The sequence below is a fragment of the Robertmurraya mesotrionivorans genome (assembly GCF_050971805.1).
Classification (GTDB): Bacteria; Bacillota; Bacilli; order Bacillales; family Cytobacillaceae; genus Robertmurraya_A.
Genome location: NZ_JBPCCH010000004.1, coordinates 71,370 through 128,388, shown reverse-complemented (window position 1 = coordinate 128,388; position 57,019 = coordinate 71,370). Strand labels below are relative to the sequence as shown.

63 protein-coding genes, 1 pseudogene and 1 riboswitch (1 of these 65 running past the window's edge) are annotated in these 57,019 nt (G+C 39.9%); of the genes and pseudogenes, 11 read left to right on the top strand and 53 right to left on the bottom strand.

All coding sequences use genetic code 11. The features are described 5' to 3' along the window. Nucleotides 1–484: 484 nt before the first annotated feature. Entirely contained in the window at nt 485–1,990 is a 1,506-nt protein-coding gene (locus ACRX5O_RS09125; RefSeq protein WP_433905643.1) for a leucyl aminopeptidase, read from the bottom strand. A gap of 53 nt (nt 1,991–2,043) precedes the next feature. Then, on the bottom strand, nt 2,044–2,427 hold the full coding sequence (locus ACRX5O_RS09120) for a DUF309 domain-containing protein (RefSeq protein WP_433905642.1): 384 nt from the start codon (nt 2,425–2,427) through the stop codon (nt 2,044–2,046). A gap of 123 nt (nt 2,428–2,550) precedes the next feature. Between ACRX5O_RS09120 and ACRX5O_RS09115 the strand changes: the two genes are divergently transcribed. Further along, the gene (locus ACRX5O_RS09115) at nt 2,551–3,027 is read left to right on the top strand and encodes a divergent PAP2 family protein (protein ID WP_433905641.1); all 477 of its coding nucleotides are present in this window, start codon (nt 2,551–2,553) and stop codon (nt 3,025–3,027) included. An 86-nt stretch (nt 3,028–3,113) separates the two neighbouring features. Here the strand turns inward: ACRX5O_RS09115 and spsC are convergent, their stop codons facing one another. The 5 genes from spsC to ACRX5O_RS09090 form a co-directional block, all read right to left on the bottom strand. Next, complete coding sequence (gene spsC / locus ACRX5O_RS09110; RefSeq protein ID WP_433905640.1) at nt 3,114–3,821, bottom strand: stationary phase survival protein SpsC; 708 nt, start codon at nt 3,819–3,821, stop codon at nt 3,114–3,116. A gap of 225 nt (nt 3,822–4,046) precedes the next feature. Continuing rightward, a complete protein-coding gene (locus tag ACRX5O_RS09105) occupies nt 4,047–4,370 on the bottom strand; it encodes a YuiB family protein (RefSeq protein ID WP_160546241.1) in 324 nt (107 codons plus the stop codon). A 124-nt stretch (nt 4,371–4,494) separates the two neighbouring features. Continuing rightward, a complete protein-coding gene (locus tag ACRX5O_RS09100) occupies nt 4,495–4,626 on the bottom strand; it encodes a YuiA family protein (protein ID WP_391559451.1) in 132 nt (43 codons plus the stop codon). Between the two features lie 153 nt (nt 4,627–4,779). Continuing rightward, nucleotides 4,780–5,271: an NUDIX domain-containing protein gene (locus ACRX5O_RS09095; protein WP_433905639.1), complete on the bottom strand. Its 492-nt coding sequence runs from the start codon at nt 5,269–5,271 to the stop codon at nt 4,780–4,782. Between the two features lie 100 nt (nt 5,272–5,371). Then, complete coding sequence (locus ACRX5O_RS09090; protein WP_433905638.1) at nt 5,372–6,589, bottom strand: NAD(P)/FAD-dependent oxidoreductase; 1,218 nt, start codon at nt 6,587–6,589, stop codon at nt 5,372–5,374. A 376-nt stretch (nt 6,590–6,965) separates the two neighbouring features. Between ACRX5O_RS09090 and ACRX5O_RS09085 the strand changes: the two genes are divergently transcribed. Then, entirely contained in the window at nt 6,966–7,964 is a 999-nt protein-coding gene (locus ACRX5O_RS09085; protein WP_433905637.1) for an NAD(P)/FAD-dependent oxidoreductase, read from the top strand. Nucleotides 7,965–8,117: 153 nt separating this feature from the next. Here the strand turns inward: ACRX5O_RS09085 and ACRX5O_RS09080 are convergent, their stop codons facing one another. Next, nucleotides 8,118–8,480: a HesB/IscA family protein gene (locus ACRX5O_RS09080; RefSeq protein ID WP_433905636.1), complete on the bottom strand. Its 363-nt coding sequence runs from the start codon at nt 8,478–8,480 to the stop codon at nt 8,118–8,120. A gap of 336 nt (nt 8,481–8,816) precedes the next feature. Here ACRX5O_RS09080 and ACRX5O_RS09075 point away from each other — a divergent pair, with 336 nt between their 5' ends. Beyond that, on the top strand, nt 8,817–9,509 hold the full coding sequence (locus ACRX5O_RS09075) for a DUF2225 domain-containing protein (protein ID WP_433905635.1): 693 nt from the start codon (nt 8,817–8,819) through the stop codon (nt 9,507–9,509). A gap of 37 nt (nt 9,510–9,546) precedes the next feature. Here ACRX5O_RS09075 and ACRX5O_RS09070 read toward each other — a convergent pair whose 3' ends face one another. Further along, nucleotides 9,547–9,786: a YuzB family protein gene (locus ACRX5O_RS09070; protein ID WP_433905634.1), complete on the bottom strand. Its 240-nt coding sequence runs from the start codon at nt 9,784–9,786 to the stop codon at nt 9,547–9,549. Nucleotides 9,787–10,046: 260 nt separating this feature from the next. Here ACRX5O_RS09070 and ACRX5O_RS09065 point away from each other — a divergent pair, with 260 nt between their 5' ends. Beyond that, nucleotides 10,047–11,111, top strand: a complete 1,065-nt coding sequence (locus ACRX5O_RS09065) for an NAD(P)/FAD-dependent oxidoreductase (protein WP_433905633.1) — start codon at nt 10,047–10,049, stop codon at nt 11,109–11,111. A 47-nt stretch (nt 11,112–11,158) separates the two neighbouring features. On the opposite strand, the pseudogene recQ reads toward ACRX5O_RS09065, so the two are convergent. Next, a pseudogene (gene recQ / locus ACRX5O_RS09060) lies at nt 11,159–12,931 on the bottom strand (DNA helicase RecQ); the annotation flags it as partial. Between the two features lie 16 nt (nt 12,932–12,947). Beyond that, nucleotides 12,948–13,265 (bottom strand): YuzD family protein, encoded by a 318-nt coding sequence (locus ACRX5O_RS09055; RefSeq protein ID WP_119709798.1) that lies wholly within the window; start codon nt 13,263–13,265, stop codon nt 12,948–12,950. Between the two features lie 147 nt (nt 13,266–13,412). On the opposite strand from ACRX5O_RS09055, the gene ACRX5O_RS09050 reads away from it, so the two are divergent. Continuing rightward, complete coding sequence (locus ACRX5O_RS09050) at nt 13,413–13,649, top strand: NifU family protein (RefSeq protein ID WP_119709799.1); 237 nt, start codon at nt 13,413–13,415, stop codon at nt 13,647–13,649. A 46-nt stretch (nt 13,650–13,695) separates the two neighbouring features. Here the strand turns inward: ACRX5O_RS09050 and thrB are convergent, their stop codons facing one another. The 4 genes from thrB to yutH form a co-directional block, all read right to left on the bottom strand. Next, on the bottom strand, nt 13,696–14,616 hold the full coding sequence (thrB, locus tag ACRX5O_RS09045) for a homoserine kinase (RefSeq protein ID WP_433905632.1): 921 nt from the start codon (nt 14,614–14,616) through the stop codon (nt 13,696–13,698). Further along, nucleotides 14,613–15,674, bottom strand: a complete 1,062-nt coding sequence (thrC, locus tag ACRX5O_RS09040; protein WP_433905631.1) for a threonine synthase — start codon at nt 15,672–15,674, stop codon at nt 14,613–14,615. The genes thrB and thrC overlap by 4 nt, the downstream gene beginning before the upstream one ends. A 3-nt stretch (nt 15,675–15,677) precedes the next feature. Then, a complete protein-coding gene (locus ACRX5O_RS09035; RefSeq protein ID WP_433905630.1) occupies nt 15,678–16,970 on the bottom strand; it encodes a homoserine dehydrogenase in 1,293 nt (430 codons plus the stop codon). Between the two features lie 168 nt (nt 16,971–17,138). Next, nucleotides 17,139–18,140 (bottom strand): spore coat putative kinase YutH, encoded by a 1,002-nt coding sequence (yutH, locus tag ACRX5O_RS09030; protein ID WP_433905629.1) that lies wholly within the window; start codon nt 18,138–18,140, stop codon nt 17,139–17,141. 194 nt (nt 18,141–18,334) lie between these two features. Here yutH and ACRX5O_RS09025 point away from each other — a divergent pair, with 194 nt between their 5' ends. Beyond that, on the top strand, nt 18,335–18,835 hold the full coding sequence (locus ACRX5O_RS09025) for a phosphatidylglycerophosphatase A family protein (RefSeq protein WP_433905628.1): 501 nt from the start codon (nt 18,335–18,337) through the stop codon (nt 18,833–18,835). 162 nt (nt 18,836–18,997) lie between these two features. On the opposite strand, the gene ACRX5O_RS09020 is transcribed toward ACRX5O_RS09025, so the two are convergent. The 3 genes from ACRX5O_RS09020 to ACRX5O_RS09010 all read right to left on the bottom strand — a co-directional run bounded on the left by ACRX5O_RS09020 (nt 18,998) and on the right by ACRX5O_RS09010 (nt 21,909). Continuing rightward, entirely contained in the window at nt 18,998–19,762 is a 765-nt protein-coding gene (locus ACRX5O_RS09020) for a TIGR01457 family HAD-type hydrolase (RefSeq protein WP_433905627.1), read from the bottom strand. Nucleotides 19,763–20,132: 370 nt separating this feature from the next. Continuing rightward, nucleotides 20,133–20,570 carry a type VII toxin-antitoxin system HepT family RNase toxin gene (gene hepT / locus ACRX5O_RS09015; RefSeq protein ID WP_433905626.1) on the bottom strand — a complete coding sequence of 146 codons (438 nt, stop codon included), beginning with the start codon at nt 20,568–20,570 and terminating at the stop codon, nt 20,133–20,135. Nucleotides 20,571–20,607: 37 nt separating this feature from the next. After that, nucleotides 20,608–21,909, bottom strand: a complete 1,302-nt coding sequence (locus ACRX5O_RS09010; protein WP_433905625.1) for an EAL domain-containing protein — start codon at nt 21,907–21,909, stop codon at nt 20,608–20,610. 177 nt (nt 21,910–22,086) lie between these two features. Here ACRX5O_RS09010 and ACRX5O_RS09005 point away from each other — a divergent pair, with 177 nt between their 5' ends. Continuing rightward, entirely contained in the window at nt 22,087–22,353 is a 267-nt protein-coding gene (locus ACRX5O_RS09005) for a DUF3055 domain-containing protein (protein ID WP_433905624.1), read from the top strand. 54 nt (nt 22,354–22,407) lie between these two features. Beyond that, nucleotides 22,408–22,707, top strand: a complete 300-nt coding sequence (locus ACRX5O_RS09000; protein ID WP_391559438.1) for a cytosolic protein — start codon at nt 22,408–22,410, stop codon at nt 22,705–22,707. Between the two features lie 9 nt (nt 22,708–22,716). Here ACRX5O_RS09000 and ACRX5O_RS08995 read toward each other — a convergent pair whose 3' ends face one another. Continuing rightward, a complete protein-coding gene (locus ACRX5O_RS08995; RefSeq protein WP_066055444.1) occupies nt 22,717–23,016 on the bottom strand; it encodes a YutD family protein in 300 nt (99 codons plus the stop codon). Nucleotides 23,017–23,125: 109 nt separating this feature from the next. Between ACRX5O_RS08995 and ACRX5O_RS08990 the strand changes: the two genes are divergently transcribed. Continuing rightward, nucleotides 23,126–23,785: a YhcN/YlaJ family sporulation lipoprotein gene (locus ACRX5O_RS08990; RefSeq protein ID WP_433905623.1), complete on the top strand. Its 660-nt coding sequence runs from the start codon at nt 23,126–23,128 to the stop codon at nt 23,783–23,785. 42 nt (nt 23,786–23,827) lie between these two features. Here the strand turns inward: ACRX5O_RS08990 and lipA are convergent, their stop codons facing one another. Beyond that, on the bottom strand, nt 23,828–24,745 hold the full coding sequence (lipA, locus tag ACRX5O_RS08985) for a lipoyl synthase (RefSeq protein ID WP_119709812.1): 918 nt from the start codon (nt 24,743–24,745) through the stop codon (nt 23,828–23,830). 233 nt (nt 24,746–24,978) lie between these two features. Here lipA and ACRX5O_RS08980 point away from each other — a divergent pair, with 233 nt between their 5' ends. Then, the gene (locus tag ACRX5O_RS08980) at nt 24,979–25,941 is read left to right on the top strand and encodes a M23 family metallopeptidase (protein WP_433905866.1); all 963 of its coding nucleotides are present in this window, start codon (nt 24,979–24,981) and stop codon (nt 25,939–25,941) included. 43 nt (nt 25,942–25,984) lie between these two features. On the opposite strand, the gene ACRX5O_RS08975 is transcribed toward ACRX5O_RS08980, so the two are convergent. From ACRX5O_RS08975 to ACRX5O_RS08845, 27 genes are all read right to left on the bottom strand, one after another. Then, nucleotides 25,985–26,092, bottom strand: coding sequence for a methionine/alanine import family NSS transporter small subunit (locus ACRX5O_RS08975; RefSeq protein WP_433905622.1), 108 nt, complete (start codon nt 26,090–26,092; stop codon nt 25,985–25,987). Then, on the bottom strand, nt 26,092–27,609 hold the full coding sequence (locus tag ACRX5O_RS08970; RefSeq protein WP_433905621.1) for a sodium-dependent transporter: 1,518 nt from the start codon (nt 27,607–27,609) through the stop codon (nt 26,092–26,094). Before ACRX5O_RS08970 ends, ACRX5O_RS08975 begins: the two co-directional genes overlap by 1 nt. Nucleotides 27,610–27,943: 334 nt before the next feature. Next, complete coding sequence (yunB, locus tag ACRX5O_RS08965; protein WP_433905620.1) at nt 27,944–28,684, bottom strand: sporulation protein YunB; 741 nt, start codon at nt 28,682–28,684, stop codon at nt 27,944–27,946. Nucleotides 28,685–28,772: 88 nt separating this feature from the next. Continuing rightward, entirely contained in the window at nt 28,773–29,870 is a 1,098-nt protein-coding gene (locus tag ACRX5O_RS08960; protein ID WP_433905619.1) for an HD-GYP domain-containing protein, read from the bottom strand. 230 nt (nt 29,871–30,100) lie between these two features. Then, complete coding sequence (locus ACRX5O_RS08955; protein WP_340905284.1) at nt 30,101–30,403, bottom strand: YunC family protein; 303 nt, start codon at nt 30,401–30,403, stop codon at nt 30,101–30,103. A gap of 71 nt (nt 30,404–30,474) precedes the next feature. Then, a complete protein-coding gene (locus tag ACRX5O_RS08950; protein WP_433905618.1) occupies nt 30,475–31,839 on the bottom strand; it encodes a bifunctional metallophosphatase/5'-nucleotidase in 1,365 nt (454 codons plus the stop codon). Between the two features lie 24 nt (nt 31,840–31,863). Next, on the bottom strand, nt 31,864–32,706 hold the full coding sequence (locus ACRX5O_RS08945) for a DUF72 domain-containing protein (protein ID WP_433905617.1): 843 nt from the start codon (nt 32,704–32,706) through the stop codon (nt 31,864–31,866). Between the two features lie 82 nt (nt 32,707–32,788). Beyond that, nucleotides 32,789–34,186 (bottom strand): Fe-S cluster assembly protein SufB, encoded by a 1,398-nt coding sequence (gene sufB / locus ACRX5O_RS08940; RefSeq protein WP_119709820.1) that lies wholly within the window; start codon nt 34,184–34,186, stop codon nt 32,789–32,791. Between the two features lie 44 nt (nt 34,187–34,230). Then, a complete protein-coding gene (gene sufU / locus ACRX5O_RS08935) occupies nt 34,231–34,665 on the bottom strand; it encodes a Fe-S cluster assembly sulfur transfer protein SufU (protein WP_433905616.1) in 435 nt (144 codons plus the stop codon). Next, nucleotides 34,655–35,884, bottom strand: coding sequence for a cysteine desulfurase (locus ACRX5O_RS08930; protein ID WP_433905615.1), 1,230 nt, complete (start codon nt 35,882–35,884; stop codon nt 34,655–34,657). The genes sufU and ACRX5O_RS08930 overlap by 11 nt, the downstream gene beginning before the upstream one ends. Continuing rightward, on the bottom strand, nt 35,884–37,194 hold the full coding sequence (gene sufD / locus ACRX5O_RS08925) for a Fe-S cluster assembly protein SufD (protein WP_433905614.1): 1,311 nt from the start codon (nt 37,192–37,194) through the stop codon (nt 35,884–35,886). Before sufD ends, ACRX5O_RS08930 begins: the two co-directional genes overlap by 1 nt. Before the next feature lie 16 nt (nt 37,195–37,210). Further along, entirely contained in the window at nt 37,211–37,996 is a 786-nt protein-coding gene (sufC, locus tag ACRX5O_RS08920; RefSeq protein ID WP_433905613.1) for a Fe-S cluster assembly ATPase SufC, read from the bottom strand. Between the two features lie 257 nt (nt 37,997–38,253). Beyond that, entirely contained in the window at nt 38,254–38,394 is a 141-nt protein-coding gene (locus ACRX5O_RS08915; RefSeq protein ID WP_433905612.1) for a YuzK family famiily protein, read from the bottom strand. A gap of 238 nt (nt 38,395–38,632) precedes the next feature. Further along, complete coding sequence (locus ACRX5O_RS08910; protein ID WP_433905611.1) at nt 38,633–39,004, bottom strand: carboxymuconolactone decarboxylase family protein; 372 nt, start codon at nt 39,002–39,004, stop codon at nt 38,633–38,635. A gap of 117 nt (nt 39,005–39,121) precedes the next feature. Next, entirely contained in the window at nt 39,122–39,970 is an 849-nt protein-coding gene (locus ACRX5O_RS08905; RefSeq protein ID WP_433905610.1) for a MetQ/NlpA family ABC transporter substrate-binding protein, read from the bottom strand. Between the two features lie 11 nt (nt 39,971–39,981). Further along, nucleotides 39,982–40,650 carry a methionine ABC transporter permease gene (locus ACRX5O_RS08900; RefSeq protein ID WP_433905609.1) on the bottom strand — a complete coding sequence of 223 codons (669 nt, stop codon included), beginning with the start codon at nt 40,648–40,650 and terminating at the stop codon, nt 39,982–39,984. Then, entirely contained in the window at nt 40,643–41,668 is a 1,026-nt protein-coding gene (locus tag ACRX5O_RS08895) for a methionine ABC transporter ATP-binding protein (RefSeq protein ID WP_433905608.1), read from the bottom strand. The genes ACRX5O_RS08900 and ACRX5O_RS08895 overlap by 8 nt, the downstream gene beginning before the upstream one ends. Before the next feature lie 177 nt (nt 41,669–41,845). Then, nucleotides 41,846–41,951, bottom strand: a riboswitch (SAM riboswitch). 105 nt (nt 41,952–42,056) lie between these two features. Beyond that, nucleotides 42,057–43,370 (bottom strand): O-acetylhomoserine aminocarboxypropyltransferase/cysteine synthase family protein, encoded by a 1,314-nt coding sequence (locus ACRX5O_RS08890; protein WP_433905607.1) that lies wholly within the window; start codon nt 43,368–43,370, stop codon nt 42,057–42,059. A gap of 37 nt (nt 43,371–43,407) precedes the next feature. Further along, the gene (locus ACRX5O_RS08885; protein WP_433905606.1) at nt 43,408–43,758 is read right to left on the bottom strand and encodes a hypothetical protein; all 351 of its coding nucleotides are present in this window, start codon (nt 43,756–43,758) and stop codon (nt 43,408–43,410) included. A 243-nt stretch (nt 43,759–44,001) separates the two neighbouring features. Beyond that, on the bottom strand, nt 44,002–44,307 hold the full coding sequence (locus ACRX5O_RS08880) for a thioredoxin family protein (protein WP_433905605.1): 306 nt from the start codon (nt 44,305–44,307) through the stop codon (nt 44,002–44,004). Between the two features lie 14 nt (nt 44,308–44,321). Further along, complete coding sequence (locus ACRX5O_RS08875; protein WP_433905604.1) at nt 44,322–44,678, bottom strand: toprim domain-containing protein; 357 nt, start codon at nt 44,676–44,678, stop codon at nt 44,322–44,324. A gap of 127 nt (nt 44,679–44,805) precedes the next feature. Then, complete coding sequence (locus ACRX5O_RS08870; RefSeq protein WP_433905603.1) at nt 44,806–45,045, bottom strand: YusG family protein; 240 nt, start codon at nt 45,043–45,045, stop codon at nt 44,806–44,808. Nucleotides 45,046–45,146: 101 nt separating this feature from the next. Continuing rightward, entirely contained in the window at nt 45,147–45,530 is a 384-nt protein-coding gene (gene gcvH / locus ACRX5O_RS08865) for a glycine cleavage system protein GcvH (RefSeq protein ID WP_119709834.1), read from the bottom strand. Between the two features lie 35 nt (nt 45,531–45,565). After that, nucleotides 45,566–45,928, bottom strand: a complete 363-nt coding sequence (locus ACRX5O_RS08860) for an arsenate reductase family protein (RefSeq protein WP_433905602.1) — start codon at nt 45,926–45,928, stop codon at nt 45,566–45,568. A 379-nt stretch (nt 45,929–46,307) separates the two neighbouring features. Further along, nucleotides 46,308–48,092: an acyl-CoA dehydrogenase FadE gene (locus ACRX5O_RS08855; RefSeq protein ID WP_433905601.1), complete on the bottom strand. Its 1,785-nt coding sequence runs from the start codon at nt 48,090–48,092 to the stop codon at nt 46,308–46,310. An 18-nt stretch (nt 48,093–48,110) separates the two neighbouring features. Further along, nucleotides 48,111–49,286, bottom strand: coding sequence for an acetyl-CoA C-acetyltransferase (locus ACRX5O_RS08850; RefSeq protein WP_433905865.1), 1,176 nt, complete (start codon nt 49,284–49,286; stop codon nt 48,111–48,113). 44 nt (nt 49,287–49,330) lie between these two features. Further along, complete coding sequence (locus ACRX5O_RS08845) at nt 49,331–51,715, bottom strand: 3-hydroxyacyl-CoA dehydrogenase/enoyl-CoA hydratase family protein (RefSeq protein ID WP_433905864.1); 2,385 nt, start codon at nt 51,713–51,715, stop codon at nt 49,331–49,333. 223 nt (nt 51,716–51,938) lie between these two features. Between ACRX5O_RS08845 and ACRX5O_RS08840 the strand changes: the two genes are divergently transcribed. Beyond that, complete coding sequence (locus ACRX5O_RS08840; RefSeq protein WP_251517458.1) at nt 51,939–52,070, top strand: YuzL family protein; 132 nt, start codon at nt 51,939–51,941, stop codon at nt 52,068–52,070. Between the two features lie 101 nt (nt 52,071–52,171). On the opposite strand, the gene ACRX5O_RS08835 is transcribed toward ACRX5O_RS08840, so the two are convergent. From ACRX5O_RS08835 to ACRX5O_RS08810, 6 genes are all read right to left on the bottom strand, one after another. Then, complete coding sequence (locus tag ACRX5O_RS08835) at nt 52,172–53,089, bottom strand: proline dehydrogenase family protein (protein ID WP_433905600.1); 918 nt, start codon at nt 53,087–53,089, stop codon at nt 52,172–52,174. A gap of 161 nt (nt 53,090–53,250) precedes the next feature. Further along, nucleotides 53,251–53,499, bottom strand: a complete 249-nt coding sequence (locus ACRX5O_RS08830; RefSeq protein WP_433905599.1) for a YusU family protein — start codon at nt 53,497–53,499, stop codon at nt 53,251–53,253. Beyond that, nucleotides 53,496–54,293, bottom strand: a complete 798-nt coding sequence (locus ACRX5O_RS08825) for an IucA/IucC family C-terminal-domain containing protein (RefSeq protein WP_433905598.1) — start codon at nt 54,291–54,293, stop codon at nt 53,496–53,498. The genes ACRX5O_RS08830 and ACRX5O_RS08825 overlap by 4 nt, the downstream gene beginning before the upstream one ends. After that, complete coding sequence (locus ACRX5O_RS08820; protein WP_433905597.1) at nt 54,286–55,107, bottom strand: ABC transporter ATP-binding protein; 822 nt, start codon at nt 55,105–55,107, stop codon at nt 54,286–54,288. Before ACRX5O_RS08820 ends, ACRX5O_RS08825 begins: the two co-directional genes overlap by 8 nt. 25 nt (nt 55,108–55,132) lie before the next feature. Then, nucleotides 55,133–56,188 (bottom strand): FecCD family ABC transporter permease, encoded by a 1,056-nt coding sequence (locus tag ACRX5O_RS08815; RefSeq protein ID WP_433905596.1) that lies wholly within the window; start codon nt 56,186–56,188, stop codon nt 55,133–55,135. Beyond that, a protein-coding gene (locus ACRX5O_RS08810; RefSeq protein ID WP_433905595.1) for a FecCD family ABC transporter permease crosses the window boundary here: on the bottom strand, nt 56,185–57,019 show its 3' portion. Its footprint extends 170 nt past the window's final position; the window shows 835 of its 1,005 coding nt (coding positions 171–1,005); its start codon lies off the right edge, out of view; it ends in the stop codon at nt 56,185–56,187. Before ACRX5O_RS08810 ends, ACRX5O_RS08815 begins: the two co-directional genes overlap by 4 nt.

Below are 57,019 nucleotides of genomic sequence, written 5' to 3'. Positions count from 1 at the left end.
TTTCCCGCAAAATAAGCGGAGTTTTTCTGCTTATATGAACCTAATCTTTAGATTTAGGTATATATAGAAAAGTTAATCGGAATATATCCGCTTATATCTGCTTCTTGAGCCCTTACTATACACATTAACCGGAATTTCTCCGCCTATGAATTCCTATACCTCCTCGAAAAAGTCAACAATGAATAACAACAGAATCTTTTCTAACTTGAAAATCCAAAAACCTACCTACCACTTTCAGCACATCAATCCCCAATTAAATTAACAAACAAATTCGAACACTGACACTAACTTTTGTCATCCTGTTAAAAGAGGTGCGAACTAAGGTGCTAAAATACCATTACATTTATGGAAAACCTTGATATTCAACAAAAAAAATACAGTCCAATTCAGTTGCGAATTGGACTGCTAATTTGTTTGCTAGTTAAGTTTATGTACTCGAAAACCGAACCCGTTAGACTTTCATCCCTAGAGTTATTTTTTACCATTATTTAATTGCTTCAAATCGTTCAACAAATAGGGCGAGTGTTCTTGTCATGACACCTGTTGCTCCGTCTGGCCCTAAGTCTGATGCTTTAGAAGTGGTAGCTGTGCCAGCAATATCTAAATGTACCCATGGGGTGTTTTCGGCAAACTCTCCGACAAAGGCTCCACCCATGATCGCATGACCTTCTCGGCCAGGTGAATTGTTAAGATCAGCAATCTTACTATTTCTTACTCTTTCTTTATCCTTTTCGAAAAGAGGAAGACGCCACATAGGTTCACCAGCTTCAGAAGAGGCTTCAAGTACTTGCTCAAATAATCCTTCATGATTCGTTAACGCACCAGTTGTATCTGTACCGAGCGCGATGATCACTCCACCAGTAAGCGTCGCTACGTCAACCAAATACTGCGCTCCATGGAACTTGGCGTATGTGACAGCATCTGCCAATACTAATCTTCCTTCTGCATCCGTATTTAATACTTCTATCGTTTTCCCACTCATAGACGTTATCACATCGTCTGGCTTAAAGGCTGTACCACTAATCATGTTATCAGTCGAAGGAATGACAGCAACCACATTTTGCTCAGGACGTAATTCACCGATGATTTCCATCGCTCCAAGTACGGCAGCAGCACCACCCATATCGGTTTTCATTCCAACAATGCCATCCTTTGGCTTGATCGAGTATCCGCCCGTATCAAAGGTAACTCCCTTACCTACTAGACCAATTACACCGGTCCATTCCTCTTTCCCTTGATACTTTAGAACAATCATCTTTGGCGGTTCGCTTGATCCTTGGTTAACGGCTAATATCGCACCCATACCAAGCTTTAGCATATCTTCCTTATCAAGGATTTCTATTTCAAATTCGTATTTTTCTCCTAGCTCCTTTGCGTAATTAGCCATATCGGTAGCTGTTAGCATATTTCCAGGTAAGTTGACTAGTGTACGTGCAGAATTTGTTCCTTTGCCGTATACATATCCTACGGTTAACGCAGCCTGATGGTCTTCCTTTTCTAACTGTTCACTGTACACATGGACATTTTCAATCCTTTTTTCCGGCTCATTCGATTTTTGCTTATAGCCTTTAAACTCATACGTAGCTAAAGCAAGTGCTTCTCCGACAGCATGAGCCACATCCAACGCGTCTAGTTCTTTCCCAATGAAAGAATCTAAGTGAACAGCCATCTCAGTTAGCCTTGCTGATTGAATTTGTTTACACACCGCTCCGAATGCTTCACGTATTGAAGCAAAGGAAGCTTGATCCTCTTTTCCAAGTCCAACAATATATAAATTTCTTGCTCCAATTTTTCCAAATGTATGTATTTTCGTTAAACTCTTCTTTTTTGCGGACAAGTCACCGCTTTTCACTAATTCTGTTAAATAGCCATCAAAATGATCATCTAGAACTTTTAATTCACCGTCGAACTTTACTGGCTTATCAAATAATCCAACGACTAGTGCATCCAATTTCAAGGATAAATCAATTTTATTATGTACGGAAAACATACCGTCACCTCCATCATTTATAAAGCTATTATATAAAAAAATATTTCGAATATCTAATTATCTTCTTCTAAAAATAAATAGTACTGGGGTAGGCTTGGAAGAGTCGCTACTTTTTCAAAGGGAATTCGATCAATATGTTGTGGTATAATAGTAATACACTGGTAAATAAATGCATGGAGCTTTTCAACATCCAGACCCCAGTGCTTGGGACGATACGAGTTTAAATACTCATAAGCCACCTTCATCATTGATCTTGCACCAACAACATTACCGTATTCGTAATGATAAATGGCTACACTCATTTGTAATAAGCCTTTTAAAAAGTAATTTCCTTTATCAGTCATCCACATTTCTTCCAGTAAATCGTGACAAGTATAATAATCGCCTTCATTAAAAGAAATAAAAAACTCATAATATTCAGCTGGATAGTGTGACAATGACTTCCCCCCTAAATGATGCTCCATTTACCACTATCTTAGCAAAGGAAAATGGGAAAATCATGTTATAACCTAGAATTTTTGTGGTATTGATTCGTGATGGAGAAAAGAGGTATATATCTTATGGAATTTTTATTTAACTTCCCATTTATCGCTTCCTTGATAGCAATCTTTTTTGCTCAATTTGTGAAGGTTCCTATTCAGTATCTCGCTACACGGAAGATTGATTGGTCCCTGCTTACAAGTACAGGAGGAATGCCTAGTTCCCATTCTGCTGCTGTAACCGCACTGTCTACCGGCGTGGCTTTCGAAGCTGGGATTGACTCCGCTATATTCGCTGTATCAGCTGTGTTTGCTATTATAACCATGTTTGATGCTACAGGTGTGAGAAGGCAAGCTGGAGAACAGGCTATTGTATTAAATCAGCTTGTACATGACTTTCATAAATTTCTAGATGAAGCAAAAGGGTGGCCGAATAAGCCCGAACAAGAGAAACGAAAAGAGTTAAAAGAGCTCCTTGGGCACAAACCAATTGAAGTATTCTTCGGAGGAATTACCGGTGTACTCGTTGCGTTCTTCCTTCGGTTCATCACTACATAAACAAAGATAATATTTCCACTTAACTATTCAGGATATTTTGGAAAACTAAAAAGGCAAGTTCCTCTCATGAGAAACTTGCCTTTTTCTTACTTACTTTCTGAGCTCGTATATTGCTGACGGAATACTTGTAATGCCTTGTCCTCATTTAAGGCACGAAGCTCTTCTTCAGTTAGCTTTCCATCGCCTTTTTCAATAACATACACTTCTATTGTTTTCTTACCCCAGTTATTGTACACATCTTCAACGGTTTCATAATAAAGGTCTACTTTATTGCCTTTGATCGCTCCACCTTTATCGGCAACAACTCCGTATCCATAACCAGGAATAAAGAGAATTGTTCCGATTGGAAAAACATTTAAATCCGCAGCTACTGTTGAAAATAAGTCTCTCGTTACCTTCACACCTGAATATGTAATTCCAAACTCTGGATGCCCAGGGTTCTTCCCAGTTGATTCAACTCCTGCAGTGTAGCCAGTGGCAGTTACCGTTGCTTTCGGGTATTGCCCCCAATCAAATGCTTCTTCAAGCTTTGGCGGGGCACCGATTACTTCTTCACTTGATGAGATTAATGTTTCTTCACTAGCTATATTATTTAAGAATTTAAATGCCAATCCAATCTGTTTTACGGTGTGATCAATAACCGAATCTTCATCGTCCACTTCGTCACCGAAGTTTGTATTTGCCAGTAGAGATTCAGCTTTTACACCTGAGATACTTTGAAATGTTGCACCTAAAGCTCCAATAAACAACACCATCAACATAACACGCCTTATAAACAATTTCACTATTTTCATCTTTTTTTCACTCCTCCCAAAACTAGTCATTTCCCATTTTTGAAAGAAGTATTCATATTTTAGTGAATTGATAGAAAAGCGGAAGCGCCTTGGTCAGCTCCGACAGGCATAAGTCGGAGACCGAAAGAGGTCCTGACCTCTGTAGGGCTTTGACTTATGACCCCGAGGAGTTAGGCGCTGAAGCTGGACAATTTTAAAACAAAAAAACCTCCACTGATGTGAAGGCTAAAACATGCGATATCCTCTGTTTCTTAACATTTTTATCGTTATTCCTGCGAGTATGGCTCCTGCCATTCCGCTGCTTAAAATCAGAATGTCTGCAAGTGCTAGATTCATAAATCGGTTCCCCAAGTCTTGGAATGCAGCAGCACTATTTGTAAAATACTCACTGAAGCTAACTACATCAACAATGAGAATCGAAACGATTGGATAAATGATGGCCATAATCCACGACATTCTTAGTAGCATATTTAAGATGAATCCGATTCCAAAAAATAAAACAAAAAACAAAAGCATCGATATTGGTAGAACAAATATCGTCATTGGCATTTGGTTGTTTCCCCCTTCACACATCAACTTTTAGTGTACTAAAAGCAATCGTTTTTCGTCAATAAGATGGAGGGAGGAAAGAAGGACAAAAAAATACTCCGCATCATATACGGAGGAAGTTTGGTTATTTTGATTCTTTCTGTTTTCCAGTTCCCCCACAGCTCGGGCATGTTTCTGAACCACCAAGTAAAAGCTGGAAGTAGCCCTTGCCTGAGCAATAAAGACATTCCTTTGTTTCTACCTTCACTGCATTCATTTTCCTCAACCTTTCCAAACGACTGAATTTTCAGATAATATATCATAAAAAAACAAAAAGGGAAAGTAAGAAAATCTTCCAAAAACGAGAGGTGGAAACGCATACAAGTATTTTTTCCTCTGTTTTTCATACTGTTTCTAAATTTTTTAATAATTACAAAAACAACTTGTATGATGTGTATCCGAACTGCTGTCCTGGATCAATACTATCGACTTTCATTCTCTCTTCAGATTTCATCGCTTCAATCATATACGCGAGCATGATAGAAGCTGTATTTTCATCAAGCAGCTGATCTGGAAGGATAAAAGCAGCCTCATACAGTTCATTTTCTTGAATAACAATACTTTCCTCAAGGACTGTTTGCTGCAGAAGAAACATAATCATATTGTCACTAATTTCATGCTTAATGACCCCTGTTCGTACTCCAAGCAACTGTTCAACACGGCAAGTTAATCCTGTTTCTTCTTTTACCTCTCGAATAACAGCTTCGTCTACTGTTTCTCCTTCATCTACAAACCCCGCAGGTAAGGACCACTTCCCCTTCAGTCCCCCGTACTTCTTTTTTACCACAAGCCATTCACCATGTGCATTTATGACCAAACCAGCCACTGCCAGCCAGACCTTTCCTCTTTCCGATTTCTTCAAATTCCACACCCCACTTATACAATCATTATATCACTGAAAGTGTGGTTTTTTTTAACAAAAAAAGAACAAGCTGTTTGTGCTGCTTGTTCTTTCTCATCTATTATAGAACGTTGAATTTTCCTTTTTTCAGAACTAGTGAAGGTCCACCAATCATAAATAATGCACGGTTATCAACCATCTTCTTCATGAATGAAGCCGTTCCACCAGTCATCTTCTTACCAAAGGCTACACCGATTGCATCGTCATGTCCAAGTGAGCACACTGTTCCTTTATTATCGAATGTAAAGTGACCTAACTCACCTTTGTCACGAATAAGAGCGACAAGATTGCTTGCACATAGTTCCCCTTGTTGCATGGCAATTTGAGCAGTTGGTGGGTATGGACGATTCACCTTCTCGTCGATGATTAGTGAGCAATCACCGATAATGAATACGTTGTCGTGTCCTGGAACACGTAGGTCAGGTTGAACCTTTACGCGACCTCTCATCGCTTCGAAACCAGAGTTTTCAATAATTGAGCTACCGCGAACTCCTGCAGCCCAAACCACTGTTGCAGCCTTAATTTCTTCTACTTCGTCTTCGCCTTTACCAACAACAATTCCATTTTCAGTTGCTTCTTTAATAGCCGTACCGATCATGAATGTTACACCCTTACGCTCTAATTGAGCTGTTGCGTAGCTAACTAGCTCTGGATCAAATCCAGGAAGTACCATTGGAGCAGCCTCAACACAAATTAGTTTTACTTTACCGAAATCAATATCGTACTCGCGGCAAAGCTCAGGAATACGGTTTGTTAATTCACCTAAGAATTCAATTCCTGTAAATCCTGCACCACCAACAACGATTGTTAATCTTTCATCTTTCTTTTCTTCTTCCATGTTGTACGTAGCGAATTGATATTCAATATGTTCACGAAGTTGACGTGCAGCATTGATATTAGCAATCGCAAATGCATGCTCTTTCAAACCTTTAATTCCGAACGTTTCTGGCTCTGCTCCCAGTGATACAACAAGGTAATCGTACTCAACCTCACCTTTTTCAAGTACCACTTTCTTTTCTTCATGGTTAATAGAAAGAACCGTATTTTTGATGAACTCCACTTTGTTTGTGTCAATAACATCTGTTACATTGTAACGTACACGGTCATGGTGTAATGTACCCGCTGACGCTTCATGTAACCATGTTGTTTCATAGTGGTAATCATTTTTGTTAATAAGGACGATATCCGCTTCATTTACTCCGACTTGCTTTTGTAATCTTGTTACTGTCATTAATCCACCGTATCCGGCACCTAATACTACGATTTTTGGCTTTCTCAAGACGTTCAAACCCACCTTTTTTATATATAGTTTTTTTGTGTTTTTTTTATCTTCCGCTTCTATAAAGGAATTTATTTTATAATAACAACGAAAAGTTTGTGATGTTTTTCACGAAAGAAGACAAGAAAATGTTGAAAAAAAGACACAAAAAGTTAACAATATGTCTACATATCATCATATTCCTTTTCATTCACTTTTTCAAGCAGAAAATCTACCAAAAAAAGATCATATAAATGGTAAACTTTTCTGACAATCCTCTTGCTGTTAGTGACTTATTCCTGAGGGAGTTTCATTATTTAGTCATAACTCCGAGCCATTTTTAATACTTTTGGTAGTATGAAATGATAAATCCTACACATAGTTAGGGGGATATAGAATGAAAGAGGACCAGACAGTTTACGACATTACCATTATTGGCGGAGGACCTACTGGACTATTTACTGCCTTCTATGGGGGAATGAGACAAGCTACTGTTAAATTGATTGAAAGCTTGCCACAGTTAGGTGGGCAATTGTCCGCTTTATACCCTGAAAAATATATATATGATGTTGCTGGTTTTCCAAAGGTCCGAGCACAGCAGCTAGTCAATAACCTGAAGGAGCAAATGGCTACATTTAATCAAACGGTTTGCTTAGAGGAATCCGTTGAAAAAATTGAGAAACAAACGGATGGAATCTTTAAGCTAACAACGAATAAAGAAGTCCATTTTTCAAAGACCATCATCATCACTGCTGGCAACGGAGCCTTCCAACCCCGACGATTAGAGCTAGAAAACTCCTCCCAATACGAAGGAAAAAATCTATACTACTTTATTGACGACCTCCACCAATTTGCTGGTCAAAAGGTGGTCGTATTTGGCGGTGGAGATTCAGCCGTTGATTGGGCTTTAATGCTCGAACCAATTGCAGAAAAAGTAACGATTGTTCACCGTCGTGATAAGTTCCGGGCTCACGAGCACAGTGTACAAAACCTTCACCATTCCAAGGTGGAGATTAAAACTCCCTTCGTCCCTGCTGATTTACTTTCAAACAGCAAAGGAGACATTGCCCAAGTCGTACTGAAGAATGTGAATGATAAAACAGAAGAAACCGTCGAAGTAGATGCAGTGATTTGTAACTACGGATTCGTTTCATCCCTTGGTCCCATCAAAGAATGGGGACTTGAGATTTCAAAAAACTCCATCGTCGTGAATTCAAAAATGGAAACAAGTATCCCCGGCATTTATGCAGCGGGCGATATCTGTACGTACGAAGGAAAAGTAAAGCTTATTGCCTGCGGCTTCGGTGAAGCACCAACGGCCGTTAACAACGCAAAAACATTTATTGATCCAAAGGCGAAGACTCAACCATTGCATAGTTCTTCGATGTTTAAGTAGAAAAGCGGAAGCAGCTTGGTCAGGGGCGACAGGCATAAGATGAATCGTGCAGGAAGACCTGCCTTCTGGAGCGATTTAGCTTATGACCCGAGCCCCTAGCTGCTGAAGCTGAACAGAGAAAAGAAAAAAGTGCAAGGATGATCCTTGCACTTTTTAGCATTCTTCCGGTGTACCTTGGTTGGTTGCTGTACGGAAAGAGGACCCACACCCGCATGAAGCAATGGCATTAGGGTTTTCGATGGTGAAGCCGCCACCCATCAGGGAGTGCTTATAATCAATAACGGTTCCTACTAAAGCAGGAGCACTTTCTTTATCAACTAAGAACGTAATTCCATGTTGAACAAGCTCCTTGTCCCCTTCTTCTACTTCATGAGCAAATCCAAGACCATACGATAGGCCACTGCAGCCACCACCTTTAATCGCTACGCGTAAGTACGCATTTTCCTCTTCGTTCTCTTTCATCATATCTTTTATTTGAAGTGCAGCCGATTCTGTCACAGTAATAATGTCTTTCATGATTATTCATTCCTCCCTCAAACATCTTTACTTTTAGTATATACAGCAATGTCTTTATACTCAACTGAACGGACTTATAAAAATGGAATTGGTTAGATAAATGGGCATTGGTTAATTGCGCTGGGGCTGGGAAGATATGTTGATTTGTTGATACTTTAACCAAGTATAGGACTTCTAGATTCGATTTAGTTCACCGATTCTACTAGATTCTGGAAACCCGAGGCACCAAACCAACTTCTTTTCAAATATGAAGTTTTTATAGTTCTTTTATCACAAATAATAAGGTACAATAGCATTATATAAACCGTCGTAAAAATAAAAGGGGTGTGTGAGAATATGACTGAACTACAGCCGCTTTATGATAAAAAATGTGAATGTATGATGTGTAAAACTAAGTTTACGACTAAGAAGCTCCGCTCACGTTTTGTAGTAGTAAAGTCCTATAATACTGACTTTGCCCCTACATATGAAAACATAGAAAATGACCCTAACCTTTATTTTGTCGCGGTATGTCCGAAATGCGGCTTTTCTTTTACAGATGACTTTGCGCCTTATTTTCCACCAGGCAGCAAGGAAATCATTGATTCTAAAATAGCCCAACAGTGGCTGCCCCGCAGTTTTGGTGAAGTTAGGACGTATCCAGAGGCCGTAAAAACAATCAAACTTGCCGCCTATTGTGGAACATTGAAAAAAGAAAAGCATGTATCTATTGCTGGTTTATATATGAGATTGGCTTGGATCTACAGAGCATTGCTAGATCACGAGCAGGAGCAACGATTTATGAAGCTTGCTGTGGGCGAGTATATGGAAGCATATATCACTGATGATTATCGTGGAACACAAATGACCGAGCTTCGGCTTCTCTATATGATTGCGGAATTATCTAGACGAACGGGTCAGATTGACCAATCGGTAAAATATTTTTCAAAGGTCATCGAAAAACAAGGAAGCTTTAATGAGGCAAAGATCGTTGAAATGGCAAGAGAGCGTTGGCAGGAAATACGCGAAGAACAAAAAACAAAAATATAATAAGGGTCTACCTATGAGGTGACCCTTTTTTTGTATGTTAAAACATCGGATTTTCTTCTAAATAACTATAAATATTTTCTACCAGTTCATCAGGTGTATCCCCAGTAACGACTTCTCCATTTACTAGTGCATACAATGTTGATGCACATTTGCCACAATAGCCAAGGCACCCATATTCAATGATATCCAGGTCATAATCCTTTTCTAGCTGTTCGAGTGCTTTTTGAGCCCCACTTGCTAAATTGCTTATACAAAACTCTATAATTGGTTTTATCATTTCTCCCACCTCTACTAAGTAAATGTACCTTGTCCAAACAAAAAGTTCAAGTAGGTAGTTTCCTTCCAAAAATTTTAATTGTCAAGAAATTGTACTGAATGTGTTGTGGTTTTGTCACAATTTCGTTATACTTTTTATGGTGTTTTGAAACATATATAATGTTTATCTATCGATTTATTATTGCAATATGTCATCATATTGCAAACGTTTTTATAAGAGAGAATAGCAACTCAACTGTAGAGATAAAGGGGAAATTGATTATGAAGAATCTCGTTATTCTCGGCGGAGGCTACGGGGGAATGAGAATACTCGCACGCTTATTACCCTCACAACTTCCAGACGATGTGACCATCACGCTAGTTGATAAAATTCCTTACCACTGTTTAAAAACAGAATATTACGCTCTTGCAGCTGGTACGATTTCCGATCAGCATGTACGGGTAGCTTTCCCTGAGCACCCTAGGCTTACAATCAAATACGGAGAGGTTAAAGATATTAATCTTGAAGAGAAAACCGTTCTCGTGAATAATGATGTGATCACTTACGATGATTTAGTAATTGGACTAGGTTGTGAAGACAAATACCACAATGTCCCAGGTGCGGATCGTTATACGTATAGCATTCAATCAATTGAGAAGTCTAGAACAACGTATCAAGCATTGAATAACCTATCCCCTGGCTCAGTTGTCAGCATTGTTGGGGCTGGTTTGAGCGGAGTAGAACTAGCAAGTGAATTAAATGAAAGCAGACCTGATTTAAAGGTAAAGCTATTCGACCGCGGAAATCATATCTTATCTGCCTTCCCTGTTCGTTTAGGAACGTATGTGGAAAATTGGTTTGATAATCACGGAGTAGAAATTGTTAACAATTCACATATCACAAAGGTGGAAGAAAATACTTTATACAATCACGATGAGCCACTACACTCGGATGCGATTGTATGGACTGCAGGCATTCAGCCAGTAGAGATTATTCGAAACCTTGATGTCGAAAAGGATCATCAAGGGCGAGTTGTGCTAACTGTTCATCACAATTTGCCTCATGATGAACATGTGTATGTCGTGGGTGACTGTGCAAGTCTACCACATGCACCTAGCGCTCAACTAGCTGAAGGACAAGCGGAACAGATTGTACAAATTCTCTTAAAAAGATGGGCAAATGAACCCCTTCCTGAAACAATGCCAGTTATTAAATTAAAGGGAGTTCTCGGCTCTTTAGGTAAAAAGCATGGCTTTGGGTTAGTAGCAGAACGCCCTATCACAGGACGGGTGGCAAGACTATTAAAATCAGGTATTCTATGGATGTATAAATATCATAATGGCTAATACAAAAGAGCTCTCCTACCATGGTAGGAGAGCTTCTATTATTGAACAGGTACTTTACTAGAAAAGCTACGAATCACTTCCAAAAACTCTTCTCCATACTTGTTCAGCTTATTTTGACCAACACCGTTAACGTTTAAAAATTCTTCCGGTGTTTGAGGCATTTTTGCACACATGTCCTTCAAGGTAGCATCCGAGAAAACGACAAACGGTGGAACTTTTTCTTTCTCTGCCAAGCTTCTTCTTTTGGCACGAAGCTCTTCGAACAGAGGGTTGTCCACCTCCGTAATGATACTCGTCTTTACGGCTTCCTTTCTCAGCACTTTCTCATTCCCAACTAATACTTCTCTTCCAGCAGGTGTGACATATATCGTTGGATAAGATCCATGCTCCACCCCAATCAATTCACGAGTAATGAGAAACTCAATTTCTTCGCTAACCTCTTTCGCACTTTTTGTCTTTAAAATCCCGTACGTGCTGAGCTGATCAAAACGAAAGTCATAGATCTTTTTATTTTTTGAACCAGTTAGTACTTGAGCTACAAGGTTTTTCCCGTATTTCTGACCCATACGAATGATACACGATAAAATCATTTGTGCTTCCTTTGTAACATCCACGCTCGTTCTCGTATCTTTACAGTTCCCACAGCGTTCACAATCGGTTGCCTCTTCTTCACCAAAGTACTCTAAAATATGTGAGTGCAGGCATGCTTCTGTATGGCAATAGTCGATCATTGATTGAAGCTTTTCGAGCTCCTGACTTATGCGGCTGCGATCAGCAGACTGATCAATTAAAAAGCGCTGAATTTGAACATCTTGAGGGGAATATAAAACGACACATTCACTTTTAAGGCCATCTCTACCTGCACGTCCTGCTTCTTGATAATAGCTTTCCATATTTTTCGGAAGCTGATAGTGAAGCACATATCGAATATTCGATTTATCTATTCCCATCCCAAATGCGGAAGTAGCAATCATCACACTACTTTCGTCTTTTAAAAATAATTCCTGTTCTGAATTCCGTTCCTCGTCACTCATCCCCGCATGGTATCGTGTAACTGAAATTTTTTCTTTCTTTAATCGCTCATACAGCTGATCGACCATTTTTCTCGTGGCAGCATAGATAATGCCACTTTCTTTATTGTTTTTCTTAACATAGCTTTTTATAAAGGCATTTCGATCTTGACCTTTGACAACCGAAAAGGTTAGATTCTCACGCTCAAATCCTGTAATCACACTGTTGGCATCGTTTATGTGTAAGGTTTTGCATATGTCTTCTCTTACTTGTGGAGTCGCAGTCGCCGTTAATGCTAAAACGACTGGTTTTTCTTGTAAGCTACGAATAAACTTTTGAATTTGTAAATAACTTGGGCGAAAATCGTGCCCCCATTGTGAGATACAGTGTGCCTCGTCAATTGCGATAAACGGAATACGTATCATTTGCAAACTTTGCAGGAAATCACTTGATTCCAGTCGTTCGGGTGCAAGATACAAAAGTTTATATTTTCCTTCCTTCGCACCGGTCAACCTTTCTTGAATCTCTTTGTTCGTTAACGAGCTATTAATATAGGTCGCAGAAACACCTGCCTGAAGAAGCGTATCTACTTGATCCTTCATTAAAGAAATCAATGGGGAAATTACGATCGTTGTTCCTTCAAAAAGTAACGCAGGTATCTGATAACAAAGTGATTTCCCTCCACCTGTTGGCATAATACAAATTCCATCATTCCCGTTAAGCACCGTTTGAATAATTTGTTCTTGACCCTTTCGAAAGCTAGAGTATCCAAAATAAGATTGGAGTAAATGCACTGCTTGATCGATCAAAACTCAGGTCTCCTCTCTATTCGCTTGCCTTATACCCATGCCTCTCCATTGCCGCATAGATCGTTTTTAGCTTCGGGTTTCCTTCCCCTACCACTTCATCTTCTAGGACAACAACCGGATAAAACATATCTTCCTCAATGACACGTTCAGCAAAGGCTTGCTTTTTTTCATCGTTTGGTGGTTGGTATATATCTACATAAGTTATTTGAAATGGTTGGTTTGGGTACTTTCTTCCAATTGCTGCTTCTAACCATTCGTAGGTTTCTTTTGATGATGGTAAATTCACACAGCTTGGGCAAAGTACTTCTGCCCCGTATACTACAAGCTCAATCATGTTCCTTCCCCCTTTTACTCACTATGTCTATTTTACATGATAAAAGGAGCAGAACACACTAGTTTGACGATTTTTGGATTTGAGTATTACCAATAGATTTTTTTAATTAAAATGATTATAATAAGGGGTATGAAGGGAGCGATTTAGATGGCAGAGCAAGAAATGTTTGAACAAGTTCAAGAGGTACTAAATAAATTACGTCCATTCCTTCTTCGTGATGGTGGGGACTGTGAATTAGTAGACGTTGAGGATGGCATCGTTAAGCTTCGTTTGTTAGGCGCATGCGGTAGCTGCCCAAGCTCAACAATTACTTTAAAAGCTGGAATTGAGCGTGCTCTTTTAGAGGAAGTTCCAGGCGTAGTGGAAGTAGAACAGGTTTTCTAATTCAATTATTGAAGAAAAAAGCGATTTCGTGCGAAATCGCTTTTTCTTATTTTTCTAGTCTTTTGACCTTTTTTTGCACACGGCTTCCATCTTTGTCTATTTGCAAAGAGTAGAACGATACATGAGGCAAATACGGCTCCATACGACTGATTACCTCTTGTCCGAGCCCTTTTTCTACAAAGCAGATGACACTTGGACCAGCACCGCTTAGTGCAACTCCAAAAGCACCGTATTGAAGCGCTAAGTCTTCAACTTGCTCAAGTTCAGGGACTATTGATTTGCGATAAGGCTGATGAAACAAGTCCTTGCTCATCATTTTACCTGCTAATGGTAAATTCCCTTGTAAAAGGGCTGCCACTAGCACGTTCGACACAGAACTAGCACGAACAGCTGTAGCGTATGAAAGCTCTGAAGGCAAGACGCCTCGAGAGGCTTTTGTCAGCAACTCTTCTTTTGGTACAACCATGACAATATCAAAAGCAAGATCTGTATAGGTTAAAAAATCAACCTCTTCCCCGATTTGCGTTCCTACAATCAAACCACCGTAAAGAGCTGCACCTGCATTATCTGGATGCCCCTCCATAACCGAAGCAAGCTTCATTTTTTCCTCTTTTGAAAGGCCTAGTTCGCCTACGTGGTCAGCGAGTTCAATCGCTGCAACAATCGCTGCAGCACTTGAACCAAGACCTCTTGCTAAAGGAATATCACTTTTCATTTTTATCAAACATGGAGATAAACTCTTTCCATATGTCTCTCCAATTTCGATGGCGGTTGAAACAATAAAGTTTGTTTCATCCTTCGGAAATACCTCAAGCTCCTCTGAAAGCATTTCAATTTGCCATTTCTCTGCTTTTTCTACTTCAAGTGATAAATAAAGATTTAGTGCTAACCCGACAGAATCGAAGCCAGGTCCTAAATTGGCCGTACTTGCTGGTACATCGATGATAAGTACAGCTTCCTCACTCATTGATGAACAACCCCTCGAATGTGGTTAGCAACAGCTTCTTCATCATTTGGTAACAATACCGGCTTAATTGGGCTGCACTCGATCGCTGTATTAGGATCCTTCAATCCATTTCCAGTCAAGATTGCAACAATTTTGCTACCCTTAGCGATAGTGCCATTTTGCAATTGCTTATATACACCCGCAATAGACGCACATGATGCAGGTTCAGCAAATACACCTTCTGTAGAGGCAAGCTTTTGATAAGCAGCCAGAATTTCTTCATCGCTCACTTCGTCAATTTTCCCTGCTGATTCCTCGACAGCAGCAGAAGCTAAATGCCAGCTTGCTGGATTTCCGATACGAATAGCAGTTGCAATTGTTTCAGGGTTTTCAAACACTCGGTTATGAACGATTGCTGCTGCCCCTTCTGCTTCGAAGCCATGCATCTTTGGTAGTGCAGTTCCCTTTGCCTCATGGTATTCCTTAAAGCCTTTCCAGTACGCACTGATATTTCCCGCATTCCCAACAGGAATCGCTAAAATATCTGGAGCTCCACCTAGCTGGTCGCATACTTCAAACGCAGCAGTTTTTTGCCCTTCAAGTCGATATGGATTCACCGAGTTAACTAATGCAACAGGCTCCGTTTCACTGATTTTACGTACCATTGTTAATGCTTGGTCAAAGTTTCCTTCGATAGAGATAATCTCTGCTCCGTACATGATTGCTTGCGCTAGCTTACCCATTGCAATCTTACCTTCAGGAATTACAACAATACAACGCATCCCAGCTCTTGCAGCGTATGCTGCAGCTGCTGCCGACGTATTTCCTGTAGATGCACAGATAACGGTATCGCTGCCTTCTTCCTTCGCCTTGGCAACTGCCATAACCATTCCACGGTCTTTAAAAGAACCCGTTGGATTTGTTCCCTCTGTCTTAACGTAAAGTTCTACTCCCCACTCTTTTGAAAGATTCTCAAGATAAATTAACGGAGTATTCCCTTCGTTTAATGTTAATTTCGGAGTGTTCTCACTTACAGGAAGAAACTCTTTATATTCGTGAATTAACCCTTGCCACCTCATGTTCTACTTGCTCCCTTCCACTCGATACGAGCTCTTGATTTGCTTTGTTGTTTCTAGGTCTCTTAATTTTACTAAAATATCCTCGTAATCCTGTAAAGAAGCATGGTGTGTAACTAACACAATTTCTGCTAAGCCTTTTTCTTTCACCGGAAGCTGAAGAATTTTTTCAAAACTAACATGATGCTCTGAGAAAATAGAAGTGATGTTTGCAAATACACCTACTTCATCTTTCACTAATAAACGCAAGAAATACTTCGATCTGATTTCATGAGCTTCTTTCAGCTTTTTCGGGTATTGTGGAGTAACCGCACTTGTACCATTTACACCAAGACGCATGTTTTTCATCACTCCAACTAAATCTGAAACAATAGCTGTCGCTGTTGGAAGGCTCCCAGCTCCTGGTCCGTAAAACATCGTTTCTCCTACCGCTTCCCCGTATACGTACACCGCATTGTATTCATTATGAACAGAAGCTAACGGATGCGAATCTACTAAGAACGTTGGCTGAACACTTACCTCAACTTTATCATCGTCAAGATCTGCGATACCAATCAGCTTCATTGTATATCCAAGCTGCTTTCCGTATTCTAAGTCTTCTTCAGTAATATCGGTAATTCCTTTTACTTTTACATCATCTAAATCAATTTTCATTGAAAAGCCAAGTGTTGAAAGGATGGCCATCTTTCTTGCGGCATCAAGCCCTTCTACATCAGCTGTTGGATCACTTTCAGCAAAACCAAGGTCTTGCGCTTCTTTTAATACCTCTTCATACGCACTTCCATCCTGTGCCATCTTCGTTAAAATGAAGTTGGTTGTTCCATTTACAATTCCCATCATCTTCGTAATACGATCAGAGGCTAAACCATCTACTAGACCTCTTAAAATAGGAATTCCACCTGCTACACTTGCTTCATAAAACAAGTCACAACCATTATCAGAAGCTGCAGTGAGTAGCTGCGAACCATAGAGAGCCATTAAATCCTTGTTTGCAGTCACCACATGTTTTTTATTATTTAGAGCCGAAAGAAGATGTTGCCTCGTTTCCTCAACACCACCCATTACTTCAATAACCACATCGATTTCCGAATCTTGTAGTATATCATTAGGATTTGTTGTTAACATTTCTCTATTTAAACTTACATCTCTTTGTTTGTCGATATCTTTTACTAACACTTTTTTTATTTGAACAGGACAGCCAACTTGGTGCATGAGTTTGTCTTGATGATTTTCAATAATTTTCACTACACCCGTACCGACCGTGCCTAAACCTAATAATCCAATTGAGATAGCTTTCATCCTTTTCCCCTCCTGCGTGTATTTCTGGAATGAACAGTTGTTTGTGTATAGTAGACATTATAGATGGAGGGACTCAATATTACAAGGGTTAATTATGGAGAGAATTTGTTTGCAAGCGCTTTATCCCTTGTATTATTTGATTATTTCGAGAAATATATTTTTTCTATATTATAGCCAATCCAACTTCGGTATCTTCATTCTGCGGACCGGCACCTCTGCCAGTTGATAAAAGGACGATAAAAATTTTTCATGTTCCTTTGTTTGATCGAGACTTTTAACGAATCGATCCTGTAAACTATTTTTTTCCTGCTCGGAGCTGGTGATATAGTAATTCTCGACATTATCAAAGAAATGAAGGGGGAATAGCAACCTAGCGTACAACAGTCTCCATGAGAAAGAAGATAGCGGCATCACTGTTTGATAATCCTGAAAGAACTGACTTACCTCTGGCTCGTATAGCTTAATATTGGTAAAATATCGGTCTCTTGTCCATTCTGCTAAATCTCGACTACAGTGGTCAAACACCCAATCAAATGGATTTTTCATATAGATTTGATTTCCCCATGTATGTTTTGTAAATCGAACATGACAGATTGTTCCACTGTCAACCGCTTGTGGATCATCATCAAGCTCCGTATCAACTAAGTATTGAATAGCATTTTCCGCAAGCCCCATATAATAAGGAAATGCTTCTAAGAACAATCGTTCAAATTCATGGTCTGGCTGCTTATAAAGCATATCATTCCACACCCGTTCCATTTGATCTAACCGTTGCTCCCAGTACTGCTTCCATTTTCCGATTCGGTTGATTTTGTTTGTTTGGAAGTTAACTGTTCTTCCCCTGTAATGGAATTTAGAAAGTTTACGACCTATATGTTGCTGATTTCTATTTGTAGACATTTGACCAACAAGAACCACATACTTCCCCTGTTGACTCTCAATGACCGATTCTCCTGATTCTTTTTGTAAAAACTGACAAGTGTTCCGATCCCCTTGATTCAAGACATGTGTAGAAAGCTGCATGAGCTCAGATAGATTTTCCTCAGGCAGGGAGCTTACAGGTACGAGCATATACATTTGATTTTTTATTCTCCCTGACTCATAACGGCCTACCGAGAGTGGCTCTTCTATTTGAAGTTGAAAATGTTCATTTAATATTTCTCGAAGCATACATACACCCACTTTTGTTTGTTTTACTACCTATGTATATGTTCATGGAAAAGAAAACTTGTGTTTTGTTGTATAAGGGATAGGAAAGTGACAAATGCTTCAAAGGTAGACCGTGCACCCAAAATTGGTTCTGTGCATAATTTTAATGATATAGTTATATATATAGTGAAAATGAGAGAGAAAAGGTGAAGCGAATGGCTGAAGAGAAGAAGATGAGTCTATCAGAAGAAACAGCACGTAAATGGCTACACGAGCGAGGCGTGGAAGTTCAAGACATTGCTGACCTTGTCTATTTTCTACAGGAAAAGTATCATCCTGATTTAAAAATGAAAGACTGCATTGAAAATGTAGAGCGAGTACTTTCTAAAAGAGAAGTTCAAAATGCCATTTTAACCGGAATACAGTTAGACATTATGGCTGAAAAAAAATTGATGGAAGAGCCATTGCAGTCCATTATTGAGGTGGATGAAGGTCTCTATGGAGTTGACGAGGTTCTTGCTTTTTCCATCGTCAATGTGTACGGTTCCATCGGTTTTACGAACTACGGGTATATTGATAAATTAAAACCTGGGATACTAAAAGACCTCAATGACAAGTCTTCAGGAAAATGCCACACCTTCTTAGATGACATTGTTGGTGCAGTTGCCGCTGCTGCTTCAAGCAGATTGGCACATCGTGCTCAGAATACGGAATAACACTCGAAATGCGGAAGTAGCTTGGTCAGGGGCGACAGGCATAAGACGAATCACGCAGGAAGGCCTGCCTTCTGGAGAGATTTGGCTTATGTCCCGAGCCCCTAGCTACTGCAGCTAGACAAAAGAAAGGGATGAATACGAGTGTTCATCCCTTTCTTTCCCTTATACTTCCCACTGATCCAACGAGTCAAGAACATAAGTTGGTTGCTTTTCGTACCCTTGTAGAAGCTCCTTCGTCGTTACACCTGTGTGAACTAATAATGTGTCTAGACCTGCGTTCATTCCAGCCAAAATATCCGTATCATAATAGTCTCCTACCATGATGGTGTCTTCTTTTCTTGTTCCTAGTACCTCAAGTGCTTGCTCCATAATGATGGCCTCTGGCTTACCAATAAAAATTGGTTTTGTTGTGGTTGAGACAGCGATAACCGAAGTGAGCGATCCATTTCCAGGCAATAATCCACGCTCAGTTGGAATCGCAATATCTGCATTCGTTGAAATAAAGGTTGCCCCCGATCGAACCGCTAAACAAGCAGTGGCAAGCTTTTCATATGTAATGTCACGGTCAATTCCACATACCACAAAGTCAACATCTGTCTCAGCTTGCTGGAATCCTTTCTCAGCTAATGCTGTTTTAAGTCCCTCTTCGCCAATACAATACACGGTTGCATCTTGTTTTTGCTTAGCGATATAGTTTGCTGTTGCCATGCTAGTAGTAAATACTTGATCATCGGTCGTTGGAATGCCGAAATCACGTAGTTTTGTTGCTACCTGGCTAGGTGTTCTTGAGGAATTGTTGGTTACAAATAAATACGGTATGTTTTGCTCCTTTAACTGCTTCACGAAATCTGCTGCTTCTTGAATTAGTTCAGTTCCTCTATACATCGTCCCGTCTAGGTCGATTAGGTATCCTTTATACTTTTTCATCTTTTTAGCTCCTGTTTATTTTAATTTTTTTATGTGGTTTTCGATAAATCAGGTGGATTTCTTGCAATTTTCTTAAGATATTGCAGGTTTTGCTATGAGAATTAGATTAAATTTACGAATTTTTCAGGACCTAGCTACAATTTTGAAGATTTTTTTGTGATCCTCAGGTTTTACTTGCTATTCTTTGGTTTTATTTGCGATTCCTGAAATTTATTTGCGATCCTCAAATTTTATTTGCGATTCCCCAAATCTACTTGCGATTCTCAATTTTCATCCCGATATAACTAATCCTCAATCCCACAATCCTCCCTAATTATTCTGCACAAAACAGATAGAAAACACAAAAAAGCCTCAACAACAGAGGCTTTGCTTAGTTTTTAAATGCGGTGACTGGACCGAGTTCGTTCGTTAAGTACTGTCTTACAGAATCAGAAACAAGCTTAACCGATGGAAGGATCTGTGAAAAAGTATTCTTCACATCTTCATGATCAATCCTTGTATAATCCTGAACGAGTGTTTTGCGATATTGAACCATCACTTTCAAGTCCTGGCTCATATTAGTCGAAATGACCTTCTCATCCTCTAGAATATCGATAATATCCTCATAGCTACCAGGGTCACGCATGATAAATCCATCGATCATCGCGTTGCCAACATCAAGGATAGATTCAATCATCATTTGTGTAAGTCGCTCAAGTGCAGCATGTTCAAGAGCCGTACTCCACTCATTCTTTCCTTCAAACTGCTGTATTTGCTTTTCTAAATAAATTAATCTTTCCTCAATTAATTCTCTATCAACAAAGTACACGTATCGTCAGCTCCTTTCCTAATAGCACAATTTTTGTTTATACAGATGCTAGTCCATGAATTAACGAAGCTGGTCTAGCAAATAAGTATCCCTGTGCTAAATCGACACGATTTCTGGATAAGACAGACGCTTCCTCTTCACTTTCAATTCCTTCAGCAACAACGAGGGATCCGGCCTCACGGGCAACAAGAAGAAGCCCCTTGAGCATAGATTCTTTCAGCGAGTTTTTGTCAATATCCTGAATGACGGATCGGTCAATTTTAATAATATCAGGCATAATTTCACTAATAGTGTTTAATGACGCATAACCTGCACCCGTATCGTCCACCGCAATACGGAAGCCAAAATTTCTTAGAAGGTTGATATTATAAATAAAGTATTCCATACCATCGATGGAATCTCTCTCTGTAATTTCAATCGTAATTTGAGTCGGCGAGATATTTTTATATTTCCCCATCAGCTTCTTTAGATCACGAATGAACTTTTGATTCCCCACCGTAATCGGGGTAAAGTTAATGAAAATATCGTGTGTACAGCCTGTATCATTAATTTGTTGGAGTGCTTTTTCTAGAACAATTAATTCTAAGTCATATAACATTCCTGTTTGGCGTGCAACTGAAAATAGATGTAATGGGTTTTCATATTCCGTTCCCTTTGGTCCTCTTGTTAGCATTTCCCAGGCACGGATTTCCTTCGTGGCTACATCAAAGATCGGTTGGGCGAGAAGCAAAATATTTTTTTGCGCGACAATTCTGCTCAGACTATAAAGAAGCTCATTGAACTCAGTTTGCACTCGCTTTTCTGCCATCGCCAACGCTTGCTGCCCAGCCTTTAAGATTGCTTCCTGAATGGAGTATTGCTTCTTTTCAACAAACATATAGCCTGATTCAAACTGAATGATTAAGCTTGGAAATTGGCTGCATAGCCTATTTTCTGTTTCCCGTAAGACCTTCTTCATCACCTGATCGATTTCAGAAATACAGTGCTGTTCATGATCTACCTTAATAAATAAAGTGATTCCATCACTGTTGTAATCGTGCAACAAAAGCAGGTCATCATCCTCAATTTGCTCTTGAATAACCTGTTGAAATTTCATCTTCAATTTTTTAATAAAATCTATATATTGCGTCTCACTTAACTGCTCATAAATGTCTTTCATATTAGATATGTTAAACACAATAACAGCCACTTCATGGCCTTGATTAAAGGATTTTTGTACCCCTTGAATAATCGGGTCTCTTATGACGAATTGTGGAGGATACATTCGAATGGACCTTAGAGGCCAGACTACCTTTCTCCACTGTAATAAGTTGTTTAATGACTTCGTGGTCCATGCCATTTCGTCTCATTCCTCTCAGAAGTTCGCGGTGAAAACTATTTCCATTGTAACATAAATTAGGAAAAACGAGACGCTTTTCCTATTCTATATTTCTCTTCAGAGCAAGCATCTAGTATGGGCTTGTTTGTTCTGTTAAGATGATAGTAGGCGTTACATTGAGACATAGGGGTGACAAGGATGGGAGATCGTTTCTTTCTATATGATGAATTAGTGAATACAAAAACACGTTTTATAAGCTTTATGGGTGAAAACACTCGATTTGACTTAGCCATTATTCAATCAGATAGATATTATGGCAAACATATTGTACTTGATATTCAAGGTAGTCGATTTGCGATCATTGGTCCAGATGATTTAAAAGAAGAAGGATATTTAGAGTATGCTTTTCAGCTTTCTGAGGAAGATGCGGAAGAATTACGTTCCTTTTTAATGGAATTAGCGTAAGTTTTGAATTCTTTCCTTAACCTCTCACATACTAATGAGAGAGGGGGAAAGACCATGAGTGATGAGAAGTATACAGATTTTTCAAATGTAGAGGTTGGGAGAAGTTATATTCCTCCTCAACAAACACCAGAAGGACCATATGGCTCTCCTTATAAGGCAGACGAGCCTCTACAAGGCAAACAGGAACTTGCAGGGGCAACGGAACAGCGTTCTTATAGTGCATTCAACTATGAAAATAAAACGCTCCATGAGGGGCTCCCTAGACAAATGGACGGAGCACATCCAACGCATGATGATCCAACAAGGGATACTCAGGCTCCTTATAAGAATAATCCATTCATGGACGAAAAATGACGTGTATCGCTACACGTCATTTTTTATCGTATTGGTATTTTTTACACGCTTAGCTACAAAGTAGGGACACCCAAAGTTACAGTATTCATACAGATATTCTGTTAATGTACTGATTTTCGTGTCAAATGTTGCTTTATGATTACTATCCTCAAAGAACCCTCGTAGACGGAGTTGACCGTAACCCCAATCACCCACGATATAGTCATACTTCGTTAATATATCGCTGTAGCGAGCCTTAAAGGCATCTTCATTGAATCCATTTGATCGTTCTTCTACTACTTCGTAACATATATTCCCGATACAGATCATTTGTCCACCTCACTAACTCATCTATTTTAAATTATAACTGATTCTCCATGAATTACTAAGAGGAAAAAAGAATTCTCGTGGTCATTCTATAAAAGAGGGGGTGTAAATCTTGAAAAACTCAATGATAATCCTTGGAATTTGTGCAATGACAACACTTACTGCTTGTCAAAATAATCTAGGGCGTGATGATGTTCAGAACGAACGAAGCAATGCTCTAAGCGTTAATGACGCAACTGGTGATATATACAATCGAGATAAGAATGGTTCTGAAGATTTTGGCTATGTAAGACATAAAAAGGACGAAATGGCTCGTACACAGTCCCAAAATCACTATGCTGCCATTGATCGTGAAAAGGTGGCCGATATCATCGGTGAGTATTGCACAGATGTTCCTAATGTAGACGATATCTCCACATTAGTAACAGATGAGGAAGTTCTCATAGTGTACCATACCGATTCTAGTGATCGTAATTTAACAGCTGACCAAGTAAAGCGTATGGCTATGTCCGTTATACCGAGATGGTACCATGTATATGTTAGTGATAATGAAGCACTTCGTCCAAATGTCGAGAATTTTGCCAACCTCGGTCCGAATAGTGCAAATACGGAAACTGGAATCAACCAGCTCATTAAGCAAATGCTATCTTCTCCTCAAGGGAAAAGCATGAGCACAGGTGAAAATGCGAATGGTGAAGCCCAGGGAGAGCTTAATGAAGACATGGACAAAGATGATATAAGCCAACAGATGAAGGCGAAAATGAACCGATAAGAAAAAGAGGCTTACGAACTTCGTAATGCCTCTTTTCTTATATTATGCTTCCTTCGCTTCTTTTTCACCTAATAATTGCTTGTGCTTAGCTGCTGCGTTTACCTGCTCGTCTGCATGGTAAGAGGAACGTACAAGCGGACCAGCTTCACAGTGACTAAAGCCTTTGCTTAGGGCAATTTCTTTTAGCTCAGCAAATTCTTCAGGGCGGTAGTATTTTTCAACTGGCAGATGCTTTTTAGACGGCTGCAGATACTGTCCAATTGTTAAAATATCAACGTTATTTGCTCGTAAATCATCCATTGCTTCAAGTAGGTCTTCCTTCGTTTCACCTAGACCAATCATAATGGATGACTTTGTAGGAATATCCGGTTGCATTTCCTTTGCTCTTCTTAAGAACTCAAGTGAACGGTCGTATTTTGCACGTGCTCTCACACGATCCGATAAACGTTTCACCGTTTCAATATTATGATTCAAGATGTCAGGGCGCGCATCCATTAGCATACGAAGATTCTCTTCAACTCCACCCATATCTGATGGAAGTACTTCAATACTTGTGAACGGACTCTTTCTGCGGATGGCACGAACGGTTTCAGCAAATACTGCTGCACCACCGTCTTTCAAGTCATCACGTGCTACAGCCGTAACAACCACATGCTTTAGATTCATTAACACAACAGAATCAGCCACACGTTCTGGTTCTTGAAGGTCAAGTTCTGTCGGAAGACCCGTTTTAACCGCACAGAAACGGCAAGCACGAGTACAAATATCACCTAAGATCATAAATGTAGCGGTACGTCTAACAGCCCAACATTCATGAATATTAGGGCATTTTGCTTCTTCACAAACGGTATGAAGCTTTTTCTCTCTCATCATCTTTTTCAAGCCTGTATAATTTTCGTTCGTGTTTAATTTAATTTTCAACCACTCGGGTTTACGTAAATGTTCTTGGTTTTTGCTCAACTTCCCACACCATCCTTATATGATAAGTGTTTTTTTCACACTATGTAGCTATTTCAGACTACTCCTGAATCACTTTAACATAATGAAGATTATACGACAAGCAAGAGACTTACTATTACCAGTAATTGATATATATTGTTTTAAATGTTTTAAGACAAACTAAAGCATGTTAATTCTTTTGAAGGAGGATCATCGTGCGGAAACTGCTAAAAGGAATCTTTATTTTTCTTGTTATGATGCTATTATTACCTTCTGATCGATATGCACACGCTGAAACCGATCAACAGACCATTTATGCAAAGCGACTCGAGCTATATAAAGAAGTGGAAGCAGCTACCAATATTCCTTGGTACTATATGGCCGCTGTTGACCAATATGAAAGAAGTCTTAGGCAGTCTCGACGTGATTTGCCGAAAGCGGAGGGTCTAACTGGCATTTACTACAAACCAGAGCAATGGGTTGGTCCGCTGAACCCAAATCTTGAAGATGAGAATCCGATGTCCATTAAGTACTTTAACGGTTTTGGAATCGATGGGAACGGGGATGGCAAGGCAAGTTTGAAAGATGACGAAGATGTTCTTTTTGCTTTTGCAAACTTCATCCTATCTTACGGGACGGACCATGATAATATAAAAATTGGTCTTTGGGATTATTATAAACGAGATAAAACAGTAGGGATTATTATCGGAAAGTCCGAAATTTATAAAAATTATGGTCGACTAGATCTTGATAGTCACGCCTTTCCAGTACCCCTTAGATCCGATTATAGCTATCGAAACACATGGGGAGACGCTCGTGGCTGGGGTGGACGACGCATGCATGAAGGAACAGATATTTTTGCCCACTATGGCGTTCCTGTTCGTGCAACCTCATATGGCATTGTTGAAATGAAAGGCTGGAACCGTTTTGGCGGCTGGCGAATCGGGATCCGTGATATTAACAATAACTATCATTATTTCGCCCATTTAAGTGGCTTCAGTAAGGAATTAAAGGTAGGACAAATCGTTGAACCTGGAATGGTCATAGGCGGTGTCGGAAGTTCTGGTTATGGACCTCCAGGTACGTCAGGTAAATTCCCACCCCATCTTCATTATGGAATGTATCGTGATAATGGATATACAGAATGGAGCTATGATCCGTTTCCACATTTAAAACTTTGGGAACGTCAAGAACGTGCAAGTAAAAGAAAAAAATAAAGGACTAACGGATTTAAATCCGCTAGTCCTTCTTTTATATAATTTAATTTGCCTTTTTCGTTTTGGAAACTGCATTAGCAATGCTAGCTGCAAATCCACCCCATAAAACGACCATACCAACAACCATCATAACAATCGCACTCGTTGACATTATTTTGAAACCTCCTTGCTATCAGTTGAAGGTAAATCTAATGCACCTTTTTGCCACTTGAAAGCAGCGAATACAAATCCAACAACAATGGCAGCTAACGCTACTCCCCAACCTGTATATAATAGGAAGCTTGTTGGGTATCCTTCGTAATTATCTTTTAAGTTATTGATGAAGTTTTGAATCATCATATATCCTAAAACAACTGGAGTAATTACTCCTAAGCAAACTTTCCACCACGCACCTAAAAGGATATCTGACATGCTATTAGCATGCTGTTGAAGAACCTTCATTTCACGTAGTACCCAAGCTACAATTACTACTTCCGCAAATCCAGCTACAACAATACCAAATTGGTTGATAAAATAGTCAGCAGCGTCAAGGAAGTATAATCCACCTTGAGTGGCAAATAGAATCGAAATGACTGCAGAGATTCCTCCACCAATTGCTACCGCTTTGTTACGTGATACTTTAAATTTGTCTTGAATTCCAGCTACATATGTTTCAATGATCGAAATTAAAGATGTTAAACCAGCTAATACTAAACACAGGAAGAAAATAGATCCTAATAGACCGTTAAATGCAGGGAATTCACTAATGATTTGCGGGAAAACTACGAAAGCTAACCCTACTCCACCAGCAACTACTTCACTGACAGCCACACCTTGCTGCTGAGCCATAAAACCTAAGGCAGCAAATACACCAATACCTGCTAATAATTCAAAACCAGAGTTAGCAAAAGCTGTGATAAATGCATTATTTGTTAAGTCTGTCTTCTTTGGTAAATAACTAGAATACGTAACCATAATCGCAAAACCAATTGATAAGCTGAAGAAAATTTGACCGTATGCAGCAACCCAAACCTTAGGTTCTGCAATTAAGCTCCAGTTTGGCTTGAAGAATGCATCCAAACCTTGAGCAGCTCCATCTAATGTTACAGCGCGAACGACGATTACAAGGAATAAAATAACAAGTGCCGGAATAAAGATCTTGTTCGCTGCTTCAATACCCTTTTTAACACCTTTGAAAAGAACACCAAGTGCAATGACCCAAACTAGTACTAATGGAATAAAAACGCTAGGAACGATGCTACCAACCTGACCTGGTGCTTCAGCAAGCTTTAAATAGTCTCCGAATAGGAATGCTCCTGGGTCCTTACCCCATTTTTCTCCGAAAGAGAAGTAAGCAAATGACATTGCCCAAGCTATAATAACAGCATAGTATGTTGAGATAACAAATGAAATCGCAACTTGCCACCAGCCAAGCCATTCAGTTTTCTTGTTTAGACGAGCGAATGTTAATGGAGATGATCCGCGATATTTATGACCTAGTGTAAACTCTAGAACGAGAAGCGGGATACCAGCAGTTAAAATAGCGAATAAGTACGGTAAAAAGAATGCTCCTCCTCCATTTTCATAAGCTACTGCGGGAAAACGCCAGATATTTCCTAGTCCTACAGCTGATCCAACTGCTGCCATGATAAAACCTGCACGAGTCCCCCATTGTGGACGATTATCCATAGTAAAAATGACCTCCTACTGAGTCCCAAACTTTTTTCCTTATTTTAGAAAATAATTGGAACTTTTTATATTTTCTGATTATTTGATTTAATCTAAAATTAGTATAGCTAGTTTTTGTCCATCTGTCAAAACTTTATTTTCAGAATAATAATTTAGTTTAATACGTTAATATAGTAGAAGTTATTAAAAATGTGAAAAGACTAACATTTCAGAATATTATTCTCGCATACTTCTTTCCCCTCCTCTCTCCATCTCTTCCACCCCTTTCTTCCCACTTTTCTATAGAAAAAAAGTCAGAAGAACACAGATATCCTCTGACTTTTTCACTTACTGATTAGTTGTCCATAGGTAGGTCAATTGATGCACCAGAATCACCGCCGCCACCGTTATAAAACTGTGGAACTTCCCCTTTTATTAGACCAGTCGCAACCGGCACATCCTCTTTAACGGTAATAATTTCCGTAGCAAATGGAATGATGATCTGTACCTTTACTTCCACTTGAACATGAATTTCTACCCACGTATTATTAATTCCCAATTCTTCTTTCACTGTCTTAAAGGTAGAGGTAACGGAACCGATGGAGTTAAATTTTATTGGTATTTTTGGTCCTAAGTTACCTAAAAGGGCATTATTGGTAGCCTGACCTAATGGAACATAATAAACGATTCCGTTTTCCTTTTTATCCGTATTGATTTCAATATCGGTGAATGATTCAAGCTCTGAGAGGTCTCCCTTTTCTGCTTTTTTAATATTATCTTGTACCAACTCAGTTACTTCTGCTTTAACACGGTTGAGATGTTCTGCGTTTAGGAACACCACATCTCCATCACCGGTCTCTTCGAATTTTATATCCATAACGTTTGTTATTTTTTTACTTACTGCATTATTTATGACAAGTGAAGCAATTTTTCGAGTTTGTGAGTTTGCATAGCTAACAAGTGTAGGCTTTAGCCCCTCATTTATTATCCAAAGACCAGCTGCTGTTGAAAAGATGAAAAACACAAAGGTAAGTAAAAAAACGTATCTGAACGGCAATGGACCTCTCCGCGGCAGACGACCGCGAAATTTACGCAAGACAAATCCCCCCTTTACAAGCTATATGTATGCTGTAAAGGAGGGAACTAGCGCAAAAATATGAATTTTTTTATCTTTGATAGACTAGTTACGCTTTTTTAGGAAAGGTCGTGTCGCATTCGACAATCATTGTTGTTAAGCTTTTGCTTAGGTCTAGTTCGTACGGGTCAATGCTTTTACCATCTTCTTCAATGATCCTTACAACCGGCCGGTCGCTGACTCCCATGTTTTGTTTGGATACAACTCCTTTACGGCCATCATCAAGTATAACCGTAATTCCAACAGGGTAAATGGCTACCCCTTTACGAAATGCCTCTATTATTTTTGGATCAAAAAGGGTTCCTGATCCGGCAAACAAAATTTCTAGGCCATGATGGGGTAGCATTGCATCACGATACACACGATTTGAGGTAACCGCATCAAACACATCAGCTACCGCAATAATTTTCGCAAGCTGATGAATATCTTCGCCTTCGATACCGCGTGGATATCCGGTCCCATTTAGCCGTTCATGATGCTGATACGCACAATGAGCGACAATAAGGGACATCGCTGGAACATTACGAAGCATTTGGAAGCCTTCTTCAGGATGCCTTTTAATCTCATCGTATTCTTGATCTGTTAATTTTCCAGGCTTCTGAAGAATTTCACATGGTACTTTCATTTTCCCTACATCGTGAAGTATGGCTCCCATCCCTAGTATTTCAAGTTCTTTAGGAGGGAGCTTTAACTTCATTCCAATCGCAAGAGAATACATGGTCACATGTAAGGAATGTGTGAAGATATAGTTATCATATGTATAGACATCAGCCAACATGGTTAACAAATTTTCATTATTTTTCAACTCAAATAAAAGCTGTCGAATCAGATCTTTAAATCTTTTTGACGCTTTTTCAATAACAAATGTGGAATTAAATTTGCTATCCTTTTGAAGCTCTTGGAAGGTCGTTTCAATCGTTTGGACAGCCTCTCTTCGAATTGAATCAGGGAGTACCTCGATATACTCGATCCCTTCTGTTACAGAATCTTTTATATATATGTAGGTAATGCCCAGCAGTTGTAAGCGATTAAGCATCTTTTTGTTTAACTCTACTCCCTCGCTTAGTAAAATCTGACCTTTATCATTTCTAACTGTTTTTCCTAGTATAGTTCCAGATTCTACATTAGCGGTAGCTACTAGTCTCATTATAGTTCTCCTGTATTAGTCTGACTGACATTATTCAACAAGTCCTGACAAATTCCTACTTTATCTTCTAAGATAACTCTATTATCGACTAAATTTCAACATACTTTAGTACCTAATTGAAAAAATAAATAGGCCAAATGACTACTTTTGCTTATGAATAAGGACAAACCTATTTCCTATTACCATTATTTCCAATTAAAAGTAAAATAAGGCGCATACTCTGCGCCTTTTTAAATCATTTTTAACATGGCATCTTTTCCAAGCATACCCTTTGTAATCCCTAAATTTTCCGCTTCATACGTAACGGACTCTAAAGGTGCCTCTAAAAGCTGCTCAATGGTTTTAACACCAACGGCTCTACCGGCAATAACTTTTCTATCCTTAAGCTTTTCATTGAGAAGTGCCACATCAAGAGCACCACACATGATGTATCCTTTATCATTACTCACTACGAGCAAATTCGTTTTTGGAAGTTTAACTGATACACTTAAAAAAGTGTGTCCATTGATTTCAATAGGTGAAAGCTCAATCACTTGCTACACTCTCCTTTCTTCCTTATCAACTTATGTAATAGGAAGAAAAAATGTGAGTTTCATTTGCCTAGCTATTGCAAGTTTTGAAGCTTCCAGCGTAATAAATCACGCATAAACTCTGGGAAGAAGAATACTTTATGCTCCGCTCTTCTAATTTCAGGAAACAGCTGACCAAAAGTAAACATGTCTGGAATTGCTAATTGATAGCGTGCTTCTCTTTCAATTTTCTTACCATTAATATAAAAAGAGAGTCCATTATTCTCATGCTTCACCTCAACACCCTCAAAAACCATTTTCCCCATGAAAGTGCCACGAAATCCAAACCCCTTAATCACCATATTCCCCCACTTTTCATCTAATGCAAGTCTGATGACTTCTTGATATTCAGCACCTGAAAGGTCGACCACCGTAGGATTTATGGGATGTGGACAAATTGTTAATAAATCGTATTCCGTAACCGTTTCACTTGGTAAATCACGCAATATTAACCCTTCGTTTAAAAAGGCACTATCTACCTTACACCAGCTGCGAAGAGTTTCACAAAGAAGGCGAGCTAACACTTCCCTCGAGCGGTAAGGCTCTTCTATTCTAGCAACCTCGGTAAAAAGCAACGCCTTTCCTTCTTCATACAGCCGATTCTCCTCTTCCTTTTCGTTTTCAACATAAGGAAGTTTATTTGAATCATATGCAATTGCTCGCTTTTTCATCACGTGAAGTGTCTCGCTATCAATCGTAAGTGTAATATGGCCAACAAACATTCCGTACTTTCCTGCAGCACCAAGAATGACACCATTTATTTCTTTTCCTTCATGAAACACATGATGGGTATGCGCCCCTAAAATCACATCAATTTCAGGAAATTGCTCAGCAATGGCTTCATCATCATGTATGCCTAAATGAGAGAGGAGAATGATGATGTCTGCCTTTTCTTTTATTTGTGCTAGCTGGCGCTTTAGTTCTTCCATCGGTTCGGATAGTTCCCAGCCCAGCTGTCCATAAAAATGTGAAAAATAGGCGGTCAAACCGATAACAGCAACACGTGCTTTATTTTTCAGCTCATAAATATGATATGGCTCTACCCACTGAGGACGAGTGCCTATAGCCGTAAAAAAATTAGCTACAATAACATCAAATGTTCTCTTTTGATATAGAGTGTCTAAGTCTTCGAAGGAGAGAGTAATTCCTTCATTATTTCCAATCGTTACGGCCGTGTATCCCACTTCATTTAATAGCTCGGTGTTTCGCTTTCCCCGTGTAGCATCTGTCAGAGGATGCCAACGGTCCATATGATCACCTATGTCAAATAGAAGAACGTCTTCGTTTGCACTTTGATGAAGGTCTCTCCTTCTCTGCAAGAAAGAGCTGATCCTTGTCCAGTGTTCAAAATGACTATGTAGGTCATTCGTGTGATAAATATGAATATCTTCTAAGGTCATACTGTCTCTCCTCTCACAAAAATGCTAAAACAAATCAAGCTGGCGAGGTGCTAAGTTTTCATACTCGATTCCGAGTAGATCAATCAACTCAAGCGCGTTATCAGCGGCATCTCCACCAGAATTATTATTAAAAACGATATATAGATGTTCCGTTTCTTTTTCTAGCTTTTTTATATGCTCTACCCATTGTCTCAATTCATTCTGATTATACCGATATAAGTATCTGACTTCCCGCCAGTTTTCTGTACGTTTTTGCCAACCATGTACGTTTCGTCCATGAAAACGAATCAACAGCTTCTCTTTCCCTAGTGATTCGAGCACAGTAGGGACAGACCCATCTCCCGATTGCGGTTCATCACAAATGCTATGAATCCACTCTTCTTCCTTCATAAATTGAAGTGTTCGCTCATAAAAGGAGGGACGAAACCACGATTGATGCCGAAATTCAAGAGCGCACGGGATATCACCCATCTGTTTTTTGCACCAACGCAAGTATTCAACATGCTCCCTTTTACAATCAAACCATGGCGGAAACTGAAACAAGACAATAGCTAACTTTTCGCTCTCTATATAAGGTGTAAGAGAATCCTTAAACCCTTGAAACATTTGCTCTTTGCTTTCAAAAGGAATTTCACCTCTCGAATGCCCAGTCATCCCTTGATATGCCTTTACAATAAAACGAAAGGAAGGCGGGGTATCCTCGATCCATCTTTGCGCATTTTTTGTAGGCTGTATAGCATAAAAGGAGGAATCGACTTCGACAGTTGGAAAAAAACCAGCATACTCTTTTAACTTATTTCTAGGTGAGGTATGTGGACCGTACAATCGATCATGGTCACCCCAACCAGTCACTCCAATATAGATCATTCCACCCCTCCATCTATTGTCATCATCATATCATATGTATGAAAAAACGTTCACCTTCTAGGGTGAACGTTTCCTTTATTCTTTAACCGATTGAACCTTCCATCTCGAACTTGATTAGACGGTTCATTTCAACTGCATATTCCATCGGAAGTTCTTTCGTGAATGGTTCGATAAAGCCCATTACGATCATTTCTGTTGCTTCTTCTTCAGAAATACCACGGCTCATTAGATAGAACAATTGCTCCTCAGAAACCTTTGAAACCTTCGCTTCATGCTCTAATGAGATGTTGTCGTTTAAGATTTCGTTGTAAGGAATGGTATCTGAAGTAGACTGATTATCCATGATCAGCGTGTCACACTCAATGTTCGCACGTGCGCCGTCAGCTTTACGTCCAAAATGAACGATCCCACGGTACGTTACTTTTCCACCTTGCTTCGAAATTGACTTTGAAACAATGGTAGAAGACGTGTTAGGAGCTAAGTGAATCATCTTCGCTCCAGCATCTTGGTGTTGACCTTTACCAGCTAGTGCGATTGATAAGGTCATTCCACGAGCACCTTCGCCTTTAAGGATTACCGCTGGGTATTTCATAGTCAGCTTAGAACCGATGTTTCCATCAATCCATTCCATTGTTGCGTTTGCTTCACAAACCGCACGCTTCGTAACTAGGTTAAACACGTTGTTTGCCCAGTTTTGAATCGTTGTATAACGGCAGTAAGCATCTTTCTTGATAATGATTTCAACAACCGCACTATGAAGGGAGTTTGTTGTATAAACAGGTGCTGTACAACCTTCTACATAGTGTACATGTGCGCCTTCATCAACAATGATAAGCGTACGCTCGAACTGCCCCATGTTTTCAGAGTTGATACGGAAATAAGCTTGAAGTGGAGTTTCTACCTTTACACCTTTAGGTACATAGATGAAAGATCCACCTGACCATACAGCAGAGTTTAATGCAGCAAATTTGTTATCCGTTGGTGGAATAACTTTTGCCCAGTGCTCACGGAAGATGTCTTCATTTTCACGAAGGGCAGAATCAGTGTCCTTAAACACAATTCCTAGATTTTCAAGATCTTCCTGCATGTTGTGATATACAACCTCAGATTCGTACTGAGCAGATACACCTGCTAAGTACTTTTGTTCAGCTTCAGGAATACCAAGCTTATCAAATGTTTGTTTAATTTCTTCAGGAACTTCATCCCAAGAACGTTCTGTCTTTTCAGAAGGTTTTACATAGTACGTAATTTCATCAAAATTTAATGCCGCTAAATCTCCACCCCATTGTGGCATTGGCATATTGTAAAAATGCTCTAGTGATTTCAAACGAAAATCAAGCATCCATTGCGGCTCTTGCTTCATTTTTGAGATTTCTTCCACGATTTCACGTGTTAATCCACGCTTCGAGCGGAAGATAGACACATCTTTATCGGCAAAGCCATATTTGTAATCACCGATTTCAGGCGCTTTTTTAGCCATTGTCGTGTTCCTCCATTCGTAGGAGCATGCGTTTATGCTTCCCCTTATTGTTCTTCTTTAATGCCCTTTTCCATTGCTTTCCACGCTAGAGTCGCACACTTAATTCGCGCTGGAAACTTGGAAACACCTTGTAATGCTTCTATATCACCTAAGTCTAGGCTATCATCGTATTCCTTGCCTTGCATCATTTGGGAAAACACTTCCGATAACTTTAATGCTTCTTCAAGCTTTTTCCCTTTGATGGCTTGCGTCATCATAGAAGCAGATGACATAGAGATTGAGCAGCCTTCCCCTTCAAATTTTGCATCCTTCACGACACCTTCCTCAAGCTTAAGTGTAAGCTGAATCCGGTCTCCACATGTTGGATTATTCATATTGATGGTTAGGCTATCGTTTTCTAAAACCCCTTTATTACGAGGGTTTTTGTAATGATCCATAATTACCTGTCTATAGAGGGTATCTAAATGATTAGAAGACATCGCTAAAATACTCCTTTGTTTTGATAAGCCCTTCCACAAGCTTATCAATCTCTTCTTCGGTGTTGTACAGGTAAAAGCTAGCACGAGCTGTTGCAGAAGCCTTTAGCCATTTCATTAGAGGCTGTGCACAATGATGACCAGCACGTACGGCAATACCTTCTGCGTCAAGCACTGTTGCCACATCATGCGGATGAACATCATCGATATTGAAAGTAACCACACCAGCACGAAGACCTGGATCTTTCGGACCGTATATCGTCATTCCTTCAATTCGTGATAATTTCTCCATCGCATAAGCAGCTAGCTTATGCTCGTGTGCTTCTATATTTTCTAAGCCAATTTGCTCTAGGAAATCAATCGCAGCCCCAAGTCCAACAGCTCCCGCAATAATTGGGGTACCTGCTTCAAACTTCCAAGGAAGCTCTTTCCAAGTAGATTCGTATAAATCTACAAAGTCGATCATTTCTCCACCTGTCTCAACTGGCTCCATTTTTTCTAAATGCTGTTTCTTCCCATAGAGAACTCCAATTCCAGTTGGTCCACACATTTTATGACCTGAAAAAGCAAGGAAGTCGCAGTCTAGATCCTGTACATCAATCTTCATATGAGGAGCAGCTTGGGCACCGTCAACCACCATTACCGCACCATTTTCATGAGCGATCTTGGCTATTTCTTTAATTGGGTTCATGACTCCTAAAACATTCGAAACCTTCATTACGGAAACAATCTTTGTATTCGAGGTAACTGTTGCTCTTACATCGTCTAGGCTAATTGTTCCATCCTCTTGAAGGGGAATGTACTTAAGAGTAGCACCGGTTTTCTTGGCTACTTGCTGCCAAGGAATAATATTGGCATGGTGCTCCATAAAGGTGATGACAATTTCATCACCCTCACGAAGATTGTCTGTACCATAGCTTTGGGCGACAAAGTTTAATGCTGTAGTCGCTCCACGAGTGAAGATAATCTCTTCCGTAGATTTTGCATTAATAAACCTTCTAACCTTTTCACGTGCCCCTTCATAAGCGTCGGTTGCTTTTGTACCAAGCGTGTGAACGCCTCGGTGCACATTCGAATTGTATTCTTTATAATACTTCTCTAACGTTTCGATTACCGAAACGGGCTTTTGAGAAGTCGCTGCGCTATCAAGATACACTAATGGTTTGCCGTTCACTTCTTGATGCAGAATCGGAAAGTGACTGCGAATATCCTGAATATTCATTATCTTACTTTCCTTTCGATAACTTCCACTAATTGCTTTTTCACACCTTCGATTGGAAGCTCGTTAACAACAGGAGCTAAGAATCCATGAATAACAAGGCGTTCTGCTTCTGTCTTAGGAATTCCACGGCTCATTAGGTAGTAAAGTTGAAGTGGATCCACGCGTCCTACTGAAGCGGCGTGTCCTGCCGTTACATCATCTTCATCAATAAGAAGAATTGGGTTAGCATCCCCACGTGCTTTTTCACTTAGCATTAATACGCGTGATTCTTGCTCCGCATTTGACTTGGTTGCACCGTATTCAATTTTTCCAATCCCGTTAAAGATAGAGGTAGCACTGTCTTTCGTCACACCATGCTTGAGGATTTGGCCATCCGTGTGCTTGCCCCAGTGAACAACACTTGTTGTGAAGTTTTGTGTTTGCTCCCCACGTCCAACAGTTACCATTTTCATGTCGCCAACTGAGCCATCTCCAACAAGGTTTGTCACGTTATCAGAAATAGTGTTGCCGTCATTCATTAAACCAAGTGCCCATTCAATACGAGAGTCACGTCCTGTCACTCCACGACGGTTTACATACGTTGTTACACCTTTAGCTAAAGTATCAACTGCACCGTATTGAACGGTAGCATTTGTACCTGTAACTACTTCCGTTACGATGTTAAAAATTGAGTTTGCTTCTTCTACCAATGAAATATAGTTTTCAACATAAGTGACAGAGCTATTGTCTTCAGCCACTACAAGAACATGGTTGAACACATTTGCTTCCTTGTCATCATGGATAAATACCGCTTGAACTGGTGCAGAAACTTCCACGTTTTTAGGAACATATAGGAATACTCCACCGTTCATAAATGCCGCATGAAGAGCAGTAAGCTTATGCTCATCAACCTTTACACCGTCTTTCATGAAGTACTTTTGTAAAAGGTCTCCATGCTCACGAGCAGCTGTAAAGATATCTACAAACACCACGCCTTGATTTTTCAGTTCTTCTGAAACAGAAAGAATCGTCGGGCGGTTATTGCGTTGAATGTATAATGTTTTCTCGCCTTCTTCTGTACCGATCAATGATTTTACTTCTTCCGGAAGATCAGAAGGAGAAGCATAATCTTCACTTTTAACAATATGCTTATCGAATTGAGTAAAGTTCCATTTTGTAATATTTGTTTTATCAGGTCTTGGAAGTGATAGGCTTTCAGCTGTCGCTAACGCATTTACGCGAAGTTCCGTTAACCAAGCTGGCTCACCCATCTCTTTTGAAAAAGAAGTCACATATTCCTTATCGAATGGTAATACGGTTTCTGTAGTCATGTCTGGTCCCCCTAACTTACGCTTCTTGCCCGACAGTTTCGTCCTCAATGCCAAGCTCTTTTTTAATCCAATCATATCCTTCAGCTTCTAAACGTTGAGCAAGTTCAGGGCCACCAGATTTAACGATACGTCCCTGCATCATTACGTGAACTTTGTCCGGTGTGATGTAGTTTAATAAACGTTGGTAGTGAGTGATCATTAAGCAACCAAACTCAGAGCTACGCATTTCGTTAATTCCTTTTGAAACAACCTTTAACGCGTCGATATCTAATCCAGAGTCGATTTCGTCAAGGATCGCAATCTTTGGCTGAATCATCATTAATTGTAGAATTTCGTTACGCTTCTTTTCTCCACCAGAGAACCCTTCGTTTAAGTAACGTTGAGCCATATCTGGATCCATTTCTAAAAACTCCATGTTTTTGTCCATTTGACGGATGAATTTCATTAAAGAAACTTCGTCTCCCTCTTCACGACGGCTGTTAACAGCTGAACGTAAGAAGTCCGCATTTGTTACCCCGCTAATTTCGCTTGGGTATTGCATCGCTAAAAATAGACCAGCACGAGCACGCTCATCTACTTCCATTTCAAGTACATCTTCTCCATCAAGAGAGATTGAACCAGAAGTTACTTCATATTTAGGATGTCCCATAATCGCAGAAGACAAAGTAGATTTACCAGTTCCGTTAGGTCCCATGATTGCGTGGATTTCTCCACCCTTAATTTCAAGAGTTACCCCTTTTAGAATTTCTTTTTCATCGATTGACACATGTAAATCCTTAATGGATAAAGTTGATCCTGACATATCTATTACCTCCGTAATTTGAAAGAAAATTAGTTATCTCTTTACTATAAAAACTTTATTTTCATTCTCATTTTATTCTCATTACAATCTTATAACAAATGAAATGTGATATCAACTCTTATGAACCTCTTCTCGACATATTACCTACCTATTTTTTTCTCCGACTATCTTTTCTATGTACGATACCATTGGCTCAACAGAAAAACCAGTGGAATTCTCCACTGGCCCTATATTTCTTCTATATTATATATAAGCTACTAGGCATGAACCCTACGATCCAAATCAGCAATCATTCTTTGACTTTGCAGATAATTTTGTTGCCTTGCTTTTTCAATTTTCATTCTAACCTTATGTCTTCGACTGTAGGTTTCATATCCCACCCCATGAGCTGCATACATCGCCTTTTCCATCTCACTCGTGTAGTTCAACCTTAGTTGACTGATAATGAATCCATCCCTTCCAAATATCGCTTTATTCGACTCTTTTGGTCACATCTATCGTAACACAGGTCAAATCTTTGGAACAAAGCCGAAAAAACACGATATTTAAGGATGAATACGAGTAATACTTTGTTAGAAAAACTTACCTTATGATTTCCAGTGTTTTCTTGCCAAATCCTCTCGATATGAGCTTAACTCACTGTTTTAATTGATTAAAATCATCCATTGTATCTTGTACAAGGGTAACGGCCTGGCTCAGAGCCGCTCCACCACCAAACGCTGCAGTAACCCCAACTGCTTCAAGAATTTCTTGCTCAGTTGCACCTTGATCCATGCATCCTTTGATATGGTAGATGATGCAATATTCATCCTGAGAATATAAGCTAATTCCAAGTGCAATTAATTGCTTTTGTTTTTGAGACAAGACTCCCTCTTTAAAGCATGCTTCTGTGAATGCATTAAAATGACTAGCGATATCTGGCATTTTCTGAGTAAACGTGCCAAGTCCTAGTTTATAATCATGTAGAGCTTCTTCACTCGGATTACTTGCAATAAATCCTTGATCCATTTGTCCCACTCCAGTCTTTAAATTATGTAGTATCACATATGTTAGTATCCTTGAAATAAGACAAATTATTACATAAAAAAAAACAGATGCCTCTTTAAGAGACATCTGCATTTCATATTATTCTGATACAGGTACTACAGCACCTTTGTACTTTTCAAGAATGAAATCTTGAATTTCTTTTGAGTGTAACACTTCTACTAAAGCTTTGATTGCTTCAGAGTTTTCGTCGTCCTTACGAACAGCGATTACGTTTACGTATGGAGACTCTTTGTCTTCGATTGCGATTGAATCTTCAATTGGGTTCAGACCTGCATCGATTGCATAGTTTGAGTTGATAAGTACTGCATCGCCTTCATTATTATTATAGATTTGTGGTAATAATGATGCTTCGTACTCTGTGTCAAAGTGAATTTTTTTAGGATTTTCTGCGATATCTTCAACCGTTGCTTCTACATTGTTTACGCCTTCTTTAAGAGTGATTAATCCCTCTTTTTCAAGCATTGTTAAAATACGACCGTGGTCTGCCACTGAGCTGCTCATGATGATATGTGCTCCTTCTGGAAGGTCATCTAAGCTCTTGTACTTTTTAGAGTACACACCCATTGGTTCGATATGGATTCCACCCGCATTAGCAAAATCATAGCCATGCTCAGCCATTTGAGACTCAAGGTAAGGAATATGTTGGAAATAGTTTGCATCAAGATCACCAGATTCTAACGCTTGGTTAGGTAGGATGTAATCTTGGAATGTTTCAATCTTTAATTCAAATCCTTTTTCCTCTAAAAGTGATTTTGCTTCTTCTAGAATTTCAGCATGTGGTACGTTAGAAGCTCCAACTACTAATTCAGTAGTTTCTGCTGCTTCTTCGCCTTCACCAGCGTTAGACTCATCTTCGTTCGCTGTACCGCAAGCTGCAAGAACTAGAGCAACTGCTAATGATAAAAATAAGCTTAAAAATTTCTTCATTTTTGTCTCTCCTATCTTTTGTCTAGTTTTGATGTTATAGAATCTCCAATAAATTGAATAATAAACACAATAATTAAAATGATGACAGTTGCCACAAAGGTTACGTCACTACGACTTCTTTGGAACCCTTCTAGATATGCTAGGTTTCCTAATCCACCCGCACCAATTACACCTGCCATTGCTGTATAACTCACCAAAGCAATAGCCGTAACCGTAATACCAGATACTAAAGCTGGCAGTGATTCAGGAATAAGCACCTTAAAGATAATCGTGCTTGTCTTAGCTCCCATGGATTTAGCCGCTTCAATAACTCCTTTATCAATCTCACGCAATCCGATTTCCACCATTCTCGCGTAAAACGGAGCCGCACCAATAATTAATGCTGGTAAAGCTGCATTTTCACCAATCATCGTACCAAGCAATGCTCTTGTAAAAGGTATTAGAAGAACAATTAATATAATAAAGGGAATCGAGCGGAAGATGTTCACTACAGAACTGATCACTTTATTCACTAAAATATTTTCCCAAATATTACCCTTAGCCGTTAAAAATAGTAAAAGTCCTAAAATTAAACCCAGAACAAATGTAATAACAACTGATATTGCTGACATATAAAGAGTTTCATTCGTTGCTTCAATCATTTTTTCCCAGTTCACGTTTGGTAAAAGTGTCTCAAGCATTCGAAATCACCTCCACTCCAACCTGTTGTGACTCGATATATGCAATGGCCTTTGAAAGTTCTTCCCTTTCCCCATCTAAGTGGATGAAAAGCGTTCCATAAGATCCATTTTGTGTTTGCGATATTTTCCCTTGCAGGATATTAACAGTCACTTGGTAATTACGAATAAGATTTGTAATCAGCGGTTGTTCTGCTGCTTCTCCAACAAAGCCTAGTTGTACGACTGTACCATGCGGGTACAGTTCTAATAGATGTTCAATCGTTTCCTTTGTTTCCTCCGGTTCAGTTACCTGCTGAACAAATCGTTTCGTAATTTCTTCCTTAGGATGCTTAAATACATCAAGTACTGGGCCGAGTTCAACGACCTTTCCACCTTCCATTACAGCTACACGATGACAAATCTTTCTAATGACGTGCATTTCATGGGTGATAAGGACAATGGTTAATCCTAAACGCTTATTAATATCAACTAATAGCTCTAGAATTGAATCTGTTGTTTGTGGATCAAGTGCAGATGTTGCCTCATCACAAAGGAGAACCTTTGGATTGTTAGCAAGTGCTCTCGCAATTCCTACTCTTTGTTTTTGCCCTCCACTCAATTGAGAAGGGTAAGCGTCTTCTCTTCCTTCTAGTCCAACTAAACGAATAAGCTCGTCTACTCTTTTCATTCTTTGCCCTTTAGGAACTCCTGCAATTTCAAGTGGAAATGCAATATTTTCTCTTACTGTTCGAGACCATAAAAGGTTAAAATGTTGGAAAATCATGCTTATTTCCTGTCTAGCTTTACGAAGGCTACTACCTTTAATTTTCGATACTTCATTATTTGCCACATTAACGGATCCCTCAGTAGGAATTTCTAACCCGTTCAGCATACGAATAAGCGTACTTTTCCCTGCACCACTATAACCGATAACACCGAAGATTTCTCCTTCAGTAATTTCTAGGTTTACATTATCAACAGCCGTTACTTTTCCTTGTCTTGAAGAATATATTTTTTTCACGTCTTTTATCGAGATCAAAGGTTTCTCCTCCTTCCATTTCCGATTATTCTGATAAAACTACATAGTATCATGCTACAGAAGGCTTCATTACAACTTAGGTTCTATCATTCGTACCATTCCTATTCGAATGAGAACTTTCTAAATGAACAAAAAAAACCTTTCTGCATGAGCAGAAAGGCAGAAACAATCACCTTTCTCTCATCTATCAAAGCAATACGCTTTGTGTGAATTGGCACCATTTCAATAATTTGACGGTTGCCGGGCTTCATAGGGCACATCCCTCCACCTCTCTTGATAAGAGCTTATCAATCTATATGAACTTTACGTTGTAGTCTTAATCACGATTGCTATCGTATCATGGAAAAATCGGGGTGTCAACGATAAATTTCGACAAAAATCTTATTGATTACACATTGCTAGTAAGCGAAGTTTTCCCTGTCGCCAGTGTAATCGCTTGCTCTAAGTCTTCAACTAAATCTTCAACATTTTCAATTCCGATTGATAGACGAATTAAATCCTCTGGAACACCTGCTGCTTTTAATCCCTCAGAGTCAAGCTGTTGATGAGTTGTGCTCGCAGGATGGATTACTAAGCTTTTTGCATCGCCAACATTGGCAACATGCGCCCAAAGTTTGAGACTATTTATAAACGTTGCTCCAGCCTCTCGACCTCCATCAATTCCAAAGACAACGATAGAACCTGCTCCTTTAGGTAAGTATTTCTTTGCAAGCTCATAGTCTGGATGCTTTTCATTTCCTGGATACATCACCCAATTAACCGCAGGATGTGCTTCTAGATACTCAACTACCTTCTTCGTATTTGCCACATGCTCCTTCATTCTCACATGCAAAGTTTCTAGACCAAGTGTGAATTGAAAGGCATTTTGAGGGCTTAATGCTGGACCTAGATCACGTAGTAATTGAACTCTTGCTTTCACAATATAAGCTGCAGCACCAATTGCCTCACTATATACAATATCATGATAGCTTGCATCAGGGGTTGTAAATCCAGGAAACTTCGACGAATTCCAATCAAACTTTCCGCCATCCACGATAATGCCTCCAAGCGTAGTACCATTTCCTAAAAGCCACTTTGTTGCCGAATGAATGACAATATCTGCACCATGTTCGATTGGACGACATAAATAAGGAGTCGCAAAGGTATTATCGATTACTAGCGGAATACCTGCATCATGTGCGATCTTTGCAACCTTTTCGATATCCAAAATTCGCAAGCTTGGGTTTCCAATGGTCTCTGCAAATACCGCCTTTGTTTTCTCTGTAATAGCTTGTTTAAAGTTCTCTGGATTGGTTGAATCCACAAACTTCACTTGAATCCCATATTTAGGTAGTGTTACGGCAAATAGATTATATGTACCTCCATATAGATTCGAAGCCGCAACGATTTCATCCCCTGCTTCAGCCAAGTTCAGAATCGCCAGTGTAATCGCTGCCATTCCACTCGCCACAGCGAGTGCTCCTACTCCACCTTCTAGCAGGGCCACTCTTTCTTCAAAAACAGTAGTAGTTGGATTATGAATGCGTGTATAAATATATCCCGGCTCAGCAAGTGCAAAAAGATTTGCAGCATGCTCTGTATTTTTAAACTGATAAGCATTGTTTTGATAGATTGGCACCGCTCTTGCTCCAGTAACAGGATCTGGGCTTAATCCACCATGTACACCAAGGGTTTCTAACCGATACTTCTTCTGATTTGTCATTCCATTCCCTCCCAAAACAATTTTTATAGTAAAAAATTTAAATATTACTTACATGCTTATATGGCTTTACTAAAAAGAACAAGGTTTCTAAGTATAAAGCTGTTCTAAATGTTGCTTGTAAGGAAATTAATTTCGATAAAGTTGCTTGTCTTAGTTTGATCTCCCCACAGAGCAAGGATATTATATGTTCCTTCTGTCCTTGGAGATATGCGTCAATATGATGATGATCTTTTTTGAATAGAAGTTCAACGTTCCCTTTATTTATATGGATAAAGAAGGCCTCATCTTCTGATCTAATACAAATAACGACTGGTGCCTTCTTTAAAAAAGGCAGTAAATGACTTCGGTTATTCCATTCATTCACTGTTCTTTGTAACTGAACAAGCATAGGTCTTCCCCCTCTAAATATACGATTACATATATATTCCACTCTGAGAGAAGCCTTACCTTTAATATCTTTTCGACAAATTTTCGGGGCGTTTGTCAGGGGTACCTAACAAGCGTTGTATCGAATGCTGTAGTTAGAGTTCATTTCCCGAGAAATATGTCTACTTTTTGAACGAAATTACTTTTACTGTCGAAGGGATCTAGGAATCCACAAATAAAAAAATCAGACAAGTACGTCTGATTCCTAAAAAGATCTTAAACTTTCATATAAAAATGGTACCGATTGAAAAGCATAAATTTTCTTAACCAGTTCATTGTTTCTTATAACAAGTAAACAGGGAACGGACTCAATCGAATATTGCTCAGCTAACGCCGGCACAAAATTCAGATCTGCCTTTAACCAGTTATGGTGTGGCAAAAGCTGTTCAACGACCGAGAGCATTTTTCCTGCTACTTGGCATGTACCACATAATGGTGTGTACAAGTAGAGAAATTTTGTTTCCTCAGCCGAGAGGAGCCATTCCCTGTTATAATCAAGCAATTCTTGCATGTTGTTACCCCTTCTTACACTTTGTCTAAAAATTGCGCAAAGACATCGATGTTTGCCCCGAGCAGTACAGTAGCTAAATGATGTTCTGGTGCAGTAGCGACCTCCCTGTAAGTTCGATCGATGTATAAATGGTCTGCTTCAGGAAATTCCCGTTTAAAAAGCCTTCGAAGCTTTTCTCCAGCTTCATCAGCATCAACAAGGATATAGACATCTTTTCCAAACAAATCATCAATGATTTCATCGAGCTTCGAAAGAGATATCGTTCCGTTCGTACAAATAATGTCTACAGGCTCCTTAATAACCTTTTGCACCTTCTTTTTGTCTGACGTACCTTCCACAATAATTACTTTTTCAGGTCTCATTTCAGTCATATGCATCACCTGTGAACATGTTGTATTTTCTTTACTTTATTCATTATTCTCGAAAGAGGTGTACAATTCCTCTAACTATTTACGATTATAAAAAAATAAACAGCGGAAATAAACCGCTGCCCTTGGATTAGCACCATCCACCTTCATCACAATCGGTATATCTTGGTTCGTCACTGGATGGAGTGGATACAAGCTGAAAAATCTTCTCCCCAGCGCTTTCAAAATGATGTTCAAGCTGCATATCACTTCCACTCGGTAAAGTTACCTTTCCGATTCTCTCGTTTTCTAGATAAAGTACAATTTCGCCATTTTGAAGCTTTCCGACAACACGGTCTGTAATATCTAATTTACCTTGCTGCAAAGTCATGTTGTTAGCCATCCCTTTCTTTTCTGTTATACGTGTAGCATGCCCATGTTTGCTAGAAAAAAAAGAGACAATAAAAGACACCTAAAAAGGTGCCTTTTGTATTAGTCTTCGTTAATCATTTCTTCGTATTGCTCAGCTGTCATTAAGTTATCCACTTCACTAGCGTCAGTTGGCTCAACAACAATCATCCAAGCTTTTTCGTATGGTGACTCATTGACGAACTCTGGGCTGTCGTTTAAGTCTTCGTTTACTTCTACTACTTTTCCGCTTACTGGAGCGTAAAGTTCAGAAACTGTTTTAACAGATTCAACGCTACCGAATGGCTCATCAGCAGTTACTGTGTCACCCACTTCTGGAAGTTCAACAAACACGATGTCACCAAGCTCCGATTGAGCGAAATGTGTAATACCGATACGAACGGTATTTCCTTCTGTTTTTACCCATTCATGTTCTTCAGAATAACGTAGATCCTTTGGTGTACTCACGATAAAACCCCTCCATATTATGTATTAATTGTTGGTTACTTTGTAAGCCATACTTTTTCATAGTCTGCTTCCTTAAAGCCAAGCGTTACTTTCTCTCCATCTGTTAGCAATGGGCGCTTGATTAACATTCCGTCCGAGGCAAGAAGCTCAAGAAGCTCGTCCTCTGAAGATGTTGCAATTTTATCTTTCACACCAAGCTCACGATATTTTTGTCCGCTTGTGTTGAAGAATTTTTTCAGCTCAAGTCCACTTGCTTTATAGTAGGATTCCAGTTCCGCTTTTGAAGGAGGCTGCTCTACGATATGTACCTCTTGATACTCAATATTGTGAGAATCCAGCCATTTTTTCGCGTTTCGACAGGTTCCACATTTCGGATACCAATAGAAGGTCAATGCCATGTTACCACCATCCTTTTACACTTTCAATTGCATATTAACATAATTAGGTACAAATTCATAACTTTGACTACGAAATTTTTGGGGAATTTTGAAGTTATTGAATTCTAAAAATGCATATTGCTTATAGGGTATTGGAGGAACGTAAATAAGCTCCTTGAATAGCAAGTAATTAACTAGAATTGCAAGTAAACCTTTTGAATGGCAGGTAAAATTTCAGAATCGCAAATATATCTTCAGGTTAGCAAGTAAATTTCCAGAATCGCAAATAAATGTCTTTAATTTTAAAATTCCCACCAAAATTTACGTAATTTATTATAAATACCTCTCTTTTGGTACCAAAACACCCCCTTCAAATAGATGAAGGGGGGATTCACTCTAGTTATAGGACAAATTTTTCTGCTTCGATTAGTTTTTCTGATGCTTCACGCTTTTTCGCAATGACGTTGATTGGTGTGTGTCTTGTAAATTTGCGAAGGGCGGAGATCATCATGCGCAGGGCGTCACCTGTTTCTGTTGCAACAAGTGTTTCTTTTGCATGCTGCTCAATTTCATTGAACGCTTCTTGACAGAAGATTTGTGTGTATAAAAGCTTTTGCTTGCTCTTTTCTTCCCCGTCCTTAGCAATTGCTTTTTCTGTTCGTAGAACCACTGATTCCATGGCATACGCATTGGATACGATATCGGCGATGTTTACTAAGATTTCCTGCTCACTCTCAAGCGCTTTGCCAAACTTTTGAGCCGCTAGGCCTGCCGCAAGAAGGCCGATTTTCTTCGCATTTTTCACTAAATACTTCTCTTGAGCTAGCGGCTCATCCCCTGGCTCTTCTGGCATGAGCATCATGAGCTCTTCTTGAAGAGCTTGAGCTTTCTGGAATAACGGAAGCTCTCCTTTAAATGCTTTTCTTAAATAAGTACCTGGCACTAATAGACGATTGATTTCGTTGGTTCCTTCAAAAATTCGGTTAATTCTAGAGTCGCGGTACACTCGTTCGATTTCATACTCGCTCATAAAACCGTAGCCACCGTGAAGCTGTACCCCTTCGTCCGCTACATAATCCAACACTTCCGTTGCGAAGAATTTGTTCAATGAACACTCGATTGCGTATTCAGCAATCGATGCTGCTACCGCTTTCCCATTTTTCACTTCTTCGTCCGATAGCTTGCTCATGCGTTCTTCAAAAAGTCCGACAGTACGGTATACAGAGCTTTCTGCCGCATAGATTTTGGAAGCCATTGTTGCTAGTTTTTCTTTTGTTAGATTGAATTGAGATAGCTTTGTTTTAAATTGTTGGCGTTGGTTCGTGTACTTAGTCGTAATTTCAAATGCCGCCTTAGAACCTCCAACTGCCCCTACCCCAAGCTTATAACGACCAATATTTAAAATGTTAAAGGCAATAATATGACCTTTGCCATACTCTCCTAATAGGTTTTCAACCGGTACTTGAGCATCTTCTAAAATCAAAGTACGAGTGGAAGAACTCTTAATCCCCATTTTCTTTTCTTCTGGACCAACAGACACTCCCGAAAACTCTCTTTCAACGATAAAAGCAGAGAAGTGCTCGCCATCAATTTTTGCATAAACAACAAATACATCTGCAAATCCTGCGTTTGTAATCCATTGCTTTTCTCCGTTAAGCACATAATGCGTTCCTTCTGCATTTAATACAGCCGTTGTTCTTGCCCCTAATGCATCTGAACCCGATCCTGGCTCTGTTAATGCATAGGCAGCCAGCTTTTCACCAGTTGCTAGTGTAGGTAAGTATTTTTGCTTTTGGTCTTCGTTCCCGAACAACACGATTGGTAACGACCCGATACCAACATGTGCACCGTGTGAAATCGAGAAACCACCCGCACGAGACATTTTTTCAGCGATTAGTGCAGAACTAATTTTATCAAGAGCCAAACCGCCATACTCTTCCGGAACGTCAGCCCCTAGAAGACCGAGTTCACCTGCTTCTTTTAAAAGCTTTACCGAACGGTCGAACTCATGGTTTTCGATATGCTCCACTTGTGGGAGAACTTCATTGGTAACGAAGTCCTCCGTCATTTTTGCGATCATTTTTTGCTCATCTGTATAATCCTCTGGAGTAAAGACTCGTTCATAGGAAACATCTTCGATTAAAAAGCTTCCACCTTTAATTAATTTATCTGTTTGATTAGTCATCTTTTTTCCTCCGTTCTTTTATAAAAGTTCGAATACACCGGCAGCTCCCATTCCGCCACCGATACACATCGTGACAACCCCAAATTGTTGATTGCGTCGCTTCATTTCGTGAATTAGAGAAAGGGTTAACTTCGCACCGGTACAGCCAAGTGGATGACCTAGTGCAATAGCTCCTCCATTCACGTTCACCTTCTCTTCATCAAGCCCTAGCTCACGAATCACTTGAATCGATTGAGAGGCGAAGGCTTCATTTAGTTCAAATAACCCGATATCTGATAACTCTAATCCAGCAAGCTTTAATGCTTTAGGAATTGCTACAACTGGACCGATCCCCATAATTTCAGGTGGCACGCCTCCAACGGCGAATGATCGGAATTTGACAAGTGGCGCGAGTCCTGCAGCCTCTGCTTTTTCACGATCCATAACCATGACGGCTGCGGCTCCATCACTTGTTTGCGAGGAATTCCCTGCTGTAACGGTTCCTGTTACCGAAAAGGCCGGACGAAGCTTCGCCAGTGTTTCTACCGTTGACTCAGGACGAACTCCCTCGTCTTGGCTAAAAATGAATGGTTTTTCGATTAGTTTATTGTCTTTTCCGACCGAGCGTAGAATAACATCTACTGGTACAATTTCATCAACAAACTTTCCTTCTTGAAGGGCTTTTGCTGCTTTTTGGTGACTTCTTACTGCAAAAGCATCCTGATCTTCACGAGAAATCCCAAATTTTCTTGCTACCTCTTCGGCTGTGTGCCCCATCCCCATATAGTATTGTGGCGCTGTCTCAGCCAGTTTGACATTTGGTCTTACTACATGACCCATCATCGGTACTAAGCTCATTGATTCTGCTCCTCCAGCAATGATGGTGTCGGCATGACCAATCATGATCTTTTCTGCCGCGTAGGCAATCGACTGAAGCCCTGATGAACAATAACGGTTGATGGTAATTGCAGGCACTGTATCAGGAAGTCCTGCAAGCGCCCCAATATTTCTTGCCATATTTAACCCTTGCTCTGCTTCAGGCATGGCACAGCCAATAATTAAGTCATCAATATTTCCATCGTAATTTCCTGCTCGCTTTAAAGTCTCTTTTACAACCAGTGCACCAAGGTCATCAGGTCTAACACTGGCAAGCGACCCTTTTTTTGATTTTCCCACTGGAGTTCGTGCTCCAGCAACGATAACCGCTTCTCTCATCACGTTCCCTCGCTTCCTATTTATGCTATAACTCTATCAATCTATTAGTTGCGTAATGGTTTTCCTTTTAGAAGCATATGCTGCATTCTTGCTTGTGATTTTGGCTCTGCAATTAAGTTCAAGAATGCCTCTTTTTCAAGGTCAAGCAAGTATTGTTCATCAACTTCTGTTCCAAATGGCACTTTTCCGCCCGCAATCACATAAGCTAGTTTCTTTGCAATTTTCAAATCGTGCTCTGAAATATATCCGGAGTAATGCATCGTTTGTGCCCCTAGAAGTAAGGTGGCGTAGCCCGTTTCACCGACTACTGGAATCTTCTTTCGGACTGGTGGCTTATACCCTTTGTCATAAAGTGCTAGAACAGCCTGCTTTGCGTCATAAAGCTGGTGGTCTCCGTTTACACTGACAGCATCTGCTTTATTCAAGAAGTTGTTTTCACGCGCTTCCTCTCCCGATGTGGACACCTTTGCCATCGCAATCGTTTCAAACACTTTATTCGCAACGTTTTGAAGGTCAAATGGAACTCCGTTTGGCATGCTGTTTAAAAACTTCATGTATAGCTCTTTGTTACCGCCACCTCCAGGGATAAGACCTACCCCGACTTCCACGAGTCCCATGTACGTTTCCATTGTCGCTTGAATATGCGCAGCTGGTAGGCAAACCTCTGTACCACCACCAAGGGTCATCGCAAATGGTGCGGCAACGACTGGCTTTGTACTGTACTTAATTTTCATCATCGCTTGTTGGAAGTGACGAACGACCATATCAATTTCAAAAATATTATCATCCTGTGCTTCCATAAGAATCATCGCAAGGTTCGCACCGACGCAGAAGTTCTTACCTTGATTCCCAATCACTAAGCCCTTGAAATTCTTTTCCACTTCTTCAACAGCAAAATTAATCATTTGCACAATATCGAGCCCAATCGCATTACTTTGTGAGTGGAATTCTAGAAGGGCTACTCCATCTCCAAGATCAATCAAGCTAGCACCACTATTCTTCTTGATAACGCCACGCTGTTTTTTGATTTTTTTCAGGTTGATAACCTTTGGGTTTTCTTCTACAAGCTTGTAATCACCATTGGTATAGAAGTAAAGATCACCGTTTTCTTCTTCCTTATAAAAGCTTGTATGACCATTTGCTAACATTTCCTTTACCCAGCTTGGAACGGTGTGCCCGTCTTTCTCCATTTTGGTAATTGATTTTTCTAGCCCAATGGCATCCCATACTTCAAATGGACCTTGCTCCCAACCGAAGCCCCATTTCATGGCACGGTCAATCGCGACAATATCATCGGCAATCGTACCGAGTAAATCCGCAGAATACACAAGTACCGGACTAAAAATATTCCATAGTAGTTCTCCTGCACGATCGTTCGCATATACAAGCGCTTTCATTTTATTTACTAAGCCTTTTTCCTGTTTGCTCAATTCAACGGAGGCGGTTTTTAATTTTTTTCGTTCCACGTATTCAAGAGTGGCCGGATCTAATTCGAGTATTTCTTTTCCTTTTTTCAGGAAGAACCCTTGACCAGATTTGCTTCCAAACCAACCTTTTTCAAGCATTTGATTCATGAAGGCAGGTACCTCAAATACTTCTTTCTCTTCACCATCCACTTGGTCATACACGTTTTTTGCTACGTGCGCAAATGTATCTAGTCCAACCACATCTAATGTACGGAAGGTTGCACTCTTTGGTCGTCCGATTAGCGGTCCGGTTACAGAATCCACTTCTCCAACGCTGTATCCACCTTTTAACATTTCCCTTACTGTAACTAACAGACCGTACGTACCAATTCGGTTAGCGATAAAATTTGGCGTGTCCTTAGCAACAACAACGCCTTTTCCGAGAATATCTTCCCCGTACTGCTTCATAAAATGAAGTACATCGGGTGAAGTATGTTGAGTTGGAATGATTTCTAAAAGCTTTAAGTATCTAGGCGGATTAAAAAAGTGAGTACCAAGGAAATGCTTTTGGAAGTCTTCAGAGCGGCCTTCTGCCATCGCCTCTACAGAAATACCAGATGTATTTGAACTTACAAAGCTGCCAGGCTTTCGATATTGATCAACCTTCTCGAAAATCTGCTGCTTAATGGCTAGGTTTTCTACAACCACTTCAATGATCCAGTCAACTTCGCTGAGTCTTGATAGATCATCGTCAAAATTTCCTGCTTCGATGAGGGCTAAATTACTTTTTGAGGTTAATGGTGCAGGTTTTTGCTTTAACAACTTTTGAAGAGCTGTTTGGCTGATACGATTTCTTACCGCTTTATCTTCTAGTGTTAACCCCTTTTTCTTCTCGTCGTCAGTTAGTTCGCGCGGTACAATATCTAATAACAATGTTGGAATCCCGATATTAGCAAGGTGTGCGGCAATACCAGACCCCATTACCCCCGAGCCTAAAACGGCAGCTTTTTTAATTTGTTGGATCAACTTTTGTCTCCCCCTTTAGCTTTTTTGAGTGGATTCGGTAGTTTGAATGAACATTCATTCATTTTTGGTTACTTTTATCATAAGATATTTAAAAATTTTACGCAATCCTTTGTCGTTGAAATTTGAAAATTTTTTGAAATTTACATTATTTTATGCGACCAATAGAATCCTATGATTGTGGATATGTTATACACGAGGAAAAAAGTTTGGGGGTGTACCTATGGCAAAGATAAAGAAAAACCCATCAAAGGCTGGAGTTAGTGCCGCTAGTGTTAAGGGTGATGCAGGCCCAACTGTTGAAAATGATGGTGGTGGAAAAAGAAACAGCCAGAACAACCAGTATAAAAAATAATGATGAGTGTACCCGCACTGGATTTGGTGTCGGGTACGTTTTTTGTTGAGGGGGTAGATGAAATAATAAAAACCCACTCAAACGAATGGGCAGTTCCACTTTTACTTTTTAAGCATTCCCTTCAACACAAAGGCTACATTTGCTGGGCGCTCGGCTAGGCGGCGCATGAAGTAGCCGTACCAGTCGATTCCATATGGGACGTATACTCTCATTTTATAACCTTCTTTAACTAGCTCTATTTGCCTTTCCGGGCGGATGCCGTAGAGCATCTGGAACTCAAATTGGTCGTTGCTGATGCGATTGTTTTTGACGAGCTGCTTGGTGTATTCAATGATCGCATCATCATGGGTGGCAACGGCCGTGTAGTTTCCGTTTAGCATATGCCTATTTATGATTTTTTTAAAATTGGCATCGACGTCCTTTTTATCAGGAAATGCTACTTCAGGGGATTCTTTGTATGCCCCCTTCACAAGTCGTAAATTTGGATGGTACTCATTCAGCTCCTCGATATCCTTTTCCGTTCGATATAAATAGGCCTGAATGACTGTACCTACATTGTTGTATTCACTTTTTAATAGCTTAAAAATATCGATCGTTTTCTGCGCACGAGAGTAGTCTTCCATATCTATGGTTACGAACACATCGTTCTTTTCCGCTGCTTCAAGTATTCTTCTCATATTGTAAAGAACGACGTCATCTGAAATATCTAATCCCATCGACGTCATTTTTAATGATAATTGTGATTGAAGTTTTTCCCGTCCGATGGCTTCTATTGCAAGTATTGAATTGTCGGCCATTTCATTTGCTTCTTTCTCATTGTCGACAAATTCGCCTAAATAATCGATTGTAACGAGTAGACCTTTTTTATTGAGGTCTTGAATGACACGTGTTGCGAGTTCAATCGTTTCACCAGCAACAAATCGTGATGCCCCGAATCGCAATCCATACCGCTTTGCTAGTTTAGTTAATGCTTTATTTTTAGAAAGGAATAGAAAGAAATCTCTCATCAGTTGTTCCATTGTGATATCCCTCCTGCAAGCGTTTACTATAGCTATATGAAAAGGAAAAGCTAAGCGTTTCATACTGTCATTTTACCATTTCCGTTCGTCATTTCCTACGATGATGGGAAGGAATCGAACAAGATCGAACCATGAAAAAACCGAGCCCATTGGACCCGGTTTTATTTCTTCGCTTGTCTGTGCGCTTCATTTAATTCTTTGATTTCATTAATCGTTTCCTTAATCTCATTCTTAGCATCAGGATATGTTTCGTTCCAATGCTTAACGAGAGCTGGCATTGACTTGCTCATGTGAGAGTACAGGATCCACGCCTTCACTTTTTCCACATGATCACCATCTGCCTCACCTAGTAGCAACTCGGTATATTTGGTTAGTAATCCATTGATCTTTTCATCTAGGTTATTGCTCACGAGTTCCCTCCGTTCTTATGTGCCTTTTTTGGTCGATTACAAGTTTGTGGACAAATTTTACAACGATCCGGTGTTCCTGTTAAGGCATAAAAGAAGCAGCAAGTGGTTCGTACACGAACTTCTTCTCCAAGCTCAGGAATATAACGTTTTTTATGAAAATGCTTTTTAATTGGATTTTCATGATAAATCCCAAACAATGATCCAGGTGCTTGTTGTGCAATAAAGTGTAAGTCTTCCACTGCACGCAAACAAACCTCTTCCTCTTCATATTCAGATAAAATGGATTCATATAGCCAAAAAATATAAATCGCAATATTTTCCCATAATACGAGTTTGGATTGTTTTGACTCCGTCTTCACACTCTCCACAATGGGAGTTACGATATTGGAGAAAAAGTCAGCAATGGCTTCATATCTCCATTGGGCTCTATCACCTTCTGGTTCACTAATACTCCACTCTGAGAAATAAAAAGTAGGAAGCCATAGTGGATCTTGTTCGTCTGTTTGAAGATGCATATGCTCAAGATTGATATGAATTCGTTTGTTAAAAGCGGTCATCGCATACAAATAAATAGCTGATAAAAAAGCGTATCTTTTAATAAACATGGAAGCTGTCACTTTTACATTAGGCGACCCAATATGCTCGGAAGCACGACTGATAAAGGTTCGAAGCTGATCTTTTTGAAGAAGCTCACTTAACGTAATCGATAGATCAGATTCCTGATGAACTTTTTCCAATGTAAATCGATAATTCTTCAGTTGACTTAATTCTGTTTCTGAAAAAAAGTTATCCATTTACTGCTCCTGCCTGTCTAAATACCGTTCTTCCCTTTCCATATGGGATGCAAAGCGGCGTCCCGAATAAAGGGTCAATGGAAATTTCACAATCCATTTCGAATACCTTCTTCACAAGACCTCTTGTCACTACATCCTCGGGCTTCCCCATTGCTGCTATTTTCTTGTCCTTTACTGCCACAATATTATGCGCATAACGACACGCTAAATTTAAGTCATGAAGCACCATCACGATCGTGCGATTTTCCCTCTCATTCAGCTCAAATAATAAATCTAGTATTTCAATTTGATGTGTCATATCTAAATAGGTGGTTGGTTCATCAAGAAGAATAAAATCGGTATCCTGTGCTAATGTCATCGCAATCCATGCTCTTTGACGTTGACCACCTGAAAGTGAATCCACTGACCGTTCCTTTAAATCGAGCAACCCGGTTGCTTCAAGCGCTTTATAGACCTTCTCTTCATCCTCACTAGACCATTGCTTAAGCCATGTTTGGTAGGGATAGCGGCCTTGCTTCACCAATTGAAGAACCGTCAGACCTTCAGGTGCAACCGGTCCTTGCGGCAACACGGCCATTTGCTTTGCCACATCCTTTGAGGACATCTTTGCAATCTCTTTTCCATTTAATACGATTTCCCCGCTTTTGGGCTTTAATAACCGAGCAATCGAGCGTAAAAGAGTTGATTTTCCACATCCATTGCCACCTATGAATACAGTAATTTCGCCTTTCGGGATCGTCAAATCTAATTCATCTATAATGATGGAGTCACCATATGATAGAGTTAATTGTTTTGTTTCAATGGCTTTTTTCATCCTTATTTGCACTCCTTCCCTGACATTATGCATTTCTTGTTTTAAAAAGAAGATAAATAAAGTACGGTGCACCGATACCTGCTGTAAAAACGCCTGCTGGAATCTCTAATGGAGAGAACATGGTTCGGCCAATCAAATCGGCCACCATGACCAAAATGGCACCGATCAAAGCGGAGACCGGAAGTAATGCCCCATAGACTGAGCCCACTAGACGGCGAGCCATATGTGGTGCCATTAAACCAACGAATCCAATTCCTCCGGCAAAGGCAACAGAACTTCCTATTAAAGCTGTGCTTATGAGCAACAGCACAAATCTTAGTTTTTGCACATGAGTCCCTACACTTGTGGCTACATCATCACCTAATCCTAGTACATTCACTTTTCTAGCCATAAAAAAGGTAACCAACATGAGAGTGAATGCCCACGGTACAATCGTAAACACATTGGTCCAAGTTGAGCCATGGACCGTTCCAGTAATCCAGATATTTGCTTGGCTTGCCCGGTAGATCGGGCCAAGGAGCATCATCATCGTAGTTAGTGCTTGAAAAAGGGCTGATAACCCGATCCCTATTAGTACAAGGCGAACCGGGGACACTCCGTTTTTCCATGCAAAGATATAGACGAGTAAACCCGCAACAGCCGATCCAATAAAAGCTGCAAGCGGCATCCATTGAATGCTAACCGTTAACGCATTGCTTTCATTACTAAAGATGGCCAAAAATAACACAACGGCTGTTGATGCTCCGCCAGTAATTCCAAGAACATCTGGAGACGCTAGTGGATTTCTAATCATCCCTTGCAAAATGCCCCCAGCTACAGCCAGTGACATTCCCACGACTAAAGCGACAATGATCCTTGGCAGACGAAAGGATTGAATCACGAGCTTTTCCATTTCCGTTCCCCCACCAAAGAAAACCGAGACAACCGTGACAGGGTTTATTTTCATATCACCTAAACCGGTGCTAATAATGAAAACAGCCATTGTTACTAGCAGCAAGCAAAGCATGACAAAGCTTGCTTTTCTATCTATTAATATAGACACTTTCCCTTGAAACCATCGAAGATTTTGATATTGCTTCACTTTGCGTTAACCCCCCTTCTAGCAATATAGATAAAGAAAGGAGTCCCTATGATCGCTGTCATCACGCCGACTGGTACTTCCTCAGGCATAATGACATACCTTGCAAGAATATCAGCCAAAAGCAAAAGAATGGCTCCTAAAAATGCGGAATAAGGAATGACCCATTTATGATCAATTCCTACAATACTTCTTGTAATATGTGGAATCACAATTCCAATAAAGCCGACAGGACCAGCCACAGCTACCGACCCACCTGCTAATAAAATGACAATTAGACCAATTCCAAGTTTTAATAAACCGGTACGAATACCGAGTGCTTTAGCCACATCTTCTCCCATTGATAGAACGTTAAGCTTGGAGGCGAGAAGTAATGCACCAACCCATCCAACGACGAAGTATGGGATAACAGAAACAAGAATTTCGAGTTTTCTCCCTTGAATAGAACCAGCTAACCAAAACAATACTTGATCGAGTGCGACTTCACTTAATACAAGAAAACCTTGTGTAAAGGAGGAAAACATCGCAGCAATGGCAGCACCAGCCAATGTTAGCTTCATCGGAGTTAGTCCTTCTCGTCCGAGCGACCCGATGAAATAGACGCTGATAGCAGCAACAGCTGCACCAAGAAAAGCAATCCACGCAAAGGCTTGTAAATGACTGACTTGAAAAAGTGAGACTGCTATAACCACTGCAAAACCTGCTCCAGCATTGATACCAAAAATGCTAGGTGAAGCCAATGGATTCTTTGTTAATGTTTGCATCAAAGCACCTGCGATGGCGAGACTACTACCTACTGCCGCAGCAATTAATGCTCTTGGCAATCGAACCGTT

Coding starts and splice junctions, on each gene's coding strand:
- ACRX5O_RS09125 (WP_433905643.1), bottom strand. CDS start 1,990: ATGTTTTCCGTACATAATAAAATTGATTTATCCTTGAAATTGGATGCA.
- ACRX5O_RS09115 (WP_433905641.1), top strand. CDS start 2,551: ATGGAATTTTTATTTAACTTCCCATTTATCGCTTCCTTGATAGCAATC.
- spsC (WP_433905640.1), bottom strand. CDS start 3,821: ATGAAAATAGTGAAATTGTTTATAAGGCGTGTTATGTTGATGGTGTTG.
- ACRX5O_RS09105 (WP_160546241.1), bottom strand. CDS start 4,370: ATGCCAATGACGATATTTGTTCTACCAATATCGATGCTTTTGTTTTTT.
- ACRX5O_RS09100 (WP_391559451.1), bottom strand. CDS start 4,626: ATGAATGCAGTGAAGGTAGAAACAAAGGAATGTCTTTATTGCTCAGGC.
- ACRX5O_RS09085 (WP_433905637.1), top strand. CDS start 6,966: ATGAAAGAGGACCAGACAGTTTACGACATTACCATTATTGGCGGAGGA.
- ACRX5O_RS09080 (WP_433905636.1), bottom strand. CDS start 8,480: ATGAAAGACATTATTACTGTGACAGAATCGGCTGCACTTCAAATAAAA.
- ACRX5O_RS09075 (WP_433905635.1), top strand. CDS start 8,817: ATGACTGAACTACAGCCGCTTTATGATAAAAAATGTGAATGTATGATG.
- ACRX5O_RS09070 (WP_433905634.1), bottom strand. CDS start 9,786: ATGATAAAACCAATTATAGAGTTTTGTATAAGCAATTTAGCAAGTGGG.
- ACRX5O_RS09065 (WP_433905633.1), top strand. CDS start 10,047: ATGAAGAATCTCGTTATTCTCGGCGGAGGCTACGGGGGAATGAGAATA.
- ACRX5O_RS09055 (WP_119709798.1), bottom strand. CDS start 13,265: ATGATTGAGCTTGTAGTATACGGGGCAGAAGTACTTTGCCCAAGCTGT.
- ACRX5O_RS09050 (WP_119709799.1), top strand. CDS start 13,413: ATGGCAGAGCAAGAAATGTTTGAACAAGTTCAAGAGGTACTAAATAAA.
- thrB (WP_433905632.1), bottom strand. CDS start 14,616: ATGAGTGAGGAAGCTGTACTTATCATCGATGTACCAGCAAGTACGGCC.
- thrC (WP_433905631.1), bottom strand. CDS start 15,674: ATGAGGTGGCAAGGGTTAATTCACGAATATAAAGAGTTTCTTCCTGTA.
- ACRX5O_RS09035 (WP_433905630.1), bottom strand. CDS start 16,970: ATGAAAGCTATCTCAATTGGATTATTAGGTTTAGGCACGGTCGGTACG.
- yutH (WP_433905629.1), bottom strand. CDS start 18,140: ATGCTTCGAGAAATATTAAATGAACATTTTCAACTTCAAATAGAAGAG.
- ACRX5O_RS09025 (WP_433905628.1), top strand. CDS start 18,335: ATGGCTGAAGAGAAGAAGATGAGTCTATCAGAAGAAACAGCACGTAAA.
- ACRX5O_RS09020 (WP_433905627.1), bottom strand. CDS start 19,762: ATGAAAAAGTATAAAGGATACCTAATCGACCTAGACGGGACGATGTAT.
- ACRX5O_RS09010 (WP_433905625.1), bottom strand. CDS start 21,909: ATGGCATGGACCACGAAGTCATTAAACAACTTATTACAGTGGAGAAAG.
- ACRX5O_RS09005 (WP_433905624.1), top strand. CDS start 22,087: ATGGGAGATCGTTTCTTTCTATATGATGAATTAGTGAATACAAAAACA.
- ACRX5O_RS09000 (WP_391559438.1), top strand. CDS start 22,408: ATGAGTGATGAGAAGTATACAGATTTTTCAAATGTAGAGGTTGGGAGA.
- ACRX5O_RS08995 (WP_066055444.1), bottom strand. CDS start 23,016: ATGATCTGTATCGGGAATATATGTTACGAAGTAGTAGAAGAACGATCA.
- ACRX5O_RS08980 (WP_433905866.1), top strand. CDS start 24,979: ATGATGCTATTATTACCTTCTGATCGATATGCACACGCTGAAACCGAT.
- ACRX5O_RS08975 (WP_433905622.1), bottom strand. CDS start 26,092: ATGTCAACGAGTGCGATTGTTATGATGGTTGTTGGTATGGTCGTTTTA.
- ACRX5O_RS08970 (WP_433905621.1), bottom strand. CDS start 27,609: ATGGATAATCGTCCACAATGGGGGACTCGTGCAGGTTTTATCATGGCA.
- ACRX5O_RS08960 (WP_433905619.1), bottom strand. CDS start 29,870: ATGAGACTAGTAGCTACCGCTAATGTAGAATCTGGAACTATACTAGGA.
- ACRX5O_RS08950 (WP_433905618.1), bottom strand. CDS start 31,839: ATGACCTTAGAAGATATTCATATTTATCACACGAATGACCTACATAGT.
- ACRX5O_RS08945 (WP_433905617.1), bottom strand. CDS start 32,706: ATGATCTATATTGGAGTGACTGGTTGGGGTGACCATGATCGATTGTAC.
- sufB (WP_119709820.1), bottom strand. CDS start 34,186: ATGGCTAAAAAAGCGCCTGAAATCGGTGATTACAAATATGGCTTTGCC.
- sufU (WP_433905616.1), bottom strand. CDS start 34,665: ATGTCTTCTAATCATTTAGATACCCTCTATAGACAGGTAATTATGGAT.
- ACRX5O_RS08930 (WP_433905615.1), bottom strand. CDS start 35,884: ATGAATATTCAGGATATTCGCAGTCACTTTCCGATTCTGCATCAAGAA.
- sufD (WP_433905614.1), bottom strand. CDS start 37,194: ATGACTACAGAAACCGTATTACCATTCGATAAGGAATATGTGACTTCT.
- sufC (WP_433905613.1), bottom strand. CDS start 37,996: ATGTCAGGATCAACTTTATCCATTAAGGATTTACATGTGTCAATCGAT.
- ACRX5O_RS08915 (WP_433905612.1), bottom strand. CDS start 38,394: ATGTATGCAGCTCATGGGGTGGGATATGAAACCTACAGTCGAAGACAT.
- ACRX5O_RS08910 (WP_433905611.1), bottom strand. CDS start 39,004: ATGGATCAAGGATTTATTGCAAGTAATCCGAGTGAAGAAGCTCTACAT.
- ACRX5O_RS08905 (WP_433905610.1), bottom strand. CDS start 39,970: ATGAAGAAATTTTTAAGCTTATTTTTATCATTAGCAGTTGCTCTAGTT.
- ACRX5O_RS08900 (WP_433905609.1), bottom strand. CDS start 40,650: ATGCTTGAGACACTTTTACCAAACGTGAACTGGGAAAAAATGATTGAA.
- ACRX5O_RS08890 (WP_433905607.1), bottom strand. CDS start 43,370: ATGACAAATCAGAAGAAGTATCGGTTAGAAACCCTTGGTGTACATGGT.
- ACRX5O_RS08885 (WP_433905606.1), bottom strand. CDS start 43,758: ATGCTTGTTCAGTTACAAAGAACAGTGAATGAATGGAATAACCGAAGT.
- ACRX5O_RS08880 (WP_433905605.1), bottom strand. CDS start 44,307: ATGCAAGAATTGCTTGATTATAACAGGGAATGGCTCCTCTCGGCTGAG.
- ACRX5O_RS08875 (WP_433905604.1), bottom strand. CDS start 44,678: ATGACTGAAATGAGACCTGAAAAAGTAATTATTGTGGAAGGTACGTCA.
- ACRX5O_RS08870 (WP_433905603.1), bottom strand. CDS start 45,045: ATGACTTTGCAGCAAGGTAAATTAGATATTACAGACCGTGTTGTCGGA.
- ACRX5O_RS08860 (WP_433905602.1), bottom strand. CDS start 45,928: ATGGCATTGACCTTCTATTGGTATCCGAAATGTGGAACCTGTCGAAAC.
- ACRX5O_RS08855 (WP_433905601.1), bottom strand. CDS start 48,092: ATGACTAATCAAACAGATAAATTAATTAAAGGTGGAAGCTTTTTAATC.
- ACRX5O_RS08850 (WP_433905865.1), bottom strand. CDS start 49,286: ATGAGAGAAGCGGTTATCGTTGCTGGAGCACGAACTCCAGTGGGAAAA.
- ACRX5O_RS08840 (WP_251517458.1), top strand. CDS start 51,939: ATGGCAAAGATAAAGAAAAACCCATCAAAGGCTGGAGTTAGTGCCGCT.
- ACRX5O_RS08835 (WP_433905600.1), bottom strand. CDS start 53,089: ATGGAACAACTGATGAGAGATTTCTTTCTATTCCTTTCTAAAAATAAA.
- ACRX5O_RS08825 (WP_433905598.1), bottom strand. CDS start 54,293: ATGGATAACTTTTTTTCAGAAACAGAATTAAGTCAACTGAAGAATTAT.
- ACRX5O_RS08820 (WP_433905597.1), bottom strand. CDS start 55,107: ATGAAAAAAGCCATTGAAACAAAACAATTAACTCTATCATATGGTGAC.